General features: G+C 70.8%; 50 protein-coding genes, 1 tRNA gene and 2 riboswitches. Of the genes, 15 read left to right on the top strand and 36 right to left on the bottom strand.

Annotated elements, in window-relative coordinates; genetic code table 11:
• The 3 genes from Q673_RS34020 to folE all read right to left on the bottom strand — a co-directional run.
• Positions 1-1181, bottom strand: a 1181-nt coding sequence (locus tag Q673_RS34020) for an NAD-dependent succinate-semialdehyde dehydrogenase (RefSeq protein WP_023007264.1), incomplete at its 3' end; no start/stop codon positions are given.
• 151 nt (positions 1182-1332) lie between these two features.
• Complete coding sequence (gene folX, locus Q673_RS34015; protein ID WP_023007263.1) at positions 1333-1734, bottom strand: dihydroneopterin triphosphate 2'-epimerase; 402 nt, start codon at positions 1732-1734, stop codon at positions 1333-1335.
• Between the two features lie 22 nt (positions 1735-1756).
• Positions 1757-2314, bottom strand: a complete 558-nt coding sequence (gene folE, locus Q673_RS34010) for a GTP cyclohydrolase I FolE (protein ID WP_023007262.1) — start codon at positions 2312-2314, stop codon at positions 1757-1759.
• 276 nt (positions 2315-2590) lie between these two features.
• On the opposite strand from folE, the gene Q673_RS34005 reads away from it, so the two are divergent.
• Positions 2591-3133: a hypothetical protein gene (locus tag Q673_RS34005; RefSeq protein WP_023007261.1), complete on the top strand. Its 543-nt coding sequence runs from the start codon at positions 2591-2593 to the stop codon at positions 3131-3133.
• A gap of 52 nt (positions 3134-3185) precedes the next feature.
• Here the strand turns inward: Q673_RS34005 and Q673_RS34000 are convergent, their stop codons facing one another.
• On the bottom strand, positions 3186-4196 hold the full coding sequence (locus tag Q673_RS34000; RefSeq protein WP_023007260.1) for a serine/threonine protein kinase: 1011 nt from the start codon (positions 4194-4196) through the stop codon (positions 3186-3188).
• A 31-nt stretch (positions 4197-4227) separates the two neighbouring features.
• Positions 4228-5013, bottom strand: a complete 786-nt coding sequence (locus tag Q673_RS37125) for a ComF family protein (protein ID WP_268744291.1) — start codon at positions 5011-5013, stop codon at positions 4228-4230.
• A 10-nt stretch (positions 5014-5023) separates the two neighbouring features.
• Here Q673_RS37125 and bioB point away from each other — a divergent pair, with 10 nt between their 5' ends.
• The 9 genes from bioB to Q673_RS33960 all read left to right on the top strand — a co-directional run bounded on the left by bioB (position 5024) and on the right by Q673_RS33960 (position 12114).
• Positions 5024-6148 (top strand): biotin synthase BioB, encoded by a 1125-nt coding sequence (bioB, locus tag Q673_RS33995; protein ID WP_023007258.1) that lies wholly within the window; start codon positions 5024-5026, stop codon positions 6146-6148.
• A gap of 2 nt (positions 6149-6150) precedes the next feature.
• Complete coding sequence (gene bioF, locus Q673_RS33990; RefSeq protein ID WP_023007257.1) at positions 6151-7320, top strand: 8-amino-7-oxononanoate synthase; 1170 nt, start codon at positions 6151-6153, stop codon at positions 7318-7320.
• Positions 7317-8051, top strand: coding sequence for an alpha/beta fold hydrolase (locus Q673_RS33985; protein WP_023007256.1), 735 nt, complete (start codon positions 7317-7319; stop codon positions 8049-8051). The genes bioF and Q673_RS33985 overlap by 4 nt, the downstream gene beginning before the upstream one ends.
• A complete protein-coding gene (locus Q673_RS33980) occupies positions 8048-8854 on the top strand; it encodes a methyltransferase domain-containing protein (protein ID WP_023007255.1) in 807 nt (268 codons plus the stop codon). The genes Q673_RS33985 and Q673_RS33980 overlap by 4 nt, the downstream gene beginning before the upstream one ends.
• Position 8855: 1 nt before the next feature.
• Positions 8856-9557 (top strand): dethiobiotin synthase, encoded by a 702-nt coding sequence (bioD, locus tag Q673_RS33975; protein ID WP_023007254.1) that lies wholly within the window; start codon positions 8856-8858, stop codon positions 9555-9557.
• Positions 9558-9600: 43 nt separating this feature from the next.
• Positions 9601-9685, top strand: a tRNA-Leu gene (locus tag Q673_RS33970).
• A gap of 117 nt (positions 9686-9802) precedes the next feature.
• Positions 9803-11092 (top strand): adenosylmethionine--8-amino-7-oxononanoate transaminase, encoded by a 1290-nt coding sequence (gene bioA / locus Q673_RS33965; RefSeq protein ID WP_023007253.1) that lies wholly within the window; start codon positions 9803-9805, stop codon positions 11090-11092.
• 35 nt (positions 11093-11127) lie between these two features.
• Positions 11128-11439, top strand: coding sequence for a hypothetical protein (locus Q673_RS37050; protein WP_023007252.1), 312 nt, complete (start codon positions 11128-11130; stop codon positions 11437-11439).
• Positions 11440-11508: 69 nt separating this feature from the next.
• Positions 11509-12114, top strand: a complete 606-nt coding sequence (locus Q673_RS33960) for a hypothetical protein (RefSeq protein WP_023007251.1) — start codon at positions 11509-11511, stop codon at positions 12112-12114.
• 22 nt (positions 12115-12136) lie between these two features.
• On the opposite strand, the gene Q673_RS33955 is transcribed toward Q673_RS33960, so the two are convergent.
• From Q673_RS33955 to Q673_RS33925, 7 genes are read right to left on the bottom strand one after another with little or no spacing between them, the layout of a single operon-like run.
• Positions 12137-13588: a cobyric acid synthase gene (locus Q673_RS33955; RefSeq protein WP_023007250.1), complete on the bottom strand. Its 1452-nt coding sequence runs from the start codon at positions 13586-13588 to the stop codon at positions 12137-12139.
• Complete coding sequence (bluB, locus tag Q673_RS33950) at positions 13576-14283, bottom strand: 5,6-dimethylbenzimidazole synthase (protein ID WP_023007249.1); 708 nt, start codon at positions 14281-14283, stop codon at positions 13576-13578. The genes Q673_RS33955 and bluB overlap by 13 nt, the downstream gene beginning before the upstream one ends.
• Complete coding sequence (gene cobO, locus Q673_RS33945) at positions 14280-14885, bottom strand: cob(I)yrinic acid a,c-diamide adenosyltransferase (protein ID WP_023007248.1); 606 nt, start codon at positions 14883-14885, stop codon at positions 14280-14282. Before cobO ends, bluB begins: the two co-directional genes overlap by 4 nt.
• A gap of 1 nt (position 14886) precedes the next feature.
• Positions 14887-15657, bottom strand: a complete 771-nt coding sequence (gene cobF, locus Q673_RS33940) for a precorrin-6A synthase (deacetylating) (protein ID WP_023007247.1) — start codon at positions 15655-15657, stop codon at positions 14887-14889.
• Positions 15654-16448 (bottom strand): precorrin-4 C(11)-methyltransferase, encoded by a 795-nt coding sequence (gene cobM, locus Q673_RS33935; RefSeq protein ID WP_023007246.1) that lies wholly within the window; start codon positions 16446-16448, stop codon positions 15654-15656. Before cobM ends, cobF begins: the two co-directional genes overlap by 4 nt.
• A 2-nt stretch (positions 16449-16450) precedes the next feature.
• Entirely contained in the window at positions 16451-16810 is a 360-nt protein-coding gene (locus tag Q673_RS33930; RefSeq protein WP_023007245.1) for a cobalamin biosynthesis protein, read from the bottom strand.
• Positions 16807-18030 (bottom strand): bifunctional cobalt-precorrin-7 (C(5))-methyltransferase/cobalt-precorrin-6B (C(15))-methyltransferase, encoded by a 1224-nt coding sequence (locus tag Q673_RS33925; RefSeq protein WP_023007244.1) that lies wholly within the window; start codon positions 18028-18030, stop codon positions 16807-16809. The genes Q673_RS33930 and Q673_RS33925 overlap by 4 nt, the downstream gene beginning before the upstream one ends.
• Here Q673_RS33925 and Q673_RS33920 point away from each other — a divergent pair, their 5' ends adjacent.
• Entirely contained in the window at positions 18031-18789 is a 759-nt protein-coding gene (locus tag Q673_RS33920) for a cobalt-precorrin-6A reductase (protein ID WP_023007243.1), read from the top strand.
• On the opposite strand, the gene cobJ is transcribed toward Q673_RS33920, so the two are convergent.
• Genes cobJ through Q673_RS33880 form a run of 8 tightly spaced genes read right to left on the bottom strand, consistent with a single transcriptional unit; the run spans position 18753 to position 30215 of the window.
• Entirely contained in the window at positions 18753-19535 is a 783-nt protein-coding gene (gene cobJ, locus Q673_RS33915; protein ID WP_023007242.1) for a precorrin-3B C(17)-methyltransferase, read from the bottom strand. The genes Q673_RS33920 and cobJ overlap by 37 nt on opposite strands.
• Positions 19532-20257, bottom strand: coding sequence for a precorrin-2 C(20)-methyltransferase (cobI, locus tag Q673_RS33910; RefSeq protein ID WP_031218736.1), 726 nt, complete (start codon positions 20255-20257; stop codon positions 19532-19534). The genes cobJ and cobI overlap by 4 nt, the downstream gene beginning before the upstream one ends.
• Positions 20258-20268: 11 nt before the next feature.
• On the bottom strand, positions 20269-20898 hold the full coding sequence (locus Q673_RS33905; RefSeq protein ID WP_023007240.1) for a precorrin-8X methylmutase: 630 nt from the start codon (positions 20896-20898) through the stop codon (positions 20269-20271).
• Positions 20882-22087 carry a hypothetical protein gene (locus tag Q673_RS33900; RefSeq protein ID WP_023007239.1) on the bottom strand — a complete coding sequence of 402 codons (1206 nt, stop codon included), beginning with the start codon at positions 22085-22087 and terminating at the stop codon, positions 20882-20884. The genes Q673_RS33905 and Q673_RS33900 overlap by 17 nt, the downstream gene beginning before the upstream one ends.
• Positions 22087-25950 carry a cobaltochelatase subunit CobN gene (gene cobN, locus Q673_RS33895; RefSeq protein ID WP_023007238.1) on the bottom strand — a complete coding sequence of 1288 codons (3864 nt, stop codon included), beginning with the start codon at positions 25948-25950 and terminating at the stop codon, positions 22087-22089. The genes Q673_RS33900 and cobN overlap by 1 nt, the downstream gene beginning before the upstream one ends.
• Positions 25950-27083, bottom strand: a complete 1134-nt coding sequence (cobW, locus tag Q673_RS33890) for a cobalamin biosynthesis protein CobW (RefSeq protein ID WP_023007237.1) — start codon at positions 27081-27083, stop codon at positions 25950-25952. The genes cobN and cobW overlap by 1 nt, the downstream gene beginning before the upstream one ends.
• Positions 27080-28456 (bottom strand): cobyrinate a,c-diamide synthase, encoded by a 1377-nt coding sequence (locus Q673_RS33885; protein WP_023007236.1) that lies wholly within the window; start codon positions 28454-28456, stop codon positions 27080-27082. Before Q673_RS33885 ends, cobW begins: the two co-directional genes overlap by 4 nt.
• Positions 28449-30215, bottom strand: a complete 1767-nt coding sequence (locus Q673_RS33880) for an AAA family ATPase (RefSeq protein WP_023007235.1) — start codon at positions 30213-30215, stop codon at positions 28449-28451. Before Q673_RS33880 ends, Q673_RS33885 begins: the two co-directional genes overlap by 8 nt.
• A 116-nt stretch (positions 30216-30331) precedes the next feature.
• Positions 30332-30565: riboswitch (cobalamin riboswitch) on the bottom strand.
• A 237-nt stretch (positions 30566-30802) separates the two neighbouring features.
• Here Q673_RS33880 and Q673_RS33875 point away from each other — a divergent pair.
• The 3 genes from Q673_RS33875 to Q673_RS33865 are packed head-to-tail and all read left to right on the top strand — an operon-like array spanning position 30803 to position 33617.
• Positions 30803-31792 carry an ABC transporter substrate-binding protein gene (locus Q673_RS33875; RefSeq protein ID WP_235048544.1) on the top strand — a complete coding sequence of 330 codons (990 nt, stop codon included), beginning with the start codon at positions 30803-30805 and terminating at the stop codon, positions 31790-31792.
• Positions 31793-31800: 8 nt separating this feature from the next.
• Positions 31801-32856, top strand: coding sequence for a FecCD family ABC transporter permease (locus tag Q673_RS33870; protein WP_023007233.1), 1056 nt, complete (start codon positions 31801-31803; stop codon positions 32854-32856).
• Positions 32853-33617, top strand: a complete 765-nt coding sequence (locus Q673_RS33865; RefSeq protein ID WP_023007232.1) for an ABC transporter ATP-binding protein — start codon at positions 32853-32855, stop codon at positions 33615-33617. Before Q673_RS33870 ends, Q673_RS33865 begins: the two co-directional genes overlap by 4 nt.
• 12 nt (positions 33618-33629) lie before the next feature.
• On the opposite strand, the gene Q673_RS33860 is transcribed toward Q673_RS33865, so the two are convergent.
• From Q673_RS33860 to Q673_RS33805, 13 genes are all read right to left on the bottom strand, one after another.
• The gene (locus tag Q673_RS33860) at positions 33630-34397 is read right to left on the bottom strand and encodes an ABC transporter ATP-binding protein (protein ID WP_023007231.1); all 768 of its coding nucleotides are present in this window, start codon (positions 34395-34397) and stop codon (positions 33630-33632) included.
• Positions 34397-35362 carry a FecCD family ABC transporter permease gene (locus Q673_RS33855; RefSeq protein ID WP_442778057.1) on the bottom strand — a complete coding sequence of 322 codons (966 nt, stop codon included), beginning with the start codon at positions 35360-35362 and terminating at the stop codon, positions 34397-34399. Before Q673_RS33855 ends, Q673_RS33860 begins: the two co-directional genes overlap by 1 nt.
• Before the next feature lie 2 nt (positions 35363-35364).
• A complete protein-coding gene (locus Q673_RS33850) occupies positions 35365-36258 on the bottom strand; it encodes a cobalamin-binding protein (RefSeq protein ID WP_023007229.1) in 894 nt (297 codons plus the stop codon).
• On the bottom strand, positions 36258-38093 hold the full coding sequence (locus tag Q673_RS33845; protein ID WP_023007228.1) for a TonB-dependent receptor domain-containing protein: 1836 nt from the start codon (positions 38091-38093) through the stop codon (positions 36258-36260). Before Q673_RS33845 ends, Q673_RS33850 begins: the two co-directional genes overlap by 1 nt.
• Positions 38094-38219: 126 nt before the next feature.
• A riboswitch (cobalamin riboswitch) is annotated at positions 38220-38476 on the bottom strand.
• A 57-nt stretch (positions 38477-38533) separates the two neighbouring features.
• Positions 38534-38950, bottom strand: coding sequence for a bifunctional adenosylcobinamide kinase/adenosylcobinamide-phosphate guanylyltransferase (locus tag Q673_RS0118775; RefSeq protein ID WP_031218727.1), 417 nt, complete (start codon positions 38948-38950; stop codon positions 38534-38536).
• Complete coding sequence (locus Q673_RS33840; RefSeq protein ID WP_023007226.1) at positions 38905-39537, bottom strand: histidine phosphatase family protein; 633 nt, start codon at positions 39535-39537, stop codon at positions 38905-38907. The genes Q673_RS0118775 and Q673_RS33840 overlap by 46 nt, the downstream gene beginning before the upstream one ends.
• The gene (locus Q673_RS33835) at positions 39489-40244 is read right to left on the bottom strand and encodes an adenosylcobinamide-GDP ribazoletransferase (protein WP_023007225.1); all 756 of its coding nucleotides are present in this window, start codon (positions 40242-40244) and stop codon (positions 39489-39491) included. Before Q673_RS33835 ends, Q673_RS33840 begins: the two co-directional genes overlap by 49 nt.
• Positions 40241-40798 carry a bifunctional adenosylcobinamide kinase/adenosylcobinamide-phosphate guanylyltransferase gene (locus tag Q673_RS33830; protein WP_023007224.1) on the bottom strand — a complete coding sequence of 186 codons (558 nt, stop codon included), beginning with the start codon at positions 40796-40798 and terminating at the stop codon, positions 40241-40243. The genes Q673_RS33835 and Q673_RS33830 overlap by 4 nt, the downstream gene beginning before the upstream one ends.
• The gene (cobD, locus tag Q673_RS33825) at positions 40795-41949 is read right to left on the bottom strand and encodes a threonine-phosphate decarboxylase CobD (RefSeq protein WP_031218725.1); all 1155 of its coding nucleotides are present in this window, start codon (positions 41947-41949) and stop codon (positions 40795-40797) included. Before cobD ends, Q673_RS33830 begins: the two co-directional genes overlap by 4 nt.
• Positions 41946-42935 carry an adenosylcobinamide-phosphate synthase CbiB gene (gene cbiB / locus Q673_RS33820; RefSeq protein ID WP_023007222.1) on the bottom strand — a complete coding sequence of 330 codons (990 nt, stop codon included), beginning with the start codon at positions 42933-42935 and terminating at the stop codon, positions 41946-41948. The genes cobD and cbiB overlap by 4 nt, the downstream gene beginning before the upstream one ends.
• Positions 42928-43632: an adenosylcobinamide amidohydrolase gene (locus Q673_RS33815; protein WP_031218723.1), complete on the bottom strand. Its 705-nt coding sequence runs from the start codon at positions 43630-43632 to the stop codon at positions 42928-42930. The genes cbiB and Q673_RS33815 overlap by 8 nt, the downstream gene beginning before the upstream one ends.
• Positions 43629-44675: a nicotinate-nucleotide--dimethylbenzimidazole phosphoribosyltransferase gene (cobT, locus tag Q673_RS33810; RefSeq protein ID WP_023007220.1), complete on the bottom strand. Its 1047-nt coding sequence runs from the start codon at positions 44673-44675 to the stop codon at positions 43629-43631. The genes Q673_RS33815 and cobT overlap by 4 nt, the downstream gene beginning before the upstream one ends.
• Before the next feature lie 211 nt (positions 44676-44886).
• Positions 44887-47022 carry a heavy metal translocating P-type ATPase gene (locus tag Q673_RS33805; protein WP_031218722.1) on the bottom strand — a complete coding sequence of 712 codons (2136 nt, stop codon included), beginning with the start codon at positions 47020-47022 and terminating at the stop codon, positions 44887-44889.
• A gap of 84 nt (positions 47023-47106) precedes the next feature.
• Here Q673_RS33805 and Q673_RS33800 point away from each other — a divergent pair, with 84 nt between their 5' ends.
• A complete protein-coding gene (locus tag Q673_RS33800) occupies positions 47107-47529 on the top strand; it encodes a MerR family transcriptional regulator (RefSeq protein WP_023007218.1) in 423 nt (140 codons plus the stop codon).
• Positions 47530-47536: 7 nt separating this feature from the next.
• Here the strand turns inward: Q673_RS33800 and Q673_RS33795 are convergent, their stop codons facing one another.
• The 3 genes from Q673_RS33795 to Q673_RS33785 form a co-directional block, all read right to left on the bottom strand.
• Positions 47537-48499 carry a DMT family transporter gene (locus Q673_RS33795; RefSeq protein ID WP_023007217.1) on the bottom strand — a complete coding sequence of 321 codons (963 nt, stop codon included), beginning with the start codon at positions 48497-48499 and terminating at the stop codon, positions 47537-47539.
• Positions 48496-49086 (bottom strand): TetR/AcrR family transcriptional regulator, encoded by a 591-nt coding sequence (locus Q673_RS33790; RefSeq protein WP_023007216.1) that lies wholly within the window; start codon positions 49084-49086, stop codon positions 48496-48498. The genes Q673_RS33795 and Q673_RS33790 overlap by 4 nt, the downstream gene beginning before the upstream one ends.
• A gap of 116 nt (positions 49087-49202) precedes the next feature.
• The coding region (locus tag Q673_RS33785) for an integrase core domain-containing protein (protein WP_023007215.1) at positions 49203-49827 on the bottom strand (625 nt) is incomplete at its 5' end.

Below are 49827 nucleotides of genomic sequence, written 5' to 3'. Positions count from 1 at the left end.
GCCAGCGGGCCGAAGGTCTCCTCCTTCGCCACCTTCATCTGATCGGTGGCGAAGCTGATCAGGGTCGGCGTGAAGAAGTTGCCGCCCAGCGGGTGCGGGTGGCCCCCCAGCAGCAGCTCGGCCCCCTTGTCCACGGCGTCCTGGACGTGCTCGCTCACCTTGGCCACCGCCTTGTCATCGATCAGCGGGCCGATGTTGATGCCCGCCTGGGTACCATCGCCCACCTTGAGCTCGCTGTTCATGGCCACGGCGAGCTTCTCGCAGAAGGCGTTGACGACGCTGGACTGCACCAGGAAGCGATTGGTGCACACGCAGGTCTGACCGGCGTTGCGGAACTTGGCGGCCATGGCGCCCTCCACCGCGGCGTCCAGGTCGGCATCCTCGAAAACGATGAAAGGCGCGTTGCCGCCGAGCTCCAGGGAGATCTTCTGGATGTGCTGGGAGGCGTTGGCCATCAGCTCGCGACCCACCTCCGTGGAGCCGGTGAAGGTGATCTTGCGCACCAGCGGCGACTCGGTCATGGCCGCGGCGATCTCGCTGGCGCGCCCCGGCACCACGTTGAACACGCCGCGGGGCACGCCGGCCCGCTCGGCGAGCTTGGCCAGGGCCGTGGCCGAGAACGGGGTCTGGCTAGCCGGCTTGATCACAATGGTGCAGCCCGCGGCCAGCGCCGCGCCCGCCTTGCGGGTGATCATCGCGGCCGGGAAATTCCAGGGGGTGATGGCCCCGACCACGCCCACCGGCTGCTTGGTGACCACGATGCGCTGGTTGGCCTTGGCGGCGGGGATGGTCTCGCCGTAGACGCGGCGCGCCTCCTCGGCGAACCAGCGCAGGAAGCTTGCCGCATAGGCGATCTCGCCGGCGGCCTCCTTGAGCGGCTTGCCCTGCTCGAAGGTCATGATCATCGCCAGGTCATCCTGGTGCTCGAGCATCAGCTCGTACCACCTCATCAGGATGTCGGCACGCTCCTGGGCGGTCAGCGCCCGCCAGGCGGGCAGGGCCGCGTGGGCGGCCTCGATAGCGCGCTCGGTCTCCGCGCGACCCAGGCGTGGCACATCGCCCATGGGCTCACCGGTGGCCGGGTTGACCACCTTGATCTGCTCACCGCTGTCGGCGGCCACCCAGCTGCCGTCGATATAGGCGAAGGGACAGTAGAGCTGCGTTTCCTTGAGGGCTTCCATTTCGGTCTCCTGCCGCGACGCGGCGATCGGGTCGGTTTGCCCTCATGCTAAGCGCAAAGCGCGTACCACTCCAACCGTCTTTGCCCCCGCCTGCATCAACGCGCCGGCATTCCCGTTCGGGACATCGGCGCGCCGTGGAGCGGGGACGGCGTCAGCGCGGCTGGCGGCTCTCGGAGAGGGTGATAGAGACCGAATCGGCGAAGCGTAGGGCGTGGGGCTTGTCGATCTCGACCTGGGCGGTGAGCACCTGCTCGTGGGCCATGATCAGGTCGAGCACCTCGCGGGTCATGCGCTCGAGCAGCAGGAAGCGGTTCTCCTCGACGTGGGCGATCACCTGCTTGGTGATGGTGCGATAGTTCAGCGCCTGCTCGATATGGTTGAAGGCCACCGCCTTGTCGGCGCGGTAGCGAATCACCGCGTTGATCACCACGTCCTGACGGTTCTTGATCTCCTCCTCCTTGATGCCGATATAGGTGCGCAGGCGGAGGTTCTTGATGCGGATGGTCGCCAGGTCATGGTCGAAGTGCTGGTCGTCGATGGCGTGCAGCGGCATGGGCCGGCTCTCCCTGGAGGATTCAGCGTCCGTGGATGAGGGTCAGGAACTCCTGACGGGTCGAGATGTTGTCGCGGAAGGCGCCGAGCATTACCGAGGAGGTCATGCTGGAGTTCTGCTTCTCGACCCCGCGCATCATCATGCACAGGTGCTGGGCCTCGATCACCACGGCCACGCCGCGCGCCTGGGTGACCTCCTGCACCGCCTCGGCGATCTGGCGGGTCAGGTTCTCCTGAATCTGCATGCGCCGCGCATACATGTCGACGATGCGCGCGAACTTGGAGAGCCCAAGCACCTTGCCGCTGGGCAGGTAGGCGATGTGGCACTTGCCGATGAAGGGCAGCAGGTGATGCTCGCACATGGAGTAGAGCTCGATATCCTTGACCAGCACCATCTCGTCGGTCTCGGACTCGAACACGGCGCCGTTGACGATCTCCTCCAGCGACTGCAGGTAGCCACGGTTGAGGAACTGCATCGCCTTGGCGGCGCGCTTGGGGGTGTCCAGAAGCCCTTCCCGCCCGGGATCCTCTCCCACGGCGCGAATGATCTGTCGGTAGTGGTTGGCGAGCTCTTCGGTCATCGGGGGTACCCGTCAGGTGGATCCGTTCTCGGGAAGGCGCCTCAGGGAGGGAGGCGCCATCAATATACAAAAGATATACAGGAATCTATTTTTGTACAATCTTTTCGACTCACACTCGGACAGTCTACCAGCCCGGGCGATGGGGCTCCCCCTCGCGGCGGCCTTGCCTCGGTCGCGACATCCTGCCGCACCCGCCAAAGGCCGATGAGGCAGGCCACGCGGCTGTGGTACCATGCAGGCCTTCATGCTGCGCAGATCATCCCCCGAGAGCCCGACATGACCAAGATCTCCCTGCTGCTGGGCGCCCTGCTGGCCCCCACCCTGGCCTTCGCCACTACCCTGGAACTGCCCGCCGACGCCCGCCTCGAGGTGCAGGTGATCGAGCCGCTGGTGCTCGATGCCGAGACCCCCGAGCGCGATGACGTCCTGCTGCGCCCGGTCGCCGATGGCAGTGGCAGCCACCAGGTGCCTGACTACTGCGTGATGGTGGGCGATGCCCGCCTGGATGGAGGCCGCATCCGCCTGACCACCGACAGCGTCACCTGCATCGACGCCGAGGCCGGCGACAGCCACATCTACAGCGGCGAGATCTCCGCCGCCGCCTATGGCAGCGATGGCGACTTCGGCATCGACGCCTGCCAGAACGGCCGCTGCGAGCTCTCCCCGGAGCACGGCTTCGAGCTGCAGCTGGCCAGCGACCTGGTCATCGAGGAGCAGGCGAACCCCTCCGAGCAGATCAACATCGAGCGTCGCCAGGCCAACGGCGAGGGCGTGGCCAACCCGATCCCCGCCGATGCGCCGGATCCCGACGCCGACTGACCCGCCCCACCGCTACCGCCACCACGCCCCCGATCCCGGGGGCGTGTTCGTTTCAGGCCAGCCAGCGCGGCGAACGCTCCAGCGCCTGACGCTGCTGCTCCAGGGTGCGGATGTGTCCCTCCCAGTAACCGGCATCGGCCAGCCAGGGAAAGGCCGTCGGGAAGGCCGGGTCCTCCCAGCGCGCCACCAGCCAGGCGCTGTGCCGCAACAGGCGAAGGGTGCGCAGCGGCTCGGCCAGGGCCAGTTCGCCGCGATCGAACTCGCGGTGCTGCTCGTACCCCTCGATCACCTCGGAGAGCTGCATATGGCGCTCCTCCGGCGCCTGGGCGGTGATCAGCATCCACAGGTCCTGCAGCGCGGGCGCCATCAGGCAGTCGTCGAAGTCCACCAGGGTGAAGGCCTCGTCGCGCCCCAGGATGTTGCCGATATGGCAGTCGCCGTGGACCCGGATCGCCGGCGGCCAGTGATACTCGGCGAGCGCCTCGTGCAGGGCCGCGGTGATGCGCTCGTAGGCCTGGCGCTGGCGGCGATCCAGCCAGGGCCCGGCGAGCACCCGCTCGCGTGCCTCCACCACCATGGCGTCGAGGTCCATCGCCCCGCGATGGCGAAAGACGCCGCGCTCCCCCACCGCATGCACGGCACCGATCAGCTCCCCCAGGGCGAAGAGGTGGGCAGGGTTCTCCAGCTCCGGCGCCAGGCCCGGGCACTGGGGGAAGAGCGCCAGGCGGAAGCCCTCGGCGTGGTGCAGGCTTGCCCCCGTCGCATCGCGCCAGGGTGCGGCCACCGCCACGCCCTCCGCCGCCAGCTCGGCGAGAAAGTCGTGCTCCTCCTGGATCTGGGCGTCCGTCCAGCGCTCGGGGCGATAGAACTTGGCCACCCAGCGCCGCCGCTCATCGTCGTGCACCAGGTAGACCCGGTTCTCGTAGCTGTTCAGGGCGAAGGGCTCGCCGGGCAGCCAGAAGCCCAGCGACTCGATGGCCGCCACCACCCGGACGGGCGAGAGCGTCGCGAAGGGGTGGGACGGCTCGGAGTGGGTGTCTCGGGAGTGCAGGGATTCGTCCATGTCGCGGCCTCCGGGGAAAGCCCCCACTCTATCAGGCTTCCGGCGCCGACGGCGTCCGCGGCGTGCGCGCCACGGCCCAGGCTTCGACCTCCTCGGCGCCCGCCGCCTGACAGGCCTGGGCCAGTGCCTCCAGGGTCGCCCCGGTGGTCATGACGTCGTCGATCACCGCCACCCGGGGCGGCAGCCGCCCGGACACACGGAAGGCGTGACGCAGGTTGGCTCGGCGCTCGCGGCGGTCGAGGCCGCGCTGGCTCGGGGTATCGCGGCGCCGCTCGGCATCGAGACAGGGTACCCCCAGGCGGCGCCCCAGGCGCCTGGCCAGCCAACCGGCCTGGTCGAAGCCCCTCTCCAGGGCGCGTCGCGGATGCAGCGGCACCGCCACCAGCGCCTGAGGCCAGGCATGGACCTCCGCCACCAGGGCGTCCTCCAGCAGCGCCAGCAGCACCGCCCCGGCCCGCGGCGAGGCCTCGAACTTGAAACGCCGCACCAGCCAGGCCACCTCGTCGACATAGCGAAGCGGCACCCGCGCCCTGGCGAAGGCCGGTGGCGTGCGTAGGCAGCGTCCGCAGCGCTGCCCGCTGAGGGCGAGGGGGAGGGGTTCGGCACACCCGGGACAGGCGGGCAGGTTCCAGGGCAATGCTTCGAAACAGGCGTGGCACCAGGGAGCCCCTCGCTCGCTCGGGGCGAGGCAGAAGGCACAACGCCCGGGCAGGGCCCGCCGCAGCACCCTGTCAACTTCAACCTCCACCCGGGTTGACAATGCCACGCCCAGCCGTAAGCTGTCCGTCAACTTATTCCATGACACCAAGTTGACCATAGGCGCCCCCATGCCCACCGCCGTGCTGCCCCCTGATACCCAGACCCTAGCTGCCACCACTGCCCTGCGCCACGACTGGACCCTCGACGAGATCGAGGCGCTCTTCGCCCTGCCCTTCAACGACCTGCTGTTCCGGGCCCAGAGGGTGCATCGCGCCCACTTCGACCCCAACGCCGTGCAGGTCTCCACCCTGCTCTCCATCAAGACCGGCGCCTGCCCGGAGGACTGCAAGTACTGTCCGCAGTCCGGCCACTACAACACCGGCCTCGGCAAGGAGAAGCTGCTGGAGGTCGAGAAGGTGGTGGCCCAGGCCCGGGCGGCCAGGGACGCCGGCGCCAGCCGCTTCTGCATGGGGGCGGCCTGGAAGAGCCCGCGGGAGCGCGACCTCGAGGTGGTGCTGGAGATGGTCCGCCGGGTCAAGGCGCTGGGGCTCGAGACCTGCATGACGCTGGGCATGGTCGACGGCGACCAGGCCGGCCGCCTGGCCGCGGCGGGCCTCGACTACTACAACCACAACCTCGATACCTCGCCGGCGTACTACGGCGAGATCATCACCACCCGCAGCTACGCCGACCGCCTGGCGACCCTGGGCCATGTCCGCGAGGCGGGCATGAAGGTGTGCGCCGGCGGGATATTGGGCATGGGCGAGGCGCCCCGCGACCGCGCCGCCCTGCTTCAGCAGCTGGCACGCCTCGACCCGCACCCCGAGTCGGTGCCGATCAACATGCTGGTCAAGGTGCCCGGCACGCCGCTGGAGGACGTCGAGGACCTGGACCCCATCGAGTACGTGCGCGCCATCGCCGTGGCGCGGATCCTGATGCCGAAGAGCCACGTTCGCCTCTCCGCCGGCCGCGAGCAGATGGATGACGCCACCCAGGCGCTGGCCTTCCTGGCCGGGGCTAACTCAATCTTCTATGGCGACCAGCTGCTGACCACCGCCAACCCCCAGGCGGAACGCGACCGCGCGCTGTTCGAGCGGCTCGGGCTTCATCCGGAGCATCGCGAGACCTGTACGGATGACACCGGTATGCAGGCCAGGGTGGAAAAGGCGCTCGAGGCCGAGCTGGCCGCCCAGGGAGCGCGGGAGCAGGCCGCCCTGGCCGAGGCCCTCGCCGTCGATGCCAGCGGGCGCTGAGGATGGCGGTCCACTGGCCTTCCCGGCTCGCCGAGCGGGCCCACGAGCGACACGCCCTGGGGCGCTGGCGGCATCGCCGCACCGCCTCGCCGGGTGCCGCCCCCCTGGACTTCGCCGGCAACGACTACCTGGGCATGGCCCGTGACCCGCGGGTGGCCGAGGCCATGGCCCAGGGGGCACGGCGCCACGGCGCCGGCGCCCGGGCCTCGCACCTGGTCAGCGGCCACCTGGAGGTCCACGAGGCGCTGGAAGAACGCCTGGCCGCGCTGACGGGGCGCCCCCGGGCGCTGCTCTTCTCCACCGGCTACATGGCCAACGTGGGCACCCTGCAGGCGCTTTGCGACGGCGAGACCCGGATCTTCCAGGACCGCCTCAACCATGCCTCGCTGCTGGATGGCGCCCGGCTGGCCGGCGCCCTGTCGAGGCGCTTCCACCATGGTGATCTCGCCGATCTCGAGCGGCTGTTGGCCCGCGCACCAGCCGAGGCACCCCGACTGGTGGTCAGCGACGGCGTCTTCAGCATGGACGGCGATGTCGCCGACATCCCCGGGCTTGCCGAGATCGCGCGCCGCCACGGCGCCTGGCTGATGATCGACGACGCCCACGGCCTAGGAGTGCTCGGCGGCAATGGCGACGGCTGCGTGGGGCGCGCCCATGGCGCCGACGCGGTGCCGGTGCTGGTGGGCACCCTGGGCAAGGCGCTGGGCACCGCCGGCGCCTTCGTGGCGGGTAGCGAGGCGTTGATCGAGCACCTGATCCAGTTCGCCCGCCCCTACGTCTACACCACCGCCCAGCCCCCGGGGGTGGCGGCGGCGACCCTGGCCGCACTGGAGATCCTCGCCGCCGAGCCGGAGCGGCGCCGCCGGCTGCAGGCGCATATCCGACGCTTCCGCCGCGAGGCGGCGACCCTGGGCCTGCCGCTGGCGGACAGCACCACCCCGATCCAGCCGCTGCTGCTCGGTGACGACGCCCAGGCAATGGCCTGGGCCGAACGGCTCGCCGCCAGCGGCCTCGCCGTGGGCGCCATCCGCCCGCCCACGGTGCCCCGTGGCCAGGCGCGGCTGCGCATCACGCTCTCCGCCGCCCACACCGACGCCGACCTCGATGCCCTGCTCGAGGGGCTGGCGGCCTGCCAGGCCCGGGATGCCGGACTGCGGGAGGTCACCCCATGACGTCCCTGGTGCTGCTCTCCGGCTGGGGCGTCGACGCCGGCATCTGGCAGCCGCTTGCCGACTACTGGCCGAAGGAGGTCACGGTCACCGCCCCGGACTGGCCCGGCTACGGCGGTCGGTCCCCGCTAGTGTCAGACGGCAGCCTGGAGGCGCTGGCCGAGGCCATGACTGATGCCTTGCCGGCAGACGCCATCTGGGTGGGCTGGTCGCTGGGCGGACTGCTGGCCGCCGCCCTGCTGGCGCACCTGCCACCACCCCGCGGGCTGGTTCAGCTCGGCATCGGCGCGCGCTTCTGCCACCCGGAGGGCGTCTCGACGCGAGCGCTGGCCGCCTTCCGCCGCGCCTTCGCCCGCGACCCGGGCGCCACCCTGGCCCACTTCCGCCGCTGGCAGCTGGGCGGCGAGCCGGACCCTCGCGGTGCCCATCGCCGACTGCTCGAGCTGATCGACGGTCACGCCGATGCCGCCACCCTGGCCACGGGCCTCGGCTGGCTCGCCGATCTCGACGTCACACGGGCCCTGGCCGAAGCCCCCTGCCCGGCCCGTCGCCTCGTCGGGCACCGCGACCCGCTGCTGGCCCCGGCGACGATCGCCGGCGCTGATTGCGTGCTGGACCAGGCAGGACACTGCCCCATGCTCACGCGCCCAGACGCTCTGGCAGAGGCCCTCATCGCCCTGTCCCGCGACATGACGGTCGCACGGACGCCGTCTGCAGGGGAGGTACCGGCATGACCACCGTCACTGACCTGGACCTGGCCCCAGCCCGGCCACCATCGGCAGACTGGCAGCGTCGCGTGGCCCGCGCCTTCTCCCGCGCCGCGCCCCGCTACAAATGCTTCGCCGCGGCCCAGCATGCCATGGGCGAGACCCTGTGGACGCAGCTGCCGGCCCGTGCCGACGCCATCCTCGACCTGGGCTGCGGCCCGGGGCACTGGAGCGCCCGGCTGGCCGACCGCTTCGGCGAGGGTGGCGCGGTCACCGGCCTCGACCTGGCCCCGGGGATGCTGGAGGAGGCCCGCCGGTGCCACGGCAAACGCATCCACTGGCTGTGCGCCGATGCCGCCGCCCTGCCGCTCCCCGACGCCGGCCTGGACCTGGTGTTCTCCAACCTCGCCCTGCAGTGGTGCCCGGACCTCGAGGCGGTGCTGGCCGAGCTGCATCGCGTGCTGCGCCCCGGCGGTCGGGCGCTGATCAACACCCTGATGCCCGGCACCCTGGCGGAGGTGAGCGAGGCCTGGTCACGCCCCAGCCAGCCCGCCGCCCTGCTGGACTTCCGGGACGCGGCCTGCCATCACCGCGCGGCACGCCTGGCGGGCTTCTCGCGGATCGGCGTGGGGGCCACCACCCAGCGCTTCCACTATCCCGACCTCGCCGCGGTGATGGCCTCCATCAAGGGCGTGGGCGCCCAGGCCGCCAGGGGCGCAGGCCTCACCCGTGCCGACCTGACCCGCGCGACGCGCCGCTATGAGGCGCTGCGCGAACCGGCAGGGTTGCCCGTGACCTACCACCTGCTGACCCTGGAGCTAGAACGCTGAGATGCCCGCCTACTTCGTGACCGGCACCGATACCGACGCCGGCAAAACCCTGGTGGCCAGCGGCCTGCTGGCCCTGGCCCGCCGCCGCGGCCTGACCACCCTGGGCCTCAAGCCCGTCGCCTCGGGCAGCGAGACTACCCCCGGCGGTTTACGCAACTCCGACGCCCTTGCGCTGCAGGCCCACTGCTACCCCGAGGTAAACTACGCGACAGTCAACCCTCATGCCTTTGCCCCGGCCATCGCCCCGCACCTGGCTGCGCGCCGAGCCGGTGAGACGCTGGCCCTCGATGACCTGGTCGACCATGCCCGCCCGCTGCTGGACGAGCCGCGCGATCTGGGCCTGGTCGAGGGGGCCGGCGGCTGGCGGGTGCCCCTGAACGACCGCGAGGACCTCGCCGGCCTGGCCGTGGCACTGGGCCTGCCGGTGATCCTGGTGGTGGGGCTGCGCCTGGGGTGCATCAGCCATGCGCGGCTCACCTGTGATGCCATCGCCGCGGATGGCCTGCGCCTGGCCGGCTGGATCGGCAGCCTGGTGGACCCGGCATTCGCCACCGACCAGGCACTCTATCGCGACAACCTGGCGACCCTCGCGGCCACGCTGCCCGCGCCCTGCCTGGGCGTGGTTCCCCGACTCGCGGCAGCCAGCCCCGCCGCCATGGCCGAGGCCGCCGCCGACCACCTGGAGCTCCCCGATGCCGATTGACTTGCCCAGGGGCGTCCGTACAATACGACGCCTGCCTACCCGTGCGGATGTGGTGGAATTGGTAGACACGCCAGATTTAGGTTCTGGTGCCTTCGGGCGTGGGAGTTCAAGTCTCCCCATCCGCACCACTCGCTTCACTTCAAGTTCCCGCTTCTCGACACCACCCTGTGCTCCCCGCAATCTCGACCGAGACCGGCGATGTCTTCGCGTGCCCGTCGTACCCTCCCCGCTTCCCGGAGGCCTCGATGCGTGAACTCCCCCTCTCCACCGCGGCCAGCCCGGTCTGGCACCCCTATGCGCATCTGAAGACCCAGCGCCCGGCGCCCAGGGTGATCGGTGGCGAGGGGCCGCGCTTCACCCTGGAAGGCGGCGAGACGCTGCTCGACGCCACCTGCTCCTGGTGGTGCATGATCCACGGCTACCGCCATCCACGGCTGGTACGCGCCATCCAGCGCCAGGCCGACACCTTCTGCCACGTCATGCTGGGCGGCCTCACCCACGAGCCCGCCGACCGCCTGGCCCGGGAGCTGGTTCACATCACGCCGCCGGGCCTGAGCCACGTCTTCTTCTCCGACAGCGGCTCGGTGGGCATGGAGGTGGCCATGAAGATGGCGGTGCAATACCAGCGACTGCGCGGTAAGCCCGGCAAGCACCGCATGCTCTCGCTGATGAAGGCCTACCATGGCGACACCGCCGGCTGCATGGCCGTCTGCGACCCCGAGGAGGGCATGCACTCCCTGTTCGCCGGCTACCTGCCGCGCCACCACTTCGCCCCGGCTCCCACCGCGCCCTTCGACACAGAGCCCGAGGCGGTGGAGGCAGACCTAGCCGCGCTGCGCGGGGTGCTCGAGCGCCATCACCACGAGATCGCCGCCCTGCTGATGGAGCCGCTGCTGCAGGCCGCCGGCGGACTCAACATGACCTCACCCCACTACCTCGCGGGCGCCCGTGCGCTGTGCGACGAGTTCGAGGTGCTGCTGGTGTTCGACGAGGTGGCCACCGGCTTCGGCCGCACCGGGAGGATGTTCGCGGCCGACCATGCCGAGGTCACTCCGGACATCATGGTGCTCTCCAAGGGGCTCACCGGGGGGTATCTCGGCCATGCGGCGACGCTCGCCACCGACCGGGTGCATGACGCCTTCGTGGGCGACTCCCCGGAGCACGCCTTCATGCATGGCCCCACCTTCATGGGCAACCCACTGGCCTGCGCCGTGGCCCTGGAGAGCCTGGCGGTGTTCGAGGAGGAGGACTACCTCGGCAGGATCGCCGACCTGAACGGGATACTGCGTCATGAGCTGCTCGACGATGAACGCCTCATCGCCCATCCGGCGGTAGCGGACGTACGGGTGCTGGGCGCCACCGCGGTGATCGAGGCCCACCGGGCGGAAGACCTCACCGGGGTAGCCGACTGGGCCCGCGGACAGGGGGTCTGGCTACGCCCCATCGGCCGTTGGCTCTACACCATGCCCGCCTATGTCACTTCGGCACAGGAGATGCGCCAGATTACCGAGGTCATGAAGGGCTGGTTCCGATAGACTCCGAGCAAAGGAACCGACGCGAGAGCCACGATATGAAGAAGGCGCTGATCGCCCTGACGGCCTGCCTCAGCCTGGCCGCCCATGCCGACACCCTGATGACCGAGGACGGCAGCGACCTGCCCGAGTGGGCGGTGAAGCGCATCGGCCCCTTCCACGCCACCATGACCGACTGGGTGGACACCACCTCGCGCAGCATCGATGGCTTCTTCGGCACCACCGACGCCCTCACCGTGGACTCGGACTCCTACCTGCGCCTTAGCCAGGAGTTCGCCTGGAAGGAGGGCGAGGCGTTCGACCAGGACTTCGGCGCCCGCTTCCGCCTCGACCTGCCCACCACCGAGTAGCGCCTGCGCCTGATCATCGAGAGCGAGCCGGAGGAAACCCGCGGCACCCTCGGCGAGCAGGAGTCGGCGTTGACCGACGACCGCGTCGACAGCATCAGGGACGTGCTGGTGGGGCTGCGCACCATGGGGGAAGGCGACCGCACCCGGGAGTGGAACACCGAGCTCGGCGGCGGCGTGAAGTTGCGCCTGCCGCTGGAAACCTACGCCCGCGTCACCTCCGAGCGGCTCTGGACGCTGGACGACGGTCCCTGGCAGCTGCACAGCGACAACCGCTTCTCCTGGTTCAACGACGACGGCTACTCGGCGCGCACCCGTTGGGACCTGGGCCGCTCGGTGGACGAGAAGCGCCACCTGCGCTTCATCAGCAACATGCAGTGGCGCGAGACGGAAGACACCCTGGAGTTCAGCCAGACCGCCGAACTCAACCAGCGCATCAACAGTCGCAGCGTGCTGCGCTACTCCGCGGTGGTGCTGGGCGAGAGCCTCTCCCACACCACCATCGAGGACAGCTACCTGCAGCTGCGCTTCCGCCGTGATATCCACAAGGGTTTCACCTTCCTCGACGTCGCCCCGGCCCTGCACTTCCCCCGCGCGGTCGACCGCGAGCCCCGCTGGGCGCTCACCCTGCGCGTGGAGATGTACTTCCGCCGCTTCATCGACCGGGTCACGCTGTAGCCCGCTCACGAGACGCCTGGCGTTAACACCGCAACAACCGCTGAATAGCGGACATATCAAGATGCGCTTCCAGAGCATCGGCCAGTCGATCGAGCTCCGCCTGGCGGTGGGCGGCCAGGTTCACCGCCTCGCCTGCCTCCTCCAGCCCGCAGCGGGCCAGCAGTGCCGCACCGGCCGCGGGCTGATCGAAAAGGCCATGCAGGTAGGTGCCCAGCACCCGGCCGTCGTCGCTCACTGCCCCGTCCGGGCGCCCCACCAGCTCGCACAGGGGGCGCTCGAGCGCCGGCCCCGTGGTAACGCCGTTGTGGATCTCGTAGCCGGCGATCGGCACGCCCTCGGGCAGCAGGCGTCCGCTCACGTTGCGCAGCTGTTTGCCGGCCACCATGCGGGTCTCCATCTCGAGCAGCCCCAGCCCCGGCGCCGAGCCGGCCGCCCCCTCCAGCCCCGCGGGGTCGTGGATCCAGTCGCCCAGCATCTGGAAACCACCACAGATCCCCAGCAGCTTGCCACCATAACGTAGATGGCGGCGGATGGCCGCCTCCCAGCCCTGGGCGCGCAGCCAGGCGAGATCCGCGCGGGTGCTCTTGCTGCCCGGCAGGATGATCAGGTCGGCCGGCGGAATGGGCCGATCCGGCCCCACGAAGGTGAGCGCCACCCGCGGGTGCAGGCGCAGTGGATCGAAGTCGTTGTGGTTGCTGATGCGCGGCAGCGCCGGGACCACCACGCGCAGCACCGGCTCCCCCTCCTCACGCCCCTCGCGACCGATACTGTCCTCGGCGTCGAGCAGCAGGCCCTGGAGGTAGGGTAAGGTGCCCAGCACCGGCTTGCCGGTGTACGCCTCCAGCCAATCCAGTCCCGGCTGCAGCAGCGCCATATCGCCGCGGAAGCGGTTGATGATAAAGCCCCGGGTCCGGGCCCGTTCGGAGGCGGTGAGCAGTTCCAGGGTGCCGACCAACTGGGCGAAGACCCCACCGCGGTCGATGTCACCCACCAGCAGCACCGGGCAGTCGATCATCTCGGCGAAGCCCATGTTGGCGATATCGTTAGCCCGCAGGTTGATCTCCGCCGGGCTGCCCGCCCCCTCGGCGATGATCACGTCGAAGCGCGCCGACAGTGCCTGCCAGGCGGCCAGCACGGAATCGCGCGCCTCGCGCTTGTAGGCGTGGTAGTCCAGCGCGTCCATATGGCCATGCACCTGCCCGCGCAGGATCACCTGGGCACCGCGGTCGCTCTCCGGTTTGAGCAGCACCGGGTTCATGTCGCTGTGAGGTTCGAGGCCACAGGCCAGCGCCTGCAGCGCCGTGGAGCGGCCGATCTCACCGCCGTCCACGGTCACCGCGCTGTTGAGCGCCATATTCTGCGGCTTGAACGGGGCGACCGACACCCCACGACGATGGAGCGCGCGGCACAACGCCGCCACCACGGTGCTCTTGCCGGCATCCGAGGTGGTGCCCTGGATCATCAGGGTCGGCATGAGTCCCCCAGTGCCTGGCGAAGCTCGTCATCGGTGACCCCTCGCCCCCAGCCATTAGCATGCACCAGCTCGGCCAGCGGCAGCCGCTGACGCCAGCCCTTGCGGGCCAGCTCCGGCTCGCCCAGAAACTCGCTGACATAGCCGATACATAGATAGGCCAGTGGGTAGACCTGCTCCGGCAGGCCCAGCACCTCGGCCAGGTCCTGCTGGTCGAGGATGCTCACCCAGCCCACGCCGATGCCTTCCGCCCGAGCCGCCAGCCACAGGTTCTGTACCGCCAGGCAGGCGCTGAACAGGTCCGTGTCGATGATGCTGTTGCGCCCCAGCACGTGCTCGCCGCCGCGTGTCCGGTCGCAGGTGATGCACAGGTTCAGGGGGCCATCGCGGATGCCTTCGAGCTTGAGGCTGCGGTAGGTCCGCCCGCGCTCCCCGACGTAGTGATCCGCGGCCTTGGTGTTCTCCCGCTGGAAGATCTGATACACCCGTTCGCGGGTCGCCAGGCTGTCGATCACCAGGAAATCCCAGGGCTGCATGAAACCCACCGAGGGGGCGTGATGCGCGGCCTCCAGCAATCGCGCCAGCACCGCCGGCGGGATGGGGTCGGGCAGGAATTGAGAACGCACGTCCCGGCGCTCGTGGATGGCGCGATAGACACCGGCCCGCTGTGCCTCGGAGAAGGCGTGCTCGGAGCTCATAGCTCGACGCCCTTCTGGGCCCTCACTCCCTGATCCTTGAAGGCGTGCTTGACCACTTTCATCTCGGTGACGGTGTCGGCCAACTCGATCAGCGCGTCGGGGGCGTAGCGCCCGGTCACGATGGCGTGCTGCATGGCCGGCCGCGCCTGGAGGTCGTCCAGCACGCGATCCAGGTCGAGGTAGCCGTTCTTCAAGGCGATATTGAGCTCGTCGAGCAACACCATGTCGAAGCTCGGGTCGGCGAGCATGCGGCTCGCCACCTCCCAGGCCGCCTCGGCGGTCTGGACGTCGCGCTCGCGGTCCTGGGTGTCCCAGGTGTAGCCCTCGCCCATCACGTGGTACTCCACGCCCGGCAGCTGGCGGAAGAAGGCCTCCTCACCGGTGCTGAAGGCGCCCTTGATAAACTGCACCACGCCCACCTGCATGCCGTGGCCCAGGGCCCGGGCCAGCATGCCGAAGCCGGAGCTGCTCTTGCCCTTGCCGGGGCCGGTCAGCACCAGCAGCACGCCCTGGTCCTTGTCGGCGGCCTTGATGCGCTCGTTCATGATGCGCTGCTTGATGGCCATGCGCTCGGCATGACGCTGAGGATCGACTTTCTTCATTTCACTCTCCACCACTGATTTTGCGTAACAGATAGATGTCCATGATCCAGCCATGCCGCTCGCGCAGGGCGGCACGCCGCTCGAGAATCGTCGCGGCCACCTCCGCCAGGGGGCCGTCGATCAGGTGCTGCTTGTCCATGCCCAGGTAGGCGCCCCACCAGATATGCAGGCCCTCCGGCGGCAGCGCCTGGAAGGCGCCGCCGCTATCGAGCATCACCGCCACGCTCGCGGCGTCACTCGGCCAGCCGCGCTCTCTTAGACGGCGGCCGGTGGTGATCTGCACCGGTTCGGCCAGCGCATTGAGGGGGATGCGGTGCGCGGCGGTCAGCACCTGCAGGCTGGTGATGCCCGGCACCACGTCTACCGTCACCTCGCCCCCCGTTCGGGACCCCAGCCTCCCGGCGATACGCAGGCTGCTGTCATAGAGCGAGGGGTCCCCCCAGATCAGCAGGCCGACCCGGCCACCCTGGGGCAGGTGGGTCGCGATCAGTTCCCCCCAGACGGCGGCGATGGCCCCATGCCAGTCGTCCACCGCGGCCAGGTAGTCGGCACGGGTATCGCGGCGCGGCAGGTCGAACTCCACGACCCGGGTGCGGGACGACGCCTCCAGCAGATTGCGACACAGCAGCCGGCGCAGGTCCACCAGGTCCGAGTTGGCCTCGCCCTTGCGCGGCAGCAGGATCAGGTCCGCCTCATTGAGGGCCCGTACGGCGGCCAGGGTGACATGCTCGGGATTGCCCGTGCCGATACCGATCAGCGAGAGATGGATCATACGCCGTCACCCTCGCCGGCGGCGAAGGGCGAATCCGCCGACTGGGGCCGGAAGCGGCGGTCATAGCCGAGCGAATAGAGGCAGCTCTCCTGGAAATCCTCGCTGCCCAGCACCGGGCCCACCAGGATCAGCGCCGTGCGCTGCATGCTGGCGACGACCTGGGCCTCCACGGTCGACAACTGCCCCCGCACCACCCGCTCGTCGGGCCAACTGGCCCGCCAGACGATGGCCACCGGGCAGTCGGCACCATAGTAGGGCGTCAGCGCTTCCACCACCTGGGCCAGGTTATGGATGGAGAGGTGAATGGCCAGGGTGGCGCCGCTCCTGGCGAAGTTAGCCAGGGTCTCGCCGGCCGGCATGGCGCTGGCCCGCCCCGGGGTGCGGGTCAGCACCACGGATTGGGCCACCCCCGGCAGGGTCAGCTCCTGGCCCAGGGTGGCAGCAGCGGCGGCGAAGGCCGGCACCCCCGGGGTAATGGCATAGGGGATCGCCAGTTCACGCAGCCGGCGCAGCTGCTCGCCCATGGCGGACCACACCGACAGGTCCCCGGAGTGCAGCCGGGCGACATCGTGCCCCGCGGCATGGGCGGCGCGCATCTCGGCGATGATCTCGTCGAGGGAGAGCGGCGCGGTATTGATGATGCGGGCGCCATCCGGACAGTGCTCGAGAAGCGCCTCGGGTACCAGCGAGCCGGCGTAGAGGCATACCGGGCAGGAAGCGATCAGGTCCCGGCCCCGCAGCGTCAGCAGGTCCGGTGCCCCGGGGCCGGCGCCGATAAAGTGGATGGTCATGTTCAGTCTCCTTTCGCCAGGGCCGCGGTGGCTTGGCGGTCCGTCGAGATCAGCCGGGGGCCGAGCAGGGTCGCCCCGGGGCCCGCCGCCAGCAGGGCCACCGCCTCGGCGACGCTGCCGGTGCCCCGGGCCGCCAGGCTATACGGGGAGCGGGTCAGGGTGACCGCCCGGGGCAAGTCACCCTCCGCCACTCCTATCACGGGGATGCCGTGTCGTTCCCCCAGTGCCTGGACCAGCGGTAGCATCGACTGCACCGCGGCCAGCCGGTCGACCGGGCCATAGCGCCGGCACAGCCGGTCCAGGGCGTTATCCAACGAGGCCAGGCCGGCGCCGCGGCGAAAGCCGAAGCCCGCCACCCTCATCGGCTCACCCGCCACTGCACGATGGGGTAGCTGGCCTTCCAGCCCCGCCGGGTGCCGAGGGGCGCGGCCCTGGCCAGCTCGATACGCAGCAGCTCGCCGCCGGCCCGCCGCTGCCACTCGGCCAGCAGGGCCTCGGATTCCAGGGTCACCGCATTGGCCACGACTCGCACGCCGGCCGACAATCGCCGCCATAGCGCCTCCAGCAGGGCCTGGGACAGCCCGCCGCCGATAAAGACCGCCTCGGGGGGCGGTGCCTCGGTCAGGGCCCCCGCTTCCAGCATCGCCAGCGCATCGCCTTCCATCACCTCCAGCCAGTCGACGCCGAGGGCATGGGCATTGCGGCGCGCCCGGGCCGCCCGCCCGGCGTCGCGCTCGACGCCCAGGGCACGGTTGTCCGGATGGGCCAGCAGCCACTCGATGGCGATGGAGCCCGAGCCGGTGCCGAGATCCCAGAGCCGCTCCCCCGCCCGGGGGGCCAAGGCCGCCAGGGTCAGGGCGCGCACGGCCTGCTTGGTGATCTGGCCATCGTGGTCGAACCATTCGTCTGGCAGGCCCGGCGTCAGCGGCAGGGCCGGCCCCTCCCCGGCCACCTCCAGCCCCACCGCCACCGGATGGGCGATATCGTCCGGCAGGGCGGCGTCGGCCCGCACGCTGCGGATACGCTCCTCGTCGCCGCCCAGGGCCTCCAGCAGATGCAACCGGGAGGCGCCGAAGCCGAAGCGCGCCAGCCAGCCGGCCAGCTCATGAACGGCGTCGCCGTCCCGCAGCAGCACCAGCAGGCGTCGGCCAACCTGCAGATGGGGGCGGATCCGCGTCAGCGGCTTGGCATGCAGGCCCAGGCAGGTGCAGCCCTCCAGCGCCCAGCCCAGGCGGGAGGACGCCAGGCCGAAGGTGGAGGGCGCCGGCAGCGCCCGCCACTCGCCGGGGGAAAGATACCTCACCAGGCTGGTGCCCGCCCCGAACCAGAAGGGGTCGCCGGAGACCAGCATCACCACCCGGCGACCTCGCTCGGCCAGCAACTGGGGGATGCCGTCGGCGAAGGGCACCGGCCATTCGCGCACCTCGGCCGCCAGCGGCGGCAAGAGGCGCAGATGGCGCCGCGCGCCGAACACCAGCTCGGCATCCTCCAGGGCGCTGCGGCTTGCCGCGGTCAGCCCTTCTGTGCCACCTTCCCCCCAGCCAAGCAGCGTCAGCCAGGGAGCCTCGTCTAGGTCCGTCATATGAAAATCCTGATTCTAGGGGGCACCACGGAAGCCAGTGCCCTGGCCGGCGCCCTGGCCGAGAGCCAGGTCCCTGCCCTGTTCAGCTATGCCGGCCGGGTGGCCACTCCCAAGCCGCAGCCGCTGCCGACCCGGGTCGGCGGCTTCGGCGGGGCGGCGGGCCTGGCCGACTTCCTGGCAGAGCACGGCATCACCCACCTGGTCGATGCCACCCACCCCTTCGCCGAACGAATGAGCCAGAACGCCGTGGCGGCGGCGCGGCGTGCCGGCATCCGCCTGATCGCCCTGACCCGCCCGCCCTGGACGCCTCAGGCCGGCGATCGCTGGACCCGCGTCGCCGATATCGAGGCGGCGGTGGCGGCGCTTGCCGGCCCACCCGAGCGGGTGCTGCTGGCCATCGGCCGCCAGCACCTGGCCGCCTTCGCGGCCCAGCCCCGGCACCACTACCTGCTGCGCCTGGTCGATGCCCCCGAGGCGCCGCCGCCCCTGCCCCATCACCGGGTGGTCCTGGACCGCGGCCCCTTTACCCGGGAAGGCGATCGGACCCTGCTGCGGGAGCACGGCATCCAGCGCATCGTCTGCAAGAACGCCGGGGGAAGCGGTGCAGTGGCCAAGCTCACCGCCGCCCGCGAGCTGGGCCTGCCGGTGGTGATGATCGAACGGCCGGCGCTGCCTTCCCGTCACGAGGTGCACTCGGTCGAAGCGGTACTGGCCTGGCTCGCTCACGCGTCAGACCCCAAGGCCGACCGCGGGGTATAGACCCAGGGCACGCCGACGGTATGGCACGGGATCAGCCGCGTCTGGCTGGAGCCCACCAACACCAGGGTGCGCATATCGGCCATCTCCGGCGTGGCCTCGCCCAGAGTGGTGACCCTCAGGGACTCCTCCGGCGTGGCGACGGCCCGGGCGAACATGATCGGGCGCGCCGGCCCGCAGGCCTCCCGCAGCACCTCCAGGGCGCGCTCGAAGCCCTCCGGGCGCGCCCTGGAGCGGGGGTTGTAGAAGGCCATGGCGAAGTCGGCCTCGGCGGCCAGGCGCAGGCGGCGCTCGATCAGCGCCCGGGGCTTGAGGTTGTCGGAGAGGTTGATGCAGCAGAAGTCGTGGCCCAGGGGCGCCCCCAGCCGGGCGCTGGCGGCCAGCATGGCGGAGATACCCGGCAGCACCTGGATATCCAGGGCGCGCCACTCGGGCTCCCCCGCTTCGAGCGCCTCGAAGAGCGCCGCGGCCATGGCGAACACGCCCGGGTCCCCCGAGGAGACCACCACCACCCGGTGCCCCTCGGCGGCCAGTCGCAGCGCCGCCTCCGCCCGGCGGATCTCCTCGCGGTTGTCCGAGCCGTGGCGAGTCATCCCCGGCCGCGGCGCCACCCGTTCGACATAGGGCACATAGCCCACCACATCGGTGGCCTCCGCCAGGGCGACGGAGACCTCCGGGGTAATCAGCGCCTCAGAGCCCGGCCCCAGGCCGACCACCTTGAGCCAGCCACCGCTTGCCACCTCGTTCATGGCCGCCTCCCGTTGCCGTGGATCACCAGGATGGAGAAGTAGGGGACGCTATCGCCGACCTCGCGAAACGGCCGGATGCGCTCCTGGGGCATGGCGGCGTACTCGATCAGCCAGGCCTCGTCGTCGCGGCCGGCCCTGACCAGGGCCCGGCGCAGCTTGTCCAGGTTGCGGCCGATCTTCATCACCACCAGGGCATCGGTCTGCGTCATCCTCTCGACCAGGGCCGCCTCCGGCAGGGTGCCCATCAGCACGGTAAGGACGTCGTCGCCCCAGGTCACCGGCCGCCCGGTGGCGGTCCAGGCGGCGGACATGCCGGTGATGCCCGGCACCACCGCCACCGGCACCCGTCCCTGAAGGCGGGTATAGAGGTGCATAAAGGAGCCGTAGAAGAAGGGGTCGCCCTCGCAGAGCACCACCACGTCCTGGCCCGCCCCGGCGATCTCACTCAGTTGCGCGACCTGCTTGTCGTAGAAGGCCGCCAGCAACTCGTTGTAGCGGGGGTCGTCGACGGGGATCTCGGTGGTGACCGGGTACTCCATGGGCAGCTCGATGACGTCCCGCGCCAGCAGGCCCTCGACGATGCTGCGGGCATGGCCGCGGCGGCCCTGCTTGCGGAAATAGGCGACATGGGAGGCCCCGCGGATCAGCCGGTCGGCCCGCACGCTCATCAGGTCCTGGCTGCCGGGGCCCAGGCCGACGCCGTGGATGGTGCCCGGTGGCATGGTGGCGAGGCTCATTCGCGGCGATCCGCCATGGCGTTGAGGGCGGCCACCGTCACCGCGCTGCCGCCGAGGCGCCCCTCGACGACCACGCAGGGCGCCGCGGCGCTCTCCCACAGGGCCTGCTTGGATTCGGCGGCGCCCACGAAACCCACCGGGCAGCCGATGATCGCCGCCGGCCGCGGGCACGCCGGGTCTTCCAGCATATTCAGCAGGTGGAACAGGGCGGTCGGCGCATTGCCGATCGCCACCACCGCGCCGTCCAGCTGGGGGCGCCACAGCTCCAGCGCCGCCGCCGAGCGGGTGTTGCCCAGCTCCCGGGCCAGCTCGGGTACCCGCGCGTCGTGCAGGGTGCAGAGGATGGCGTTGTCCGCCGGCAGGCGCGTGCGGGTGATGCCCTCGGCGACCATGCGCGCGTCGCAGAGGATCGGCGCCCCCGCCTCCAGCGCCGCCCGGGCGCGGTTCACCGCATCGCCGCGGAAATGAATGTAGGGGGCAAGCTCCACCAGCCCGGCGGCATGGATCATGCGCACGGCCACCGGCTCCTCCTCCGGCGCGAAGCGCGCCAAGTCGGCCTCGCGCCGGATCGTGGCAAAGGACTCCCGGTAGATGGCCGGGCCGTCCGTTTCATAGACGTAAGGCATCGCGATTCTTCTCTAGGTATTCGATCACATCGGATTCACTGAGGCCGGTGGCGGCCGGCGCCCCATCGGCGCGACCGCCGATGATCAGGTCGTAGCGCCCGTCCCGCCCGGTCAGGCAGAGGTCGGTCGGTTGCCGGCAGGCACAGCCCTTGGCGCAGCCGGAGAGATGCACGGAGCCCGCGATAAGCTGGCGTTCGGCCAGCGCCCGCGCCAGGCCCAGGGTCGCCACGCTGGCCTGCTCGCAGTGGGGGGCCCCAGGGCAGGCCTGCATGGCCAGGCGCGGATCGCCCTCGCTCCCCACTAGCCCCGGCGGCACCTGTTTATCGAAGGGCTGATCGAAAGGCGCCCCCGTGGGGACCCCCTCGATCAGCAGGCGCCGCCAGGGGGTGACCCGCACGGCGGTAAGCGCCTCGGATTCGACCGCAGCTCGCAGGGTCGCGGCCGACGCCCGGCCGAAGGGCAGGCCCAGGACCCGCCCCCTCGGATGCCGCCCCAACGCCATGGGCTTGCCGGCCCTGATTGACAATGTAGAAGCCGGCGGCGTGGAGGCCGGCGCCCAGGACGGCAGCGGCGCCTCGTGCCGGCGCATCCGCCCGGCGTCTCGGCCGCCGCTGGCGACGAACCAGCAGGCCAGCCGAATCAGCAGCTCGACGGCGGCGGTGGGCGAGTCCACCGGGGTGCCCAGCGCCCGGCCATCGGCACGAACTAATAGGGCGCCCACCGCCGCCCGCTCGATACGCAGGTCCGCCGAGACCTCGCTTAGCAGCGGCGCATCCCCTGCGTCGATGGCCAGGCCCCACTTGGCCGGCAGCGCCGGCAGCTCATTGAGCCGGGCCTCCAGCAGGCACGCCACCGCATGGGTGGCGTCGCCGGCCCGCCAGTCGGGGGCCAGCAGCAACTGGGGATGGCGCTCGGCCTCGGGGTCCGGGTCGACCAGGCCGTGCTCGACGAGGGCCTCCATCAGCCCGGGCCAGGACGCCTCGGAGACGCCGCGCAGCTGCAGGTTGGCGCGGCTGGTCAGCTCGATCAGGCCGCTGCCGTAGGTCTCCGCCGCCTCGCATAGCGCCAGCAGCTGGGTCCGGGTCAGCCGGCCGAACCGCGGCCGAACCCGCACCAGCAGCCCATCGCCGCTGGCCATGGGGTGCCAGGCCCCGGGGCACCGCCCCTTGATACGTGGCTGATCCACCATCAGGGCGCCAGCTCCCGGGTCTCGTCGATCTCCAGCAGCAGGTCCTGCAGCGCCTCGCCCTGCTCGCCGGGCTCCCGCCACAGGTCGCGCTGGGCGGCCTCCAGCAGCCGCTCCGCCATCTCCTCCAGGGCCGAGGGATTATGCTCGCGCAAAAACGCCTGGTTGCGCGGGTCCAGCACCAGCGCCTCGGTGACCTGGGCGTACTGGTAGTCGGCCACCAGGTCGGTGGTGGCGTCGTAGGCGAACAGGTAGTCCACCGTCGCCGCCATCTCGGCGGCGCCCTTGTAGCCGTGCTCGCGCATGGCCTCGATCCACTTGGGATTGAGCACCCGGGAGCGGATCACCCGGGCCAGCTCCTGCTCGAGGGTGCGCAGCCGCGGCCGCGCCGGGTCGGCGTGATCGGCATGGTAGATGGCCGGGGCCTGGCCGGCCAGCGCCCGGCTGGCATTGGCCATGCCGCCCTGGAAGGCGTAGTAGGCGTTGGAGTCGAGGATATCGTGCTCGCGGTTGTCCTGGTTGTGCATCACCGCCTCCAGCCCCTCGAGCTGGTGCTCGAAGGCGGCCCGGGCGGCGACGCCGGACTCCGGGAACTGGCCGTAGGCGTAGGCCCCGGCCCCCAGGTAGGCCTCGGCCAGGTCGTCGGCGTTCTCCCAGGCGCGGCTGTCGAGGAGGCGGTTCAGGCCGGCGCCGTACTCGCCGGGCTTGCTGCCGAAGACCCGGTAGCCGGCCTCCCGGGCCGCCGCCTCCGGGGCGAGCCCCTGGGCCTCGAGCTCGCCCCGGCGCGCCAGCACCGCCGTGCGAATGGTGTTGGAATCCCCCGGCTCCTGGTACTCCGCCACCGCCCGCACCGCCCGGTCGAAGAGGCGGATCACATTGGCGAAGGCGTCGCGGAAGAAGCCGGAGACCCGCAGGGTGACGTCCACCCGGGGCCGCTGCAGCAGCATGGCGGGAATCACCTCGATATCGATCACCCGCCGGGAGCCCAGCGACCAGATCGGCCGCACCCCCATCAGCGCGAAGGCCTGGGCGATATCGTCGCCGCCGGTGCGCATGGTGGCGGTGCCCCAGATCGACAGGCCCAGGCGGCGCGGGTAGTCGCCGTGATCCTGCAGGTAGCGCTCGACGAACGCCTGGGCCGAGGCCTCGCCCAGGGACCAGGCGGCCGGCGACGGAATGGCACGGTTGTCGACGCCGAAGAAGTTGCGCCCGGTGGGCAGCACGTCCAGGCGCCCGCGGCTGGGGGCGCCGCTCGGCCCGGGGGGCACGAAGCGCCCCTCGAGGCCATCCAGCAGCGACTGGAGCTCCATCTCGGCGCCGCGTTGCATATCGGCCCAGAGCCGCTCCCGGGCATGGCGGCACTGCTCGGCGGTGGCCGGGTAGTCCCGGGCCAGGGTCGCCAGGCAGCCCTCCTCCAGAACATGTGTCTCCACCAGCCGATGGGCCAGCAGCTCCAGGCGCTCGCGGGTATCGGCGGCGCTGCGCCAGGGGGCATCGGCCAGCGCGGCCAGGGCCGGCGGCCGTGGCCCCTGCCAAGGCTCGGCCCCGGCCGCCAGGGGGTCGAAGCCCGGCGGCAGCCCCAGGTCGGCGGCCAGGTTATGCAGCAGGCCGCGCTGGGCCGGCGATTCACCCCGCGGCAGCCGCAGGATGGCGACCAGGGTCCCGGCCCGCTTGTCCCGCGGCGGCAGGCTGCCCAGCACATGGAGGCCGTGGCGGATCTGCGCCTCCTTGATATCGCACAGGTAGGTATCCAGCTCGTTAAGCAGGATTTCTTCCTCCGCGCCGTCGGCGCCGTGGGTATTCTGGGCCAGCTCCCGGTCGATCCCGGTGTCGCGCAGGTGGGCCAGGATCCGCTCGCGCAGCAGGGTCTCGCGGCGCGGGTCCATGCCCAGGGCCTGGTAGTACTCGTCGGTCAGCGCCTCCAGCTCCGCCATGGCGCCGTAGAGCTCGGCGCGGGCCAGCGGCGGCATCAGGTGGTCGATGATCACCGCCTGGCTGCGGCGCTTGGCCTGGGCGCCCTCCCCCGGGTCGTTGACGATAAAGGGATAGAAGTGCGGCAGCGGCCCCAGGGCGACCTCCGGCCAGCAGTCGGCGCTGAGCGCCGTGCTCTTGCCCGGCAGCCACTCCAGGTTGCCGTGCTTGCCGACGTGGATCACCGCGTCCACCCGGTAGTGCTCGCGCAGCCACAGATAGAAGGCCAGGTAGCTATGGGGCGGCGCCAGCTCGCTATCGTGGTAGCTCTTGGTGAGGTCAGCGCCAGGCCCTTCACTGATGTCGCGCTCCGGCTGGATACCGACGAAGGTCTCCCCCAGGCGGATCCCGGCGATCATCAGCCGGCCCTGGCGGTACTTGGGGTCCGCGCCGGGCGGCCCCCAGCGCGTCCACACCGTCTCTTGAAGGGCCTCCGGCAGGGTCCGGAACCAGGCCAGGTAGTCGTCGACGGCGATACTCTGCCAGCAGGGGCGCCCGTCCAGGGCCTCGCGAGCATTGGTGACGCCGCCCTGCAGCCACCGGATCAGGGCGTCGCCGTCCTCCGGCACCTCACTCACCGGATACCCCGCCCCGGCCAGGGCCCGCAGGATGGCGACCGTCGAGGCCGGGGTATCCAGGCCGACGCCGTTGCCGATGCGCCCGTCGCGGTTGGGGTAGTTGGCCAGCACCAGCGCCAGGCGTTTCTCTCGGTTCGGCCCGTGTCGCAGGTCGCAGAAGCGCCGCGCCAGCCGGGCGACGAAGGCGGCGCGCTCCGGGTGCAGGGCGTGGCGCACCACCGACAGCTGACAGCGCTCGCTGTAGTGGGCCTCGCTCTTGAAGCCCACCGCCCGGGTCAGGATGCGGCCATCCATCTCCGGCAGCACCACCTGCATGGCCAGGTCGCGGCTGCGCAGCCCGCCGGCCTCGGCCCGCCAGTCCTCTTCGGTGCTGCTGGCCAGGATCGCCTGCAGCACCACCGGCCGGCCGACGAAGAGTCCCGCGAGCTCCTGTTCGAGCTCCGCCTCGCCGAGGGCCTCGCCGTCGTCCGCATGGCGATTGACGGAGAAGCCGGTGGTATTGACCACCAGGCCCGCGCCGGTCGCCTCGATCAGGTGATTGACGAAGGCCAGGCAGGCCGACTCCTTGAGCGAGGCCACCGCCACCGCCAGGGGCGCCAGGCCCTGGGCCTCGAGCGCCGCGATCAGGCCATCCAGCACATCGGTATTGGCGCCCTGCAGATGGCTGCGATAGAAGAGCAGCAGGCAGACCGGGCGCTCGGGAACCTGGCGTTTCCGCCATTCGCTCAGGGTCGCCTCCTGCCGGCCCACCGTGTGGGGGTCGTAGAGCAGCGCCGCGGGAAGGGGCTTGGGTTCGCGCCACGCCAGGGGCAGCCCCAGACATTCCGCACCGACACAACGCAGCAGTTGCTCGGCGTTGTCCACGCCGCCCTCCCGCAGGTAGCGCCACACCCGGTGCGCCAAGGGGAAAGGCACGCTGGAGGCCGCCAGCAGATCGTCGTCCGGGGCGTCGCAGCCCGGCACCAGGATCAGTTGGCGGCCCTTGTCGGCGGCGGCCCAGGCCTGCAGGCGCTCGAAGCCGTAGCGCCAGTAGCCGCTGCCGCCCAGCAGCGAGACGATCACCAGCCGCGCCTCGTCCAGCACCCGATCCTCGTAGAGGTCATAGGCGGCGGGCTTGACCAGGTTCATCCAGTTGGCCAGGCGCAGCGAGGGAAAGCCCTCGCCGCCCGCCCCGTCCAGGCGCTCCACCGCCTGGGCCAGGGCCGACAGGCTGCTGTCGGCGGCGGACAGGATGACGACCTCGGCGGGGCTCTGCTGCAGGTCGACGATGCCCTCGTCGTCGACGAAGCCCCCGGGCTTGGCGGCGAAGAGGTGCATCAGGGCGTCGTCGCGATCTCGGCGCCCGCCAGGGCGGCGTGCAGGGCCTCGCTATCCAGCCCCTTGCCGATGATCACGAGCTGGGTCGCCCGCGGTTCGTCCGGCGCCCAGAGGCGGTCGAAGTAGCCGTCCAGGCGCTCGCCCACGGCCTGGATCACCCGCCGCATGGGCTTGCCCGGCAGGGCCGCGAAGCCCTTGGCGCGATAGATCTCGTGGCCCTGCAGCAGCGCCTGGAGGCGCGCCGCCAGGGCCTCGCCGTCCACCTCGCCCAGGCGGATCACGCAGGAGTCGAAGTGATCGTGAGCGTGGTCGTGATGGGCTCCCTCGGCGTGGTGGCGATCGTGGTGGTTGTCGATGCGGTCGATATGCTCTTCGCTCGCCGCGCCGATGCCCATCAGGGCCTCCAGCTGGGCCTGGTCCGCGGCCCGCGATGCGTCGCCGTCACCGTTGCCATAGCCGCGCTGGTCGATAAACAGGGTCTTCACCGAGGCCGGCACCCGCTGGGCCACCAGCGTTTCCACCCGGGCCCGCTCATCCGGGGCGAGCAGGTCGGTCTTGGTGACCAGCACCAGGTCGGCGGCGCTGAGCTGGTCGTCGAGCAGCTCGCGCAGGCTGGGGTCGTGATCCAGGCTCTCGTCGGCCCGGCGCTGGGCCTCCACCTTGTCGACGTCGCTGGCGTAGCGGCCGGCGGCCACCGCCGGGCCGTCGATCACGGTGATAATGGCGTCCACGGTGCAGTGCTGGCGCACCTCCGGCCAGTTGAAGGCCTGGACCAGCGGCTTGGGCAGGGCCAGGCCGCTGGTCTCGATGAGGATATGGTCGATATCGTCGCGGCGCGCCACCAGTTGCTTCATCACCGGCAGGAACTCCTCCTCCACGGTGCAGCAGATGCAGCCGTTGGCCAGCTCATAGATGCCGCGCTCGAGTTCCACGGGGGCGTCTTCGCCCTCCTCGTCACAACCCAGGGCACAGCCGCGCAGCAGGCTGGAGTCGATGTCCTGCTCGCCGAACTCGTTGACGATAACGGCGATGCGCTTGCCGGTGACCTGGCGCAGCAGGCCGGCCAGCAGGGTCGTCTTGCCGCTGCCCAAAAAGCCGGTCACCACCGTGGCGGGGATCTTGTTCAGGTTCATCCTTGGGACTCCTCGGTCTCTATGATCGCGCTTGTCGGCTGCTCGCTCGCCGTGAACAACCGGGCCAGGGCATCGGGGTTATCGGGGAAGTAGAGGTGCAGGTAGGTGGCCGTGAGGCCACGCTCACGATAGATGGCCTCCCCCGGCGCGGGGTGGCGCTGGCGCCGGCCGAAGGCGATGGGCTCGGGGGTGCCTTCCGCCACCGAGCGGTGGTGGGCGTGGCCGCGCACCGGCCCCTCCGGCAGCTCGGCGGTCTGCATCCCCTGGCAGCCGCGTCGCCCGCGCATGGCGCCCCGGCCGGGCAGCAGCCCCAGCATGGCGTGGGTCTCGCCGTCCACGTCGGTCAGGTTCTCCAGGCAGTAGAGCAGGCCGCCGCACTCGGCGAGGATCGGCTTGTCGACGGCGAAGAAGCCCTGGATCGCCTCGCGCATCGGCGCGTTCGCCGCCAGCCGTGCGGCGTGCAGCTCCGGGTAGCCCCCCGGCAGCCAGAGGGCATCGCAGGGTGGCAAGCGGCTATCGGTGAGTGGCGAGAAGAAGCGCAGGCTCGCGCCCATGCGCTCCAGCAGATCCAGGTTGGCCTGGTAGATAAAACTGAAGGCCGCGTCCCGGGCCACGCCAATCGTCCGGCCCCGCAGCGACGGCAGGGGCGCCGCGGCGGCCTGGGGCGGCGCCGCGAAGCTGACCGGCGGCAGCACCAGCAGCGCCTCCGCCAGCCCCTCGGCCTCGAGTGCGGCGGCGCCGGCCTCGAAGCGGGCCTCCAGGTCGTCGCGGATCTCCTCGGCCTGGACCAGCCCCAGGTGGCGCTCGGGCAGGGCCAGGGCGGCATCCCGGGGCACCGCGGCCAGCAGCGGAATCTCGGCCGGAAGCGCCTCCTCGATCAGCTCCCGATGGCGCTTCGAACCGCAGGCGTTGGCGATCAGCCCGGCGATGCGCACATCGTCGCGGAAGCCCGCCAGGCCGGCCACCAGCGCCGCCGCGGTCTGGGCCATGCCCTTGACGTCCATGACGATGGCCAGCGGCAGGTCGAACAGCGCCGCCAGGTCGGCGCTGGAGGGCTCGCCATCGAACAGTCCCATGGCACCCTCCACCAGGATCAGGTCCGCCTCCCGGGCGGCCTCGTACAGGCGCCGGCGGCAGTCGGCCTCGCCGGCCATCCACAGGTCGAGGGGGTCCACCGGCCGGCCGGAGGCCTGGGCCAGCACCCGCGGGTCCAGGTAGTCGGGGCCGGTCTTGAAGACCCGCACCACCTGGCCCCGGTTGCGCAGCAGTCGGGCCAGGGCCGCGGTCACCGTGGTCTTGCCCTGCCCCGAGGCCGGGGCGGCGAGAAAGAGGGCGGGACAGGCGGCGCTCGCCGCCTCGGTTGGCTTAGCCATGGGCCGACTCTCCACGGGACTCTCTACTGGACGCTCCATAGGACAGGGGGTGATAGTGGGCGCCCAATTGCGCGGCGATTCGCGCGCCGCGGCCGCGCTTGACGGCGGCCTCTTCGGTATCCACGACCACGCACTCCCCCAGCGACGGCAAGCCATCGAGGGGCTGGCGGGTGCGGCCGTCGGTGATCAGGTAGGTGCGCACCCGCAGGCCGGCGTCCTGCCGGCGCCACCGGCGAATCAGCCGCGCCGCGTGCTGGATCGCCTCGCGCAGCGGCGTGCCTCCGCCACCGCCGGCGGCCTCGAGCCGCCCGGGCAGCGTCTTGGGGGCACGACGCCGCGGCACCAGCTCCGTGACGCCGTCGTTGCCGAAGCCCAGCACCGCCAGTTGCTCCCGGGCGGCGTAGGCCTGGCGCCCCAGCCGCTCCACCAGCCCCTTGGCGCGGCCCAGCCGCCGCCAGCCCAGGGTGGAGGCGGAGGTATCCAGCAGCACCAGATGCACCAGCGGCCGGCCACCGCGGCCCCGACGATAGCGCAGCTCCCGCCAGGGCCAGCGGCCACGGTTGGCGACCAGGGTGGCGAACCAGTCCGGCCGGCGCGCCCGGGCCTCGCCACCGGCGCGCTGCCGACCCGGCCCGCCCTGCCGCCGGGTCCCCCGCGGCGCTGTCGCCGCGGGCGAGGTGGCGGCGTTGCGGGCCGGCGCCTCGGTCGCCGGCAGCGCCTGAGCCGGTACGTCGACGCTCGGCTGGGCCAGCGGTGGCATGGCGCCCCACTGCCCGTCTCCGCCCGGGCCGCCCTGACCCTCGCCGGGCGCGGCTCCGCCGCCATCGCCGCCGCCACTGCCACCTTGGCCGCCTGAGCCACCGGACGGCGGCATGTGATCGGGCCGGGACTCCCGGGTACGGCGATGGGCCAGCACCCAGGGGGCGACGGCGTCCAGGTCCTCCCGGGTCACCCTGGTCGCGCCGCGCCAGGCGGCATGGGCCCGGGCCGCGCGATGCCAGGTCACGTCCGCGCGCAGGCCCTCGACGCCGGCGGCCTCGCAGCCCCGGGCGATATGCTCGTAGACCCAGGGATCGGTGGTGATCTCGGCGAGCCTCTGCTGCGCCTGGCTCAGGCGGTGGGTCAGCGCGGCCTGGGCCTCGGCATGACTCGCCAACACGCCCTCGGGGTCACGATCGAAGGCCTCCCGCTGGCGCAGGATGGCGATGCGCTCCTCGACGGCCACCGTCGCCTCGAGCTCGAGGCAGAGGCCGAAGCGGTCGAGCAACTGGGGACGCAGCTCCCCCTCGTCGGGATTCATGGTGCCGATCAGGGCGAAGCGGGCGGGATGGCGATGGCTGATGCCGTCGCGTTCGACGCTGTTGACGCCGCTGGCCGCCGCGTCGAGCAGCAGGTCCACCAGGGAGTCCGGCAGCAGGTTGACCTCGTCGACGTAGAGCACCCCGCCGTCCGCCCTGGCCAGCAGCCCCGGCTGGAAGGCCGCCTCGCGCTCGGACAGCACCCGCTGCAGGTCCAGGCTGCCGGTCAGGCGCTCCTCGCTGGCGCCCAGCGGCAGGGTGACGAAGGGCGGCCGGCGCCCCTCGGAGGTATCGGGGAGGATCGCCGCCAGCGCCCGGGCCAGGGTGGACTTGGCGCTGCCGCGGGGGCCGCTGATCAGCACACCCCCCACCCGGGGGTCGATGGCGTTGAGCAGCAGGGCGGTCTTGAGGGCCGGCTGGCCGACCACGGCGACGAAGGGGAACTCGGCCACGGGGGTCATGGCACCACCGCCCGACCGGGCATCGGGGCCTGGCACACGACCAGCCGCGGCCCCCGACGTGAAGCTAGGAAAGGAATCACAGGCAGACTATCCCCGGTGCCCACCGCACCGTTACCGGATGAACGAAATAATGGGCCGGTCTCCGGGCTCGAGGAGGGCCTGGCGCAGATCGTCTCGGCGCCGTGCCGTCGCCTGCACCTTCCCGGCGGATGCCAGTGGTCGTCGCAGGCGTTTCACTCATTACCGTTGCGGGGGCAGCGATGGGATCGGCGCGAGGCCTCACCATACTTCCCGATTATCCCCTGGCCAACTTCCTCCAGGACAGGGGTACCCATTTTCATTCGAGCCATCCTAAAGCAAGAACCGCACCGGCGGCAACCGGGCTTGTTTTCTTGTGCCGACTTCCTCCATGATCTTCGCCGCTTGCGCCGACTCCCCGGGGAGAGCGACGAGCCCCATCACGGCATGGCCATGCAAGACGCGGCTTATTTATCGATTTTCCGCCAAAGAACCAGCGTCAAACCAGCGACCATTATTCAGACTTTACCGGAAGAGAGTTTATGAAATACGCTCGCCATCTACTGGCCATGTTATCGATAATTCCCGCCGCTCATTCCCTGTCTAATGACACGAATTATCCGCTGACATTGACCAACTGCGGCATGGAAATCGGCTTCCCCTCCGCACCGCAAAGCACGGTCACCGTCGGACAGTCGGCCACCGAGATCCTCTATGCCTTGGGCCTGGCCGAGCGGGTCGCCGGCACCTCGGTCTGGTTCACTCCGGTGCTGCCGGAGTTTCGCGAGGTCAATGCCGGCATCGAGCGATTGGCCGACAACGACCCGAGTTTCGAGGCCGTGGTCAACCGCCGCCCCGAGCTCGTCGCAGCCCAGTATGAGTGGCATATCGGCCCCACCGGCAGCGTGGCGACCCGCGAGCAGTTTCACGAGCTGGGCATCGCCACCTATGTGATGCCGGCGGATTGCGATACCAAGGACAACAGCACCGGCGGCGACGGCACCCGGACTGCCGCCTTCTCTCCCGAGGCGATCTACAAGGGCATCCGCGAGCTGGCCACCATCTTCGACGTCCAGGAGGCCGGGCAGGCCCTGGTGGCCGACCTGGAAGCGCGGGAAGCGACGGCCATCGCCGCCGCCGAGGCCCTGGAACTTCCCGAGGAGTTGTCGGCGGTATTCTGGTTCTCTTCCCCCGACCGATCCGCCGATCCCTATGTCGCCGGCCGACTCGGCGCACCGGGCTATATGATGGACGCACTCGGCATCCACAACGTGGTGGAATCCGATGAGGAGTGGCCCACCGTCGGCTGGGAATCCATCGCCCGGGCCGACCCGGATATCATCGTGGTGGCCAGCATGGATCGTCGCCGCTACCCCGCCGACGATGTCGCCGAAAAGCTCGACTTCCTGCATAGCGATCCGGTGACCCGGGAGATGTCGGCGGTACGCAACGGCCGCATCATCGAGATGGACGCCCATGCGATGAGCGCCACCATGCGTACGATCTTCGGCCTCGAGACCCTGGTCGAGGCCTTACCGAGCCTCGCCTTCGAGCGATGAATGCGTCGATGCCCCTGTCCCCGGCGGTGCGCTTGCCATGGCGCTGGGCCTGGCTGGCGCCGCCGATCCTGGGTATCGCCATCCTGGCGGGTACCGCCATCGGCGAGACTTCGATCCCGGTGGAGACCATCCTCAAGGTGCTGGCCAACCACCTCTGGGGGGCGGGCTATGCCGTCGATCGCATCGATGCCGGCATCGTCTGGAACTATCGGCTCAGCCGCACCCTGCTCGCCGCCGGTTGCGGCGCCGGGCTGGCCCTGGCCGGCGTGGTCCTGCAGGCGCTGCTGCGCAACCCCCTGGCCGATCCCTTCCTGATGGGGATCTCCGCCGGCGCCTCCACCGGCGCCGTGGCGGTGACCATCGCCGGGCTCGGCGCCGGCACCCTGACGCTCTCCCTCGGCGCCTTCGCCGGGGCGGGACTGGCCTTCGGCCTGGTGGTATTGCTCGCCCAGGCCGCCGGCAGCGGCACCGGGGGCGGACGCGGCGCCCAGGCCGCGGGGGCCATCATCCTGGCGGGCATCGCCGGCTCGCAGCTCTTCAATGCCCTCACCGCCTTTATCATCGCCAGGTCGGCGAATGCCGAGCAGGCGCGGGGGATCATGTTCTGGCTGATGGGCAACCTCTCCGGCGTGCGCTGGGACGATGTGGCCCTGGGCCTCCCCGCCGCCCTCGGCGGCCTCTTGGTCTGCCTGTGGTACCGGCAGGCGCTGGACGCCTTTACCTTCGGGGCCGATGGCGCCGCCTCCCTGGGCATCGCCGTAAACCGGGTGCGCGGCGTGCTGATCGGCGCCATGGCCCTGGTCACCGCGGTGATGGTCTCCATGGTCGGCGCCATCGGCTTCGTGGGCCTGGTGATTCCCCATGCCATGCGCTTTTTGGTCGGCAGCCGCCACACCCGGCTGGTCCCGGCCTCGGCGCTGGCCGGCGCGGTCTTCCTGATCGGCACGGATATCCTCTCGCGCATCCTGGTGCCGGGGCAGGTGCTGCCGATCGGCGTGGTCACGGCGCTGATCGGCGCTCCGGCCTTCGCCATCATCCTGGTGCGCGGGACGAGAAGATCATGAGACTGAGCGCCGAAAACATCGACTGGACGGTCCAGGGGCACCGCTTGCTGAGCGACGTCAGCCTCACGGTGGCCCCCGGGGAGACCTTCGGGCTGATCGGCCCGAACGGCTCGGGCAAGAGCACCCTGCTACGGGTACTGGCCGGGCTGCGCCGGCCGAAGCGCGGATGGGTGCTGGTGGATGAGCGACCGATGCGGCGGATGCGCCAGCGGGAGATCGCCCGGGCCATCGCCTTCGTCGAGCAGCAGGCGGAGACCCTCGACCGGGTGGCGGTTCGCCAGGTGGTCGCCCTGGGCCGGACCCCCTTCCTCTCGCCGCTGCGGCCCTGGTCCGACGAGGATGACGCCATCGTCGGCCAAGCCCTCGACGACGTCGATATGGGGCACCTGGCGGGGCGTCTCTGGCACACCCTCTCCGGCGGCGAACGCCAGCGGGTGCATATCGCCCGCGCCCTGGCCCAGCGGCCGAGGATCCTGCTGCTCGACGAGCCCACCAACCACCTGGATATCCGCCACCAGCTGTCGATCCTGCAACTGGTCGGGCGGCTACCGGTCACGGTGGTGATCGCCCTGCACGACCTCAACCAGGCCATGGCCTGTGATCGCATCGGGGTGATGGAGGCCGGCCGCCTGGTGGATATCGGCCCGCCCGAGCGAGTCCTCAGCGTCGAGCGGCTGCGCCGCACCTTCGGCGTGCAGGCGGATTTCCTCGATGACCCCAGGGACCAGGGCCGGATCCTGCGCTTTCGCCATGCCCTCTGAGATAGCCAGGGGTTACCTGGCGGGCACAAAGACCGGGGCGCCATCGACCCAGGCGGTGGCCAGGCGCTGGCCGTAGAGCCGCTCCAGGGCCTTGGGCTCCAGCATGGCCTCCGCCGGCCCCCAGCAGGCCTCGCCGTCCGGGTAGAGCAGCAGCAGGTGGCTGCACCAGCGGGCGGCCAGGTTGAGGTCGTGCAGGCACATCATCACCGCCCTGCCCTCTTTGGCTTCGCCGGCGAGCAGCGCCATGACTTCGGTCTGGTGGTGCAGATCGAGATGGTTGGTGGGCTCGTCGGCGAGCCAGATAGCCGGCGCCTGAGTCAGCACCGTGGCGATGGCCAGGCGCTGGCGCTCGCCGCCGGAGAGGGTCCCCACCAGGCGATCGGCCAGATGGGCGATATCGAGCCGCTCCAGGGCCGCCTCGGCCAGGCGCAGCTCCTCGGCGCCCTCCATCTGCCAGGGCGAGAGGTAGGGGTGGCGGCCGATCAGGGCGGTCTCGCGCACCGTGGCGGGGAAACCGTCGTGGCGCTCCTGGAAGACCAGCCCCAGCCGACGCGCCACCCGGCGACGGCCCAGCCCCGAGAGCAGCCGGTCGTCGAGGCGCACCTGCCCCGAACGCGGGGCCCTGAGGCCGGCCAGGGTATGCAACAGCGTCGTCTTGCCGGCGCCATTGGGCCCCAGCACGCCCCACACCTGGCCTGGCTCGAGGCACACGTCGAGGGCCCGGCCGTCACCACGCCCGGGAATATCGATCACCAACTGGCAGGCCTCGAGGCGGCTCATCACTGGCTCCGATACAGCAGATAGAGGAAGGTCGGCACCCCCAGCAGGGCGGTGATCACCCCCACCGGCAACTGCTCGGGGGCGATCATCGTGCGCGCCAGGGTGTCCGCCAGCAACAGCAGGGTGCCACCGGCCAGGGCGCAGGCGGGGAGGATCAGCCGCTGGTCGTTGCCCAGCAGCAGGCGCAGCATATGCGGCACCACCAGGCCGACGAAGCCGATGCTGCCGGCGCTGGTCACCGCCATGGCGGTCAGGGCGCTGGCCCCCAGGTAGACGCCCCACTCCAGGCGGCGCACCGAGACGCCGAGGGCGGCGGCCTGCAGGGGGCCCCGGGCCAAGACATTGAGGCTGCGCCCCAGCGGCATGACCAGCAGGCAGACCACCAGCAGCAGGGCCAGCGGTGGCCAAGGGGCGCGAGCGTAGGCGAGATCGCCCATCAGCCAGTAGAGCATACCGGGCAGGCGGTCGGCGGGGGTCACCGCCAGCATCAGGGTGATCACCGCCCCCCAGCCGGCGGCCACCACCACCCCGGTGAGCAGCAGCCGCGCCGGGGTCCAGCCGCCACGGCCATGGGCCAGGCCGAACACCAGCAGGGTCGAGAGCAGCGCCCCGGCGAAGGCACTGCCGGAGACCACCAGGCCGCCGAGGCCCGCCAGCATGGCGGCCAGGGCCCCCACCGAGGCGCCCCCGGAGAGTCCCAGCACATAGGGGTCGGCCAGGGGATTGCGCAGCAGCACCTGCATCAGGGCGCCGGCCACGGCGAGCAGTCCGCCCACCGCGAAGGCGGAGAGCGAACGGGGCAGGCGCAGCTCGAGGATCAGGGTCTGGGCCAGCGGGCCCCCCTGGCCGCGCAGCACGGCGAGGATCTCGCCCGGCGAGAGCGACACGCTGCCCAGTGCCAGCGACAGGATCAGGGCCGCCAGGGCGGCCAGGGCCAGGCCTCCCAGGGGCCGCGCCAGGACCATCATCAGGGGCTCGCCTCGCGACGCCCCCGGGCCACCTCGAGCTTCTCGCAGAAGAGTCGGCTGCCCTCCAGCAGGCGCGGCGTGGGGCGCTGGATCAGCGAGGGTGGCACGAAGAAGAGGTTGTCCCGGGCCACGGCGGTGAGCGCCGGGTACCGTTCCCAGTGGGTCAGCCAGGCGCGGTTCTCCTCGCCCATGCCGCCGGCGAGGATCGCCTCGGGGTCGGCGGCCAGCACCGCCTCCTCGTCGAGGCGCGGCACCAGCCGGTCGAGCCCGCCGAAGACATTGACGCCGCCGCACAGGGAGAGCACCTGGCCGATCAGGTGGTCGTCGTTGATGGTCATCAGCGGCTCGTCCCACACCTGGTAGAAGACCGAGACCGGCGCGGCATCCGCGTAGCGCTCGGCGAGTTCGGCCATGCCGTCGCGAAAGCGCGCCGCCTCGGCCTCCCCCGCCGCCTCGCTGCCGGCCAGGCGCGAGAGCCGCTCGATGGTCGTGGCCACGCCCTCGAAGGAGCGCGGCTCGATATAGAACACCGGCAGGCCCAGGGACTCGAGGGTCTCGAGCTGCTCCGCGGGATTGCCGGTGACCCAGCCGATCACCAGGTCGGGTGCCAGCGCCAGCAGGCGCTCCAGGTCGAGCCGGGTATGGCTGCCCACCGAGGCCACCTCGCGGGCCTCGGGGGGATAGTCGCTGTACTCCACCACGGCGACGACCCGCTCGCCGGCCCCGGCGGCATAGACCAGCTCGGTGGCCCCCGGCGAGAGGGCGGCGATACGCTGCGCCGGCTCACTGAGGCAAACCTGCCGGCCCCGATCATCGATGGCGCAGCGCTCGCCGGCCTGGGCGACCAGGGACAGCAGGGCAAGCGCTAGCCCCGTTACCAGACGACTAGGCATCAGCCACCGAAATGCAGGCTAAGGAAGGCGGCACGACCGGCGTTGAGGTAATCGTTGCCGCTGAAATCCCGGGCGGTGACGACGTCCCTGTCCAGCACGTTTTCCACCGTCAGGCGGGTCGACCAGCCGGGGGCGAAGTCCCAGCCGGCACGCAGATCGACCAGGCCGAAGCCGGCGAGCCGTTCTTCGTTGGCGGCATCGTCGTAGCGGTGGTTCTGGACGACCCAGGAGCCGCCCAGGGACCAGTCGCCCAGCTCGCGATCCACGTCCAGGCGCAGGCTCTGTGACGCCCGGCGCCGCAGGCGCTTGCCGGTCTCGCGGTCCTCCGGATCGGTATAGGTCAGGGCCGCGGCCAGGATCCAGTCGTCGATCTCGGCGCCGGCGGAGAGCTCCACGCCGCGGATCCGCGCCTCGGCCACGTTATAGGGGGCGAAACGCCCATTGACCAGGGCATTGGCGATCAGGTTATCCACGTCCGTCTGGTAGGCCGCCAGGTCCCAGAAGAACTGGCGGTACTGGCCGCGCACGCCCAGCTCGAGGGTCTCGGAGGTCTCGGCTTCCAGCTCGGGGTTGCCAAACCCGGGGAAGTAGAGCTGGTTGAAGGTGGGGGCCTTGAAGGCGCTACCAACACTGGCCCGCAGGGTATGGGAGTCATCCAGCGCATAGCCCAGCGCCAGGCTGCCGGTCACCTCCTCGCCGAAGGCCTGGTTGTCGTCGTGACGCAGGCTGGCCTGTAGCGAGGCCGGCGCGAGGTCGAACAGCCCCTGGGCGAAGACGGCGGTATTGTCGCGGCTGCTCTCCGCATACTCGGTGGTACCGCTGACCCGGTCCTCGCTGTACTCGACCCCGGCGATCAGCTCGTGAGCACCGAGGTACAGGGTATTCTCCCAGCGAGCGGTACGCGTGCGGGTATCGATAATCGAGTCGCCGAAGACATCGATGTTGTCGCTCTCGTCCCGAGCCTCGCTGAGCGTCAGGCGGCTACGCCACCGGTCGGTGACCGGCAACTCCCCGTAAACGCCGGCCACCTGCTGCACATAGTCCGTGTCCCCTCCGACGAACTCGGTATTGCCCCGGGCCCGCAGCGCCAGCACCCCCACCTCGGCGTCGTTGTCGAAGGTATGCGAGAGCCGCACCAGGCCTGAGGTATTGTCATACCCCTTGTCGTCGCCACCACGCACCACCGGCACACCGTCGGTGCTGAAATGGCTACCGGCGAAGTAGTAGCGGGTGCCGCCGCTGGCGCCGGACAGCGAGGCGCTGTAGCGCTGGGTGTCGAAGGAGCCGCCGCCCAGCGAGATACGCGGCGTCGGCGCCCCTGCCTCGCCCTCGGGAGTAAAGAGTTGAATGACGCCGCCCACCGCATCGGCACCATAGAGACTGCCGCGGGGGCCACGCACGATCTCGGCGCGCTGGAACATACGCGGATCGAGGAATTGCCAGGCAGGCTCGCCCAGCGTCGCGGAGCGCAGGCGAATGCCGTCGATCATCAGCAGGCTCTGGCTATTCGACGTCCCGCGAATGTAGACGCTGCTGCTCTTGCCGAAGCTGCCGTTGCTGGAAACGTCCACCCCCGGCTGGCCGCGTAGCAGATCGGTGATGCTGGTCGGGTCCTGGCGGCGAAGCGTGGCTTCGTCGAGCACGGTCACGGAGGAAAGCGTCTCGCCGGCGGTGCGTGGCGCCAGGGCGGCGGTGACCACCATGGGGTTGAGGGTCTGCGGCTCGGCGGCGGTGGCGGCCGAGCTCTCTTGCAAAGGCTCGGCGGCCTGAATGGCCAGCGGCAGGGCGGCCAAGGCGAAGGTCGCAAGGCCCCGGGAGGCAAAAGTCGTGTTCATGTCTGTCCCTTGCTTCGCCGTGCTCACCCGCACGGCATAATTTTTTTCGCCGGCTGCGATGGGCAAACAAGAGAGACGAGGAACGGGGAGGTGACATACGCCCAGCCTCAAGATTGCCCACCGCAACCTGGCATGAGCTCTCGGGCCGGTCTCCGGGCTGACGAGCGAAGGGCCGGGCGTTAGCCCTGACCTGCTTCTGAACCGCCGCCTTCCCATGCCGATTGGCACAGTGGCATACCGTTGAAGATAGTGGCGGTTCGTGTCTCGATCACCGTTGCGGGGGCAGCGTCGGACTGGCGGGCTGTTGAGCAGAACACCGCGCACCGACTTCCCGTTTACCTGGCGGCATTCACTCCGCCAGCACCTGAGAGTGCGCGTAAGCTAGCAAGGCGCGGCAGCGCGGTCAACGCCGGAGGTCAGCAAGCACACTCAAGGTTCTTTTATTTCAGCTGCTTGCAGAGGCCATGACGCAGATACCAGGCCACCCGGCTACGCTCGACCGCGGCCTGGACCAGCCAGCCGTTATGGTCCCGCAGGCGTCGTGCCGCCGAGTCCATGGGCACGATGCCACGCCCCATCTCGTCGAGGATCAGCACCGCTTCGCAGGGCGCCGCGACGAAACCATCCAGTAGCCTCAACCAGGTCTCACGCAGGGCATCGTCGTCCGGGATCTCGGCAAGGGCGGCCGAGAGCCAGGCGGCGATGCCATCGACCACCAGCACCTCCCGCCCCGCGTGTCCGGCCAGGCACTCCTCGGCGCCCTCCCCCTTCACCAGCCGGTGCCAACCGGCACAGGGGAAGCGCTGCGCCGCTAGCTGGCGTCGACCCGAACAGGCACCACCGATGACGCTTTGCATCGCCACTCCCCCTCCTGGTTATCGAACTCGAAACGGCGCCCCTGGGCCTGGCCCACCACCCCCTCCCAGAAATCGGTCGCCTCCAGGCGGCGACGCAGCTCGCGGATGGCGCCGCCGTGGCTCACCGCCAGCACGCGGCGATGCCCCTGCTCAGCGGCCTGGGCCAGCACGCCCTCGAGCCAGGCTTCGAGGCGCGCCCAGAGATCGTCGGCGGACTCACCGCCGGGCGGCGCCTGCATGCCGGCGCTGTCGACCCAGGCGCGATAGCGCGGATCGTCTTTGAGCGCGTCCCAGGTGCGCCCCTCATAGTCGCCAAAGTCGAGCTCGCGCAGGCGCGCATCGAAGGACGCCGTCCCTTCGCTCCCCGGCAGCACATGGGCCAGGGTCTGCCGACAGCGGGCCAGGTCGCTGCAGTGCACCGCGTCGAAGGCCTCGCCCACCAGGTGGTCGCGCAAGCGGTCCATGTCCGGCACGGCATCGGGCAGCAGCAGCGGGATGTCGCGCTGCCCCTGGTAGCGCCGGTCCAGGTTCCAGCGGGTCACGCCATGACGAACCACCACCAGCTCCAGGCGCTGAACAGCAGCCATAATTCTCCTCCCTCGATGGCGGCACCGACGATATCGCCGTTGATGCCGGTAAAGGCCCGGGCCATGACCAGGCCGTAGACAAACAGAAAGAGGCACAGGGCGCCGAGCAGCCAGACGCCGCCCGGCAGAAAGCCGAAGACGACCAGCAGCGGCAGCAGCGCAAGCCCGAGGTCCCGCGGCGCCAGGTGCTGCCGCCAGGACCAGGCCAGCCCCTCGCGCCGCGCCAGGGGTGCCAGGCGCAGCAGGGCGAGGGCCCCGAAGCGCGCCAGCGCCGGCAGCGCCACCCACAGCCAGGGACTCGCCCCGGCCTCGAGCAGGGCCCAGATCAGCGCCCCCTTCCAGGCCAGCAGGAACACCAGGGACAGGATCGCGAAGCTGCCCACCTGGCTGTCCTTCATGATCGCCCAGCGCTTCTCCAGGGGCGCATTGCTGCCCAGCGCGTCGGCCACGTCCATGACGCCGTCCAGGTGCAGGCCGCCGGTGAGGGCCACCCACAGGCTGAGCAGTGCCAGCGCCAGCAGCGGAGTGGGTAGCCCCTGCCCCAGGGTGGCCAGGCCCGCCAGAGCGGCGCCGACCAACAGCCCCACCAGGGGGTAGCTGCGCAGCGCCCAGCGGCAGGTGCCGGCGTGCCAGGGACAGGCCATGGGCAGGGGAATCCGGGTCAGGAACTGCAGGGCCAGCACCAGTCCAAAGAGGGCCTCTCTCATCCGGTCGTCTCCGCGTCGTTCTCTACGATGGGCTTCCATTCAATGGGCAGGCCCGCCACCACCTCCACCACCCGGTCGGCCTCGTGGGCCAGGCGGCGGTGCAGCCGCTGCAGGAAGGCGATATAGCGTCGGGTCTCGGCGTCGCCCGGTGGGAGGTCCTCGTTGAGGTCGTTGGAGACCACCACCAGGGCGATCCCGCGCACCCGGGCCGCGGCCAGGCACTCGGCCAGCAGCGCCTCACCCTCATCATCGCTACCGCCACCGCCGTAGCGCCACTGGCTGGCCCAGAGGGTCAGGCAGTCGAGCAGCACGCTATCGCCATCGCCTACCCGGGCCAGAGCCACATCCAGGGCCAGCGGTGCCTCCAGGGTCTGCCACCCCGGCCCACGCTCCCGGCGATGGCGGGCAATGCGCGCGGCCATCTCGGCGTCGGCAGCCCGGGCGGTGGCCAGGTACCAACGCCGGCCACCGCGTTGGACGTGCCAGCGACAAAGCAGCGCCTCGGCGAAGCGGCTCTTGCCGCAGCGGGCGCCACCACTGACGAAGGCGATCAACGCGGCACCTCCGGCCGGCCCACCTCGACCAAGGCCTCGTCCAGGGCCGCCAGCAGGCGCTCATTGTCCTCGGCATCGCGCAGCGCCAGGCGCAGCCAGCCGCCGTCGAGGCCCGCAAAGGATTCGGTGTGACGCGCCAGCACGCCGCGGCGAAGCAGCGCCGGCAACAGGCAGCGGGAGGCTTCGCGACCCGCCGGATGGCGCACCAGGAAGAAGTTGGCCCGGCTCGGCACCACCTCGAGACCCAGGGCCTCGAGCCCCGCCTGCAGCCGCGGCCGCTCGGCGGCAAGCCAGCCCTCGGTGCGCCGGGCGAAGTCGAGGTCGGCCAGCAGGGGCGCCACCAGGGCCGCGGCCAGGGCGTTGACGCTCCAGGCGGGCTGGCAGGCACGGGCCGCCGCCACCACCTCGGGTGCGCCCAGCAGGTAGCCCAGGCGCAGCCCCGGCAGGGTGAAGTGCTTGGTCATCGAGCGCAGCAGCACGAGGTGCGGATGGTCGGCGAGCAGCGGCGTCAGCGACTCCCGGGGGTCCCCGATGAAGTCCACGAAGGCCTCGTCCACCACCAGCCGACAGCCTCGCGCCGCGGTCAGGGCGAGCAGGCGCTCCACGTCGGGCTTAGGTACCAGGGTGGCGGTGGGGTTGTTGGGGCGGCAGAGCCACAGCAGCTGCGCCTCGCCAAGCTCCGCGACGATGGCCTCGACGTCGAGGCGAAAGTCCGGAAGTGCCAGAGGAAGCCTCTGCACCGGCAGCCCATGGGCCGCGCAGGCCCGGGCGTACTCGGCGAAGGTAGGCTCGATGATGGCCGCCGCCGCCCCGGGCCGCTCGCGAGCCTGCAGGGCGGCGGCCAGGAAGATCGCCTCGGCGCCGCCGTTGGTCAGCAGCACCTGCTCCGTGGCCACCCCTTCGTGGGCGGCGATGGCCGCGTGTGCCTCGGCGTATCCGGGGTCGGGGTAGCGAGCAAGGGCCTCGGGCTCGCCGAGCCGGGCCATCAACCACCCGTGAAGCCAGGCCGGCGGCCCCAATGGATTGAGGTTGGCGCTGACATCCAGCACCGGGGTCTCCTCGGCCAGGCCAAAGCGCGCCAACAGGGGGGCGGGCTGGCCGCCGTGCAGGGGCCAGCCAGGGGAGGTGGATCTCGAATCTCGTGCCCTCACGACATTGTCTCTCCAAACAGCACCGTCGCCGACAGCAAGATGAGGAAGACCAGCCAGCCACCGTGCATCAGGCGAATCGCCGCCGGAACATGGGCGGCACCCAGCGGCTGATGGGGCTCGCCCAGGCGAGCGCGCTCGGAGACCTCGCCGCGGTAGCGGTTGGTGCCGCCGAGCTGGACACCCAGCAGGTTGGCCACCATGGCCTCGGGCCAGCCGCTGTTGGGGCTGGGATGGCGCGGCGCCTCGCGGCAGGTGGCGGCCAGCGCACCCTGGGTACGCAGGCCGCGCTCCCAGCGCGCCAGACAGAGCGCGCCCAGCCAGAGGGTCAGGGCGGTGAGCCGTGCCGGCAGCCAGTTGGCGGCATCGTCCAGCCGCGCCGAGGCCCGACCGAAGTCGCGGTATCGCTCGCTGCGATAGCCCACCATGGAGTCCAAGGTATTGACCGCCTTGTAGGCCAGCGCCAGGGGGGCGCCGCCGAGCAGGGCAAAGAAGAGTGGCGCGGTGATACCGTCCACGGTGTTCTCGGCCACCGTCTCCACCGCTCCGCGGGTCACCTCCCCCTCGTCAAGGCCATTGGTGTCGCGGCCGACAATCATGGCAAGCGCCCGGCGCGCCGCGGAGAGATCGCCGCTGGCCAATGGCACGGCCACCGCCAGGGCAGCATCGCGCAGGCCTCGAATGGCCAGGCAGCTGGCCAGCAGCCACCACTGCGCCAGCCAGCCCAGCCAGGGATGAAGCCGCGCCAGCAGCACGATAGCGGCCCAGGCCAGCAGCCAGGTGCCCATCACCACCAGGGTCGTCATCAGCGCGCCGCGGATCTGGCGCGCCCGGGGGGTGCCATGGTTCCAGGCGCGCTCCAGCCAGGCGATCACCGCCCCCATGCCCACCACTGGATGCGGCAGGCGGCGTGGGTCGCCGATGGCGAGGTCCAGCGCCACGGCGGCCAGCACCAGAACCAGCAGCGCCAGGGAGAAGGGGTCAGCCATGGGGCACCTCCTGACTCTCGCGCCGCCGCTGCCACTCCCGGGAGCCCAGCAGCGCCTCGCGGGTGGCCCGGAAGACCGCCTGGCCCAGCTCGCGCCCAAGGCGCGTACCCGAACCGGCGTAGGGCTGCGCGGCACCGCGCTGGGTGACGGCGATCGCCAGGCAGTCGGTGGAGGTGCCACTGGCCGGCGTCCCGGTGTGGGGGTCACGCACCTCCAGCGACTGCAGGGCACGGACCTTGGCTTCACTGGCGGACAGGCAGGCGTTGACCAGGGCGCCATCGGTGAGGTGAGCGTCGAGGAAGACCAGGGTATTGATGGTGCCCACCGGCCGGGGGTCCCCGGCCAGAGGGGCGGCGATATCCACGGCGTTGCCCGCGCCGGCGGTCACCGCCACCAGCACGCCCTCGTCCCGCGCCAGCGCCAGGTGCTCGAGGCGTACGGCGGTCATCATGGCCAGGCTCTCGCCCTCCGGCAGCCGCCGCGCCGCCAGCCAGTCGGCGAGATCCGCCGCCGGTGCGCCCCCGGCGTACCCCTTGTCCACGTGGAAATTGCAGAAGTGCCGCCGCCAGCCGAAGCCACCGCCCACCAGGGCGCTGCTCAGGGTCCACAGCGGGCGCGAGGCGGCCAGGTGCACGCAGTCGGCGGTGACCTCGAGGGCAAGCCCCGGGCCGAAGGCGAGACGCTTGTCCGACATCATGGGGCGACGTGGATGCCGATAGCGTCGAAGGTGGCCATCTCGGCCGGCACACAACAGGCTGCCTCCAGTAACGGATAGGCCAGGGCCGCACCGGTGCCCTCCCCCAGGCACAGCTCCAGGTCGAGCAGCGGCTGAGCGTCGAGGGCCGCCAGGGCATAGGCGTGGCCCGGCTCGCGGGAGCGGTGTCCGAAGATCAGGTAGTCGCGGGTGTCGGCTCCCAGTCGACAGGCCACCAGCGCGGCCACCGTGGCGATGAAGCCGTCCACCAGCAGCGGCACCCGACGTGCCGCTCCGCCCAGGTAGGCGCCGGTCATGGCGGCGATCTCCAGCCCGCCGAGCTTGGCGAGCACGTCCAAGGGGTCAGCACGATCCGGCGCACGAGCGGCAAGGGCGCGCTCGATGATCGCCTGCTTGTGGGCAAGACGCTTGGCCGGCAGCCCGGTACCGCTGCCGATCAGGCCTGCCACCGGCGCCTCGCTGAGCGCGGCGAGCAGGGCGCTGCTCGCCGTGGTATTGGCGATACCCATCTCGCCGACGATCAGGCAGCGGCAGCCGGCATCGATGGCCCGCTCGGCGGCCCGAATGCCCGCCTCGATGGCCGACACCGCCTCGTCACGGCGCATGGCGTCCCCTTCGACCATGTTGGCGGTGCCGTGGCGCACCTTCTCGTCCACCACGCCCCGACAGGGCAGCGTGGCGGCCACGCCGACGTCGATTACCTCTAGGCGTGCCCCGACCTGGCGGGCGAAGACGTTGATCGCCGCCCCTCCGCTCACGAAGTTGGCCACCATCTGGGCGGTGACCTCCTGGGGAAAGGCCGAGACCCCCTCGGCGGCCACCCCATGGTCGGCGGCGAAGACCAGCATCCCCGGAGGCGAGACCCGGGGAGAGGCCTCGCCGGAGATCGCCGCCAGCGTCACGGCCAGCGTTTCCAGGCGTCCCAGGCTGCCGGGGGGCTTGGTGAGGTTATCCAGGTGCAACGCCATACGGCGGGCGGCGGCGTGATCGGCGGGGGTCAGGGCGGCAAGGGTGTCGGCGAGCATAGCGAGAGATCCAGCGGGATGGTGGCTAACGAAGTGGCGCCATCATAGCAGCTAACAGCCGGGACATTATGCCGCTCATGCTGAGCAAGGCCCTGATATCTTTGGCAGATAAACCATTCGGGTCATTCAGCGCGAGAGCGAGTTCGGCTGCCCTGCTCTCTCCCAGGTGCGCCGCCTAGGAAGCCACGGCGCGACTTCACGAAGCGCCACCCTAGGCACCGCCGAAGCGGTAGCCCAGCAGCCGCATGGCGTTCAGGGTCACCAGCACGGTGGCGCCGGTATCCGCCATCACCGCGATCCACATGCCGGTGATGCCCAGCGCCGTGGTCACCAGGAAGACGCCCTTCAGGCCCAGCGCCAGGGCGACGTTGGTCTTGACGTTGCGCAGCGTGGCCCGGGACAGGTCGATCAGCTCGGCGATGCCGCCGACGCGGTTCCTGAGCAGTGCCGCATCCGCGGTTTCCAGCGCCACGTCGGTGCCGCCGCCCATGGCGATGCCCACATCGGCCGCCGCCAGTGCCGGGGCATCGTTGATGCCGTCGCCCACCTTGCCGATGGGGCCTCGGCCATCGGCCTGCCAGTCACGCACCCGCCGCGCCTTGTCCTCGGGCATCAGCTCGCCGTGCGCCTCGATGCCCAGGCTCTCGCCGATGGCGGCGGCGGTACGCGCGTTGTCTCCGCTGAGCATCACCGCCTGCACGCCCAGGCGCGACAAGGCCGCCAGCCCCTCCCGGGCATCGTCACGCGGCTCATCGCGCACGGCGATCAGGCCCAGCGGCCTTTCACCCTCGAGCAACACGGCGAGACTCTTGCCGGCGTGCTCCAGCTCGGCGAGGCGCGCGCCCTGGCCGTCATCGAGCGCGACCTGCCCCGCCAGCTGACGGGGCGAGACCAGGCTCAGCGCACGCCCTTCCACCTGCCCGGCGACGCCGCGTCCCGACAAGGCCCTGCTGCCTTGAGCCTGGGGGATGGAAAGGCCCTGCTGCCGGGCATGCGCCAGGATAGCCGTGGCGATGGGGTGGCTGGCGTCACGCTCCAGAGCCGCCGCCAGGCGCAGTACCTCGCTGGCGTCCTGGTCGCGGGTCCAGCCCTCCACGTCGGTGACCCTGGGGGCGCCGGCGGTCAGGGTGCCGGTCTTGTCCAGCGCCACCGTGTGCAGCTTGCCCAACTGCTCGAGCACCGCGCCGCCCTTGATCAGCAGCCCCCGGCGGGCACCCGCCGAGAGGCCGGCGGCGATCGCCGCAGGGGTCGAGATCACCAGGGCACAGGGGCAGGCGATCAGCAGCAGGGCCAGGGCACGATAGACCGCTTCCGACCAGGCCATGGCGGAGACCAGCGGCGGCACCACCGCCATCAGCAGGGCGAGCCCCACCACGACCGGCATGTAGTAGCGAGCGAAGCGGTCGATGAAGCGGGCCACCGGCGCCTTGGCGGCCTGGGCCTCCTCCACCAGGCGGATGACCCGGGCGATGGTGTTGTCCTCGGCGCCACGGGTGACCTCGACCTCGAGCACGGCATCGAGGTTGACCGTGCCGGCGAAGATATCGTCCCCGGGGGCACGCGAGCGGGGGATCGACTCGCCGTTGATCGGCGACTCATCCAGGTCGGATTCGCCGGTCAGGATGCGTCCATCGCAGGGCACGCGGTCGCCCGGTCGCACCTGCACCCGCTGACCGGGCCGGAGCGTGGCGGCCGGGACCTCCCGGGGCTCGCCCTCCTCCACCAGCCTCGCGGTGGAGGGGGTCAGGTCGGCCAGCGCCGAGATGCTGCGTCGCGCCCGGGAGGCGGCCACGCCTTCCAGCAGTTCGCCCACCGCGAACAGGAAGACCACCACCGCCGCCTCGGCCGCGGCATCGATGGCCAGCGCCCCCAGGGCGGCGATGCTCATCAACATCTCGATGGTGAAGGGGTTGCGCATCTTCAGCGCGCCCCAGGCGCCCTGCACGATGGGCACCAGGCCCACCAGGGTGGCGGCGGCGAAGGGCCATTGGCCCAGCCCCGGCCAGGCCAGACGAAGGAGGAAGGCCAGCACCAGCAGCCCGCCGGTGACGAGCACCAGGCGCCCCTTGGCGGTTTGCCACCAGGCCGCCGGGGAGGCCTCGGCGCCTTCCTTCCCGGTATCGGCGCCAAGCCGGTAGCCCAGCTCGTCCAGGATCCGCGCGATCGTCTCGTGTGACGGCGCCTGAAGCGGGTGGGGGTGGATCTTCACCGACCCGGTCATCGAGCTGGCCGAGACCGCCTCGATGCCCTCGAGGCGACCCAGCGCCGCCTCGACCTTGCGCTCGCAGCCGCCGCAGTCCATGCCCTCAACGCGGAGCGTAAAGGCCGTGGCTGTGGAAGGTTCCATGGTGGCACTCCCGGTGATGCGTTACCTTCCAAGGATAATCCCTGTAGCCACTACAGGTTCAAGCCATCGAGGAGGAGCATCAGGATGCCGGAGACACGTCCTGCCATGGGCATCGGGGAGCTGGCCCGACAGGCCGGTTGCAAGCCCGAGACGGTTCGCTACTACGAGCGCATCGGGCTGCTGCAAGCGGCGACGCGCACCGAGGGCGGCCAACGCCGCTACGGCGAGCATGCCGTCAGGCGGCTGACCTTCATTCGCCATGCACGAGACTTCGGCTTCTCGGTGCCCGCGGTGCGTGAACTGCTGGCGATGTCGGACCGGCCCGACATGCCCTGCCAGGAGGTCGACGCCATCGCCAGGCATCACCTGGAGAAGGTGGAGTCCCGGCTCCAGCGGCTCTCGGCGCTGCGTGACGAGCTCAGGCGCATGGTGGACCAGTGTGCCGGCGGGAAGGTCGAGAACTGTCGCATCATCGAGGCGCTGAGTGCCCCAGGTCGCCTCGACTGATGTGACGTCATGAGCGGGTATCGGGGCTAGCCTCGGCGCCGGGCACCGCAACGGACGCCTCCCGCTTGCCGGCCCTGATGGGGGCACTGATACACACCAGGCACGTCAGGATCAGCAGGATCCCGGCCCAGCCCATCGCCGGGAGGCGTTCACCGACGATGACCACGGCCAGCCCCGCCGCCACCACGGGCTCGAAGAGGGTGATCGTCGTGGCGGTGCTCGCGGGGATGCGCGCCAGGCCATGCCCGAAGCACAGATACCCCACGAACATCGGCACCAGGGCCATGTAAAGCCCTACCGAGGCATTGCCCCATGAGGCCAGCAGCGGCGCCCCGGTAGCCAGCAGCACCGGCATCAGCAGCAGGCCGCCGATTCCGAAGGTGGCTCCCATGGCGGCACGGGACGCGATGCCGCGCTGCATCAGGCGCCGCGCCGTCCACGAGTAGAGGGCATAGGCCAGGCCGGCGACCAGCCCCAGCAACACGCCGGGGATCACCCCCGATGCGGTGCCGGTCGGCACCTGGCCGCTGCCTTCGGCCAGACACAGCAGCAGCATGCCGGCAAGCCCGAGACCGGCGCCGATCATCCAGCGGCGCGTGAGCCGCAGCCCATCCAGGCGCGTCTCGATCAACGCCGAGAGCAGCGGCGCCGAGCCGATGGAGACCACCGTGCCGATGGTGACCCCGGCCAGGCGCATCGAGGCATAGAACGCCAGGGGATAGATCGCCACGGCGACGGCACCCAGCAGCAGGTACTGCCACTGCGCGCGCAATGCGGCGGCATGGCGACGGATCCGCCCGGCCGAGAGGGCCGCCTGCATCAGGCCACCGCCCCCCATGGCCGCGGCACCGATCGCCACGGCGCTAACCTCCGGGGCGAAGGTTGCCGCGGTGCCGGTGGTTCCCCACAGGATGGCGGCCACCAGCACGGCGGCAATGCCCAGCAAACGCTCATGCGGCGTCCGTGTCATGACGCCTCCAGCATGGCGGCCGCCATCTCACGCGCCTGGCGGAGGCAGTCGCTGCGCCCCTCCAGGCCGGCCCGGGCCATGGCCCCCTCGAGTAGGAAGGCGAGGTGGTGCGCCAACCCCGCGGCGCGCTGGGGATCATCGCCGAGCATGTCACCGACATGTTGAGCCAGAAGTGCCTCAACCTGCTCCTTGTGCCCCCTGACCACCGCCCTCCCCGGGTCCTCGACCGGCAGCTCGGCCGCGGCATTCAAGAGCCCGCAGCCGCGAAAGCCGCGCTCATAGGCCTGCTCGGCATGGTCCTCATAGGCCAGGAACACCGCTATCACCCTGTCGCGGGGCGTGGTGGCCTGGCGTAGACGCGCCTCATACAGCGCCAGCCATTCCGCATGGCGCGCCTCCAGATAGGCCGCCACCAGCTCGGCCTTGGAGGCGAAGTTGTTGTAGAGGCTCTTCTTGGCGACCCCCGCCCGCTTGACGATCGAATCGATACCCGTCGCCGTGATCCCGTCGCGATAGAACAGCGTGGAAGCCGCATCGAGCAGGCGGTCATGGGCGCTCCTGGCCGGCGCGGTGCGGGATGTCGCCATCTGATACTCACAAACAATAGGGGTAGGTAGACCAGTCTACCTACCTTTGAGGAAGCGTCAATCAGCGTCGGACAGGTCACGGTAGTTGTCAAGGAATCTGTCGCCTCTGAGGTCATTCAGGCCACCTGTTTTTCCGGTTCGGCGACGGTGACCTGGAGCTCCCGCTCCGGGTTGAGTGACACGGTACCGATCGGCGTCCAGTTGCGGGTCTTGCCGCTCCATCGCGCAGGGTTGGCGTCACGCGCCGCCTGATTGATGACGTGGCGCTTGGCCAGCACCTCCTTATCTTCGCCCGCATGGCGCTGTGCCGGTGTCACCAAGCGAATGCCGCTGTGCCGGTGCTCGTGGTTGTACCACTGCACGAAGCCAGCCACCCACTCGCGGGCGTTGTCGAGCGTGGCGAACCCGTCAGTGGGGTAGCAGGGGCGGTACTTGCAGGTGCGGAACAGCGCCTCTGAGTAGGGATTGTCGTTGCTGACCCGCGGTCGGCTGAAGGATGGCGTGATGCCGAGCTCGTGAAGCTTCTCCAGCAGCGTCGCACCCTTGAACGGGCTGCCGTTGTCCGCGTGAAGCACCAGCGGCTGGTCAATGATCCGCTCGGCCAGCACGGCCCGCTCCAGTACGGTGCGGGAGTTGTAGGCCGACTCGGCCAGGAACACCTCCCAACTGGTGATCTTGCGGCTGAAGATGTCGACCATCATGACCAGGTAGTAGTGCTGTCCCTTGATCGGGCCGCCCAGT

The organism is Halomonas sp. PBN3 (genome assembly GCF_000475415.1).
Lineage (GTDB): Bacteria > Pseudomonadota > Gammaproteobacteria > Pseudomonadales > Halomonadaceae > Halomonas > Halomonas shengliensis.
The sequence above is the reverse complement of the archived record's forward strand: the minus strand, read 5'-3'. Positions and strand labels throughout refer to the sequence as shown.

What these genes read in the sequence shown, in the direction of transcription:
- Q673_RS34000 (WP_023007260.1), bottom strand. Translation starts at nt 4,196, where the DNA reads ATGGACGAATCCCTGCACTCCCGAGACACCCACTCCGAGCCGTCCCAC.
- Q673_RS33875 (WP_235048544.1), top strand. Translation starts at nt 30,803, where the DNA reads ATGTTATCGATAATTCCCGCCGCTCATTCCCTGTCTAATGACACGAAT.
- Q673_RS33845 (WP_023007228.1), bottom strand. Translation starts at nt 38,093, where the DNA reads ATGAACACGACTTTTGCCTCCCGGGGCCTTGCGACCTTCGCCTTGGCC.
- cobI (WP_031218736.1), bottom strand. Translation starts at nt 20,257, where the DNA reads ATGCCACCGGGCACCATCCACGGCGTCGGCCTGGGCCCCGGCAGCCAG.
- Q673_RS33795 (WP_023007217.1), bottom strand. Translation starts at nt 48,499, where the DNA reads ATGACACGGACGCCGCATGAGCGTTTGCTGGGCATTGCCGCCGTGCTG.
- Q673_RS33880 (WP_023007235.1), bottom strand. Translation starts at nt 30,215, where the DNA reads ATGACCCCCGTGGCCGAGTTCCCCTTCGTCGCCGTGGTCGGCCAGCCG.
- Q673_RS33865 (WP_023007232.1), top strand. Translation starts at nt 32,853, where the DNA reads ATGAGACTGAGCGCCGAAAACATCGACTGGACGGTCCAGGGGCACCGC.
- Q673_RS33885 (WP_023007236.1), bottom strand. Translation starts at nt 28,456, where the DNA reads ATGGCTAAGCCAACCGAGGCGGCGAGCGCCGCCTGTCCCGCCCTCTTT.
- bioA (WP_023007253.1), top strand. Translation starts at nt 9,803, where the DNA reads ATGCGTGAACTCCCCCTCTCCACCGCGGCCAGCCCGGTCTGGCACCCC.
- cobO (WP_023007248.1), bottom strand. Translation starts at nt 14,885, where the DNA reads ATGAAGAAAGTCGATCCTCAGCGTCATGCCGAGCGCATGGCCATCAAG.
- Q673_RS0118775 (WP_031218727.1), bottom strand. Translation starts at nt 38,950, where the DNA reads ATGCAAAGCGTCATCGGTGGTGCCTGTTCGGGTCGACGCCAGCTAGCG.
- Q673_RS33955 (WP_023007250.1), bottom strand. Translation starts at nt 13,588, where the DNA reads ATGCCGACCCTGATGATCCAGGGCACCACCTCGGATGCCGGCAAGAGC.
- Q673_RS33855 (WP_442778057.1), bottom strand. Translation starts at nt 35,362, where the DNA reads ATGGTCCTGGCGCGGCCCCTGGGAGGCCTGGCCCTGGCCGCCCTGGCG.
- Q673_RS33925 (WP_023007244.1), bottom strand. Translation starts at nt 18,030, where the DNA reads ATGACGGACCTAGACGAGGCTCCCTGGCTGACGCTGCTTGGCTGGGGG.
- Q673_RS33920 (WP_023007243.1), top strand. Translation starts at nt 18,031, where the DNA reads ATGAAAATCCTGATTCTAGGGGGCACCACGGAAGCCAGTGCCCTGGCC.
- Q673_RS33805 (WP_031218722.1), bottom strand. Translation starts at nt 47,022, where the DNA reads ATGGAACCTTCCACAGCCACGGCCTTTACGCTCCGCGTTGAGGGCATG.
- Q673_RS33870 (WP_023007233.1), top strand. Translation starts at nt 31,801, where the DNA reads ATGCCCCTGTCCCCGGCGGTGCGCTTGCCATGGCGCTGGGCCTGGCTG.
- bioF (WP_023007257.1), top strand. Translation starts at nt 6,151, where the DNA reads ATGGCGGTCCACTGGCCTTCCCGGCTCGCCGAGCGGGCCCACGAGCGA.
- Q673_RS33790 (WP_023007216.1), bottom strand. Translation starts at nt 49,086, where the DNA reads ATGGCGACATCCCGCACCGCGCCGGCCAGGAGCGCCCATGACCGCCTG.
- folX (WP_023007263.1), bottom strand. Translation starts at nt 1,734, where the DNA reads ATGCCGCTGCACGCCATCGACGACCAGCACTTCGACCATGACCTGGCG.
- Q673_RS33840 (WP_023007226.1), bottom strand. Translation starts at nt 39,537, where the DNA reads ATGGCTGCTGTTCAGCGCCTGGAGCTGGTGGTGGTTCGTCATGGCGTG.
- bluB (WP_023007249.1), bottom strand. Translation starts at nt 14,283, where the DNA reads ATGAGCTCCGAGCACGCCTTCTCCGAGGCACAGCGGGCCGGTGTCTAT.
- Q673_RS37050 (WP_023007252.1), top strand. Translation starts at nt 11,128, where the DNA reads ATGAAGAAGGCGCTGATCGCCCTGACGGCCTGCCTCAGCCTGGCCGCC.
- bioB (WP_023007258.1), top strand. Translation starts at nt 5,024, where the DNA reads ATGCCCACCGCCGTGCTGCCCCCTGATACCCAGACCCTAGCTGCCACC.
- cobW (WP_023007237.1), bottom strand. Translation starts at nt 27,083, where the DNA reads ATGAACCTGAACAAGATCCCCGCCACGGTGGTGACCGGCTTTTTGGGC.
- Q673_RS34005 (WP_023007261.1), top strand. Translation starts at nt 2,591, where the DNA reads ATGACCAAGATCTCCCTGCTGCTGGGCGCCCTGCTGGCCCCCACCCTG.
- Q673_RS33980 (WP_023007255.1), top strand. Translation starts at nt 8,048, where the DNA reads ATGACCACCGTCACTGACCTGGACCTGGCCCCAGCCCGGCCACCATCG.
- Q673_RS33930 (WP_023007245.1), bottom strand. Translation starts at nt 16,810, where the DNA reads ATGAGGGTGGCGGGCTTCGGCTTTCGCCGCGGCGCCGGCCTGGCCTCG.
- cobT (WP_023007220.1), bottom strand. Translation starts at nt 44,675, where the DNA reads ATGCTCGCCGACACCCTTGCCGCCCTGACCCCCGCCGATCACGCCGCC.
- cobJ (WP_023007242.1), bottom strand. Translation starts at nt 19,535, where the DNA reads ATGAACGAGGTGGCAAGCGGTGGCTGGCTCAAGGTGGTCGGCCTGGGG.
- bioD (WP_023007254.1), top strand. Translation starts at nt 8,856, where the DNA reads ATGCCCGCCTACTTCGTGACCGGCACCGATACCGACGCCGGCAAAACC.
- cobF (WP_023007247.1), bottom strand. Translation starts at nt 15,657, where the DNA reads ATGATCCATCTCTCGCTGATCGGTATCGGCACGGGCAATCCCGAGCAT.
- Q673_RS33850 (WP_023007229.1), bottom strand. Translation starts at nt 36,258, where the DNA reads ATGCCTAGTCGTCTGGTAACGGGGCTAGCGCTTGCCCTGCTGTCCCTG.
- Q673_RS37125 (WP_268744291.1), bottom strand. Translation starts at nt 5,013, where the DNA reads ATGGTCAACTTGGTGTCATGGAATAAGTTGACGGACAGCTTACGGCTG.
- cobM (WP_023007246.1), bottom strand. Translation starts at nt 16,448, where the DNA reads ATGACCATCCACTTTATCGGCGCCGGCCCCGGGGCACCGGACCTGCTG.
- Q673_RS33835 (WP_023007225.1), bottom strand. Translation starts at nt 40,244, where the DNA reads ATGAGAGAGGCCCTCTTTGGACTGGTGCTGGCCCTGCAGTTCCTGACC.
- cobN (WP_023007238.1), bottom strand. Translation starts at nt 25,950, where the DNA reads ATGCACCTCTTCGCCGCCAAGCCCGGGGGCTTCGTCGACGACGAGGGC.
- folE (WP_023007262.1), bottom strand. Translation starts at nt 2,314, where the DNA reads ATGACCGAAGAGCTCGCCAACCACTACCGACAGATCATTCGCGCCGTG.
- Q673_RS33860 (WP_023007231.1), bottom strand. Translation starts at nt 34,397, where the DNA reads ATGAGCCGCCTCGAGGCCTGCCAGTTGGTGATCGATATTCCCGGGCGT.
- cbiB (WP_023007222.1), bottom strand. Translation starts at nt 42,935, where the DNA reads ATGGCTGACCCCTTCTCCCTGGCGCTGCTGGTTCTGGTGCTGGCCGCC.
- Q673_RS33905 (WP_023007240.1), bottom strand. Translation starts at nt 20,898, where the DNA reads ATGCCTTACGTCTATGAAACGGACGGCCCGGCCATCTACCGGGAGTCC.
- Q673_RS33815 (WP_031218723.1), bottom strand. Translation starts at nt 43,632, where the DNA reads ATGATGTCGGACAAGCGTCTCGCCTTCGGCCCGGGGCTTGCCCTCGAG.
- Q673_RS33800 (WP_023007218.1), top strand. Translation starts at nt 47,107, where the DNA reads ATGCCGGAGACACGTCCTGCCATGGGCATCGGGGAGCTGGCCCGACAG.
- Q673_RS33985 (WP_023007256.1), top strand. Translation starts at nt 7,317, where the DNA reads ATGACGTCCCTGGTGCTGCTCTCCGGCTGGGGCGTCGACGCCGGCATC.
- Q673_RS33900 (WP_023007239.1), bottom strand. Translation starts at nt 22,087, where the DNA reads ATGGTGGATCAGCCACGTATCAAGGGGCGGTGCCCCGGGGCCTGGCAC.